The following is a 55529-nucleotide window of genomic DNA, read 5'->3' as shown; positions in this document are numbered from 1 at the left end:
AAAGGTACGGTCCTTGCCGCAATGGACATATCCGCAACAAGGGAGCGACCGTAATGATGGACAGTCCAAATCCTACGTTCGACCGCGAAGCGCTGGCAGAAGCAAACTTCGAGACCTAGGCGAATCCTCTGGTCGCCGAAGCCGTCGAACATGCTGCTGCTGTTCAGCACGGCGCGGTCGGTTTTGAGCTTCCGTGCCGTGCAACTTGCGACGCTTGTGCGAATCAGTAGCGGCGTATTTCAGTTCGAAGTGCGCGCCGTTGCCACTGCCAGTTGGGGGAAAGCGTACTGCCTCGACGCCTGCGACTTCGAAAGTGTCCTTCCAGTCAACATGTGCGACGAGCAGATGCGGGACACTTCCACCATTTCGCCCGGCCTGTATGAATTGTTGCCCGCCATCGTCGCTACTTTGAAATATTGAGAACAGCCATTTAGCAAGGGCGGTTCCGGGCTTCACAACCCGGCGAGCGCGCGGCATCGCCAGACCTCAACTCCTGCTGCATCGCACGAGCCGGCACGCGTCGCTGAACTGACTGCAGACGCCGCGCGCGGATGCCGGTTTCCGCCAGGGCATGGGGGTTGCTCGGTGCACGGCATCCGGTTTCAGGGCAGCGTCAGGTAACAGGCGCTGGGACAAGGCGGTGCGCCGAACCAGAGCGTTTCCAGCCACGCACGGAACGAGGGAGACAGTTGCAATGGACGACCGATATGACAGACGGGAACTGCTCCTTCACCTCGGGGATATGCTCGAAGCCTTGAGCTGTCTGGCGAGGACAGGTTGGCCGGACGCGCTGGTGGTGCAGCTTGCGAAGGAACAGGATTTGTTACAGGACTTTGAGTTCCTCCGGGCACTTGCCCGGAAGATGACCGTGGGCGAGTTCAGCGCACGCGTCGCGAGCGCGTTCTTCCTCTGGCCAAAGGAGTTGCTCGATACTGAGCTCAACCGCAATGCGCTGGCGTCAACCGTTCAGCACGACCTCTTTGACGGCAACCCTGATGGCTGGAAGGCCTATGTCGCTCACATCCAAAAGAAGGTGAAGTGGTTTGGGACCGGGCTTCCCGAGATGCGGAGGGACGCGTGGGCCGAGCCATTGCCGCACGCCGCAGAAGAAGGGAGTCCTGTCGGGGTCGCGCCGCCCCCGAAACGGAATGCGCCCGGCGAGGGGAAGGGTTGGCCCTGGCCCCAACCCAAGACGACGACCTGACCTTCGAGTCGTGGCATTCATCCGGATTCAGGTCCCAAACGCGCCCCGGCCCGGCCTCGGCGACAGCATCGTCAGCGTCGAAGTCTGTCTGGGTTGACAGGCGGTCCCGGTCGAGCAGGCGACATGATGGCAACGCGCCGTTTCAATCTGCTACCTCGCGCTATCGGTACCGGTAACCAGAGGCGCAGTGAGGCACGCATTCATCGCCCGTACCGGCGGCCCACTTCGGGATGTGGGCAGTTTAGACAAGCGTTTGACGCTGGGTCAATGCATCGACCCAGCGCAACGAGGCATGCGCCTAATGGTGACGCGTCGGATGGTCCTTCGACGATTCCTTGGCGTCACCGGCGTCTTTCCTGGCTTGTCCCGCGCCTTGCTGGACATCGCCTTTCAGTTCCCGGGCCCGCATGCCGAGCTTCGCACTGGCAGGGCTGGCCATGGTCGATTCGCCTCAGACGCTTCCGGGCTTGACAATCGCTGTCCGTTCGCTCGGCACCACTTCCGGAGCGTCGACAAATTCATCGGAGTCGTTCGCTCTGTCAGCTTGCGTGGGACTGCCATCCGGGCAGAGTTGCAGCCGCGCCTGTTCCCAAAATTCGTCTGCGCGACCGTCGGGGCATCCACCCTCCTCCCACAATCGGTAGGCTAGCGAACGAAGTTCCTCTTCCGTCATTTGCGTATCCATGTCCATCCTCGCAAGCTTTTTAGGTAGATTTAGCAGACTCGTCACCACTCCGGGACATAAGCCGTCCCCGCAAAGACCGGACCTTCCCTCGGCGACGGTTGAAGATGACCTAGCATGGGTTGCGCGGCACGAAGGCGGCACCATCCGTTCCCGCGGCGACATCAATCCGGGGCCGGAATCGCGATCAACTGAAGTCGCCGAACCACCGGTCAAGGCCGCTTACGCCCGCGGGCGGATCGCTCCGCCCGGCAGAAACGCGGGTCGACGTACTGCTGATCGACAGCGAGCCGAAGACGCTCTCGCGGCTCGCGTCCATGCTGACGTCGCGCGGCATGACAGTGATCGGCACGGTCGATCCGGCAGAAGCGCTCAGAGCGGCGAAGTCTGCGCGCCCGCGGGTCGTGGTGACGGCGAACATGTCGAGGAATCGCGAGGCGGTCCCTGAAATCGAATCGTTAAGCACCTCGCGCGAACGTTCCCGGCCGTCGTTTGTTATTGCGTTGTACCGCGAGAGCGAACAGGTCGACCCAGCGCAAGGCGACGAATGGTTCATGGGCTCCGGGAAATGAGTGAGCTGGTTGAAACCGTGATCCGGCGCGCACGCTCCTGCAACTGACGGCGCTGGCGCACGAGGGTGACATGTCCCGCTTTTTTTTCCGCGCCGGGACCCTGCACGTCGATTTCTCGAAATTTCGAGAAAGTTCTTTGCCATCCGACGGGTGACGACAGAATCGTGGCAGCAAGATGCATCCATGATGCGCTTGCAAATGTGACTGGGGCCTCGACGAAGTGATGTCCGGAATTCCGGGCTTCGCACGTCTGTGTGGACTTTATCCTGTGTAGACCGGAACAGTCGCCCGGTATTTCCTGCGAGCGGACGTTGTCGTTCCGGCGGGCGACAATGACGGCTCTGATGTGACGGACGATTCCCGAGCTTCGGGTTCGGTTTTTTCCAAAGTGAAAGGTCGTGACTTCCATGGCACAGAGTGGCCATCATGAAGATAGCCACCGTCGGCCTGGGCCTTGCAAAGGACCCTATTTCAGGTTCATGGACTGGATTCGCAGGGACATGTCATCGTCCGCAAGCTTCATCGCGCCTCACCTGTCCACATCGCGTCCAGTGCCGTCTAGTTCTGCCTCACTATTGTACGGGCCCGATCGATATCGCTACCTCACAAAGGCCCCCGACGTCGCCGGCGTTGCCTGCCAAAGTTGGATTGCGAAGCGTGGTTCTCACAGCGATAGCGGCATGAAGTTATGCCGGGAATTGCCGTGTGATCCGGTATATCGAGAGCTGGTCGGCGCCAATGCGGCGTGGCACCGCCGGCCGGCGACTTCGGAGCACATGATGACGCAGCGTAGCTTTCGCTCCACGCCAGGCAGATGGTCGAGACCAGCACCGAAAGCGTCCGATGGCGCAGACGTAATGGTGGAAAATTCCTGTTCGTCCGAAACGGAGGCAAGGCGTCACGCCTCCCGTCAAGGGCTCCCGCCGGGAACACGTTTTGCTCGTCGGTCGTACGAGCTGGACACAAAGCATAAACCGAAGGTGGTCCGGGATGTACTGAATCCTGCTCGTGGATGGTGAGCCTGACCTCCTCGCGGGCGGCGTCTCAGACTGAGTGGGGAAGGACATGACGTGCGGTGCGCTGCAAATGGGGCCGAGGCACTTGAACTCACGAGGCAACGCCTGCCGCATCCCGAGCCTCCCCGGAAACGGGCGGCAAAATCCATCGACGAATCAGTTTTGCATCGGAGGCCGGCCATGAACAAGGATCAGGTAAAGGGTGTGGCGGAGAAGGTCAAAGGCAAGGTGAGTGAGACCGTGGGCCGCGCAACGGGCGACCGGAAGCAGGAAGTCAAGGGCGATGCCCAGCAGGCGGCGGGCGAGACACGGAAGAAGGCAGGCGACGTCAAGGAAGCCGTCAAGGACACGACCAGAAAGCCCGTCTGAAGCAGCGTTGCGTCGCGCTTCCTCCTTTAGCAGATGGTCTGCGCGAAGCACCTGAATGGAGAAGCCTGATGCGTATCGCGCAGATCGCACCGTTGCACGAAGCGGTTCCGCCAAAGCTCTATGGCGGTACGGAGCGCGTCGTGTCCTATCTCACCGAGGCGCTCGTCCGCCTCGGACACGATGTGACGCTGTTCGCAAGCGGGGATTCGCAGACCCGCGCGCGCCTCGAGCCGGCATGGCCGCACTCGCTGCGGCTCGACCCGGGAATTGGCGACCCGTTCGCCCCGCACCTGGTGTTGCTCGAGAAGGTCCGGCGCGTGGCCCATACGTTTGACGTCCTGCACTTCCATCTGAGTTATCTGCCGTTTCCCACGTTTTCACTCCTCGGCGTGCCGTTCGTGACCACCCTGCACGGTCGGCTCGATCTGCCGGAACTGCAACCGGTGTTCGACATGTTCCCGCAGGCCCCCGTCGTTTCGATTTCCAATTCGCAGCGGATGCCGTTGCCGGACGCGAACTGGCTTGACACGATCTATCACGGCCTGCCGGAAAATCTGCTGACGCCGCAAGTGCCAACGCAGCCTGCATATCTGGCTTTCCTCGGCCGGATCTGTGCTGAAAAGCGTGTCGACCTCGCCATCGAGATCGCCGCGCGCGCCGGGCTGCCCCTGAAGATTGCCGCGAAGGTGGACAGGGCCGATGAAGCCTACTTTGCAACCGTGATCCAGCCGCTACTGGCGCGCCCGCATGTCGAATTCATCGGCGAGATTAATGACGCGCAGAAAGCCGGGTTTCTCTCGGGCGCCCGGGCGCTCCTGTTCCCGATCGACTGGTCCGAGCCGTTTGGCCTGGTGATGATCGAGGCAATGGCCTGTGGCACCCCCGTCATCGCGTTCAACCGGGGCTCGGTGCCGGAGGTGATTACCCATGGGGTGACGGGCTACATTGTCGATGATGTGCCAGGAGCCGTCGACGCCGTGACACGGCTCGACGCGCTTTCCCGCACGGAAATTCGTGCGGCCTTCCTGCGCCGCTTTACCTCGATGACCATGGCGCAGCACTACATTGACCTCTATGCCTCGCTTGCGCGGACAGCAGCTCCCCCAACACTACGTCAGGTCGTCGCGGGGTGACCGGGCTGCGGAATACCTGGTCGCATCCCCTACCTGATGTGCGGTCTGGCCGTCCCGTGCCTGCCGTCAGTCAGTCAGTCAGTCAGTCAGTCAGTAGACCGGAAACACGAAGTCCGGCGTCGGTGTAAACCGGATTCCGGAATCCGGACAGATGACGCGTCCCCTGACGGCGACATGCTGTCCCAGATAAGTTCGCAGGAGTTTCGGGTCCGTTGCTCCGAAGTTGCCGAGCAGGATGTCGGTCACGACCTTGTCGTCGCAGGGCGAGGCCGCCGGGCGGTCCAGCAGCAGGGTCGTGTAGTCACCCGGCGCGTATTGCCCGTTGCCTTGCTGTATCGTGCCGCCGATCCAGATGTCCTGCTGCAGAGGCAACGTTTTCAGGGACGGCCCGGCGGGTACCGCCATGGCAGGACATGAACCCGCAATCAACACGGCTGCCGCGAGCCGTGCGCCTGACATGTTTTTCATCATGAGGCTCCCTGTTCGTTCTGCCGCCCCCCGGCCGGTGATCCGGGCCGCTCCGAACGCGCACCAGGGGGCCTTCGGGTTGCCCGTCACTGTGCACTCACTCCGGATAGAAGCGGTCACCGACGATCACTGGATCGGTGGCACCACGCCGAGCTTCTCGGCGAGCATGCGTTCATACACCCCGAAATGCAGGTCAACTTCGTCCTGGCTCACGGTTGTGACCGTGATATTTACCTGTTGCGGCAGCAGGCCGAGCACCACCGCGATCGCCGCTTCCAGTTGCGGCGCACAAACGCGGTCCTCGGCGAGCGTCGTGCCCACCGCGATGTCGTAGGTCTGTTCGTGCTGGAAGACGATCTCGACCAGCCGCGCGCGGGCGCTCATGTTGTTGTCGATCGCGAGGCGCACGACCTCCGCCGCGCTACGCATCAATTCCGTCGGAAAGCCTCTGGTCGAGCGCAGCCGGACGCGGTGCCTGCCAAGCGTGAGCCAGTCCGAAGCGAATTCCATGTTGTCCTCCTCTTGTCGTTGCAATGCACCGCGATAATAGGATGTGGCAGGCGATTTTCAAGAGCGGAATTTCACCACCTCCTCTTGAAATATTCACCGTAGGTTCTATCTTTGATTTCGCTCAGGCAGACGCGCCGGTCACATCCGGTGCGCTGCGTGTTTCGATTTGTTTGCCAGCGGCCTGGCAGGCGGACTGGAGCGCGTAGGCCCGTTCGCCTCCTCGCTGCATCGAAGGAGGATACGATGAGTGATCTCTTTTCCGGAACCGACCTGTTCAGTGAGTTTGACCGTCTGCAACGGCAGATGGACAGCCTGTTCGGCGGCTTTCCGTCCAGCATCCGCTCGGGCCGCTTCGGGGCCTTTCCGCAGGTGAACATCGGTACGACCGACGACTCGATCGAAATCGTCGCGTTCGCGCCGGGCCTCACGCTGGCCGACCTCGACGTGTCGATCGACAAGGGCCTGCTGACGATCAGCGGTGAGCGCAAGCCTGCCCGGGCCGGGACCGATGACGACACCCGCGACGACACCCGCACCTATGCGCAGGAGCGCTTCACCGGCATTTTCCGACGCGTGATCGAGTTGCCGCAGAACGCTGACCCCGACAGGGTGCAGGCCCGCTACACCAACGGCTGCCTGTCGATCACCGTCGGCAAGCGCGAAGCGTCCAAGCCGCGGGCCATCACCGTGCAGTAATGCCAGTTATTCGAGGAGCAGGCCATGAACGACAGGACACAGGTTGCTGAACGCGACCAGAAAACAGTAGCACCACGCGAGGGCGACCAGTCAGCACGTCGGAGGACGCTCACACCGGCGGTGGACGTGTTCGAGGACAGCCAGGGCATCACGCTGTGGGCTGACCTGCCAGGCGTCACGAAGGACAAACTCGACGTGAAGGTGCACGACGGCAATCTTTATATCGAGGCCGAAGCGGTCGTGCCCACACCCGCCGGTCTGCGGCTGCAGCACGCCGAGATCCGTGAACCGCATTTCGCGCGCGCGTTCTCGCTGAGCCCGGATTTCGACACATCGAAGATCGATGCGAATCTGCAGGACGGCGTGCTGAAGCTGACAATTCCGCGTCGCGACGAAGCACGCCCGCGCCGGATCGAGGTGCAGACGAACTGAGCCCGCAAAGACCGGCAACGATGACAGGAGAAAAACCGGTGGCGGCTGCGAGGTCGCCACCGCCCGGTTCGTGGAGGTGTGGAAACAGAACGTCATGGAGGAAGGGTGATGCAGATAAACGAGCAGAAGATGCGCCGTGCCGGTGCGTCAGTTCGCAAGCGGCCCGGCCTTCGCTGATGGTGGATATATCGGCTTGGTCACGAGCGGGCGCGATGCCCGTCTGCTCGCCGACTGGCATCTGCCGCGTCACACCCGGGCGGTAGACGCAGCGCGACGTGCCGCCGCAGCCCTGCAAACGGTGTGTCCGCGAGCGCTGAAGCCCGGCAACGGCGGCCGCCCGGGCGAGTCCGGGAACGCAGCAGAAACGTTGAGCAGAAACGTTGCGGTGAGAGCCTAATGACGGACATTAAGCTCTCCTGTCAGATCATCGAGGAGCATACGATGAACCCCGACCTGAAAAAGTGGAACCCTTTCAGATTTCTCCGCGGCTCAGCAGGCAAGCAGGACACGGACAGCGCGCAAAGCGGGCCTGACAGCGAATCGTCACGTGTTCCGTGGCCTGACATTCCGCGTCTTTTCTCCCGTGATCCGTGGCGTGCGATGGAGGATTTCTTTCACGATCCGTTCGCAGCGCGCGGCGCGCGCGAACGATGGTTTGGCGACTTCAGTTCATCGCGTTTCCAGCCGCGCATCGACGTCGTGGACGAGGGGAAGATACTGCGCGTGACCGTCGAACTGCCAGGCATGGAGCGGGAGGATCTGACGGTTAGCGTCGAGGACGGCGCGTTGGTATTGCGCGGCGAGAAAAAGCAGGATGTGCACAGCGAGGAGGATGGCTGCTATCGGCTTGAGCGCGCATATGGGGCCTTCACGCGCACGATCCCGATGCCGGAAAATGCTGATCCCGACCACGCTCTCGCAAAGTTTGACAAGGGCGTGCTTACGTTGACCGTGCCGAAACAGGAACCGCCGCGATCCGCGAGCCGCACGATCGATATTGGCTAGCATCGGGGGTAACGCTCGCGAGGCAAATGAATGGGAGTCGCTCGGGTCGTTAGCTCAGGACGTAGAGCAGCGGACTTTTAATCCGTTGGTCACTGGTTCGAATCCAGTACGACCCACAAGCCGGCATCAAAGACTGCATCCACCATTACACCCACGATATCATTCCGACGCAGCGCGACTCTGAACGGACGACATCATGGTATTCGATACTGACTGGCTCACTCTGGGCCGGCACCGCTTGCGGCTGCGCTCGACAAAGGGCTTTTCGAGGAAAGGATGCGCACCGTGGTGGAAATCGTCCGCATTGCGATCGACAATAACATGAGCGCGCGTGCGCGACTGATCAAGGTCGTCTGCCCGGACGAGAAGATGTACGACGTGCTGGTCGGCACCACGATGAAAGAACGCAAGGTTTGCGCGCCGCAGCTTGACGCGGTGATCGCGGCCGTGCCGGCCCTGCTGCCGGATCAGATCAACGTCACCGCCACGCCGGTCGAGCCACGGCGTTAACCATTGGCCGATAAACCGCGCTGCAATATTACAGCCGAATCCGCTCCACCTCGTCCAGGCTGATGTCCTCCCGACGCCGGTCATAGAGCTGCGTGGTACGCGTCGACGCATGATTTGCCATCGCCGCGGCATTTTGCAGCGTGCCACCGCTCTTCAGGTAAGCGGCGATGCCGGTCGCACGGAACGTGTGATTACCGATCGCCATACCGATGCCAGCGGCGATCGCGCGCCGCCGCACCACGCATACGCGTTCGCCTGCGGCAGCGGCGTGGCGTTCAGCTGCCCGGTGCCGCGCCGGTTCGTGCGGCACAGCGGCCCTTTCGAGTCACTGGCGATGCCGGTGCCGTCGAGGTGCGCATGCAGGTACGCCTCGAGCGTGTGATGACAGGGCATCTCGTGCTGCCTGCCACCTTTCTCACGCAAACGCACCCCCAGGCGCCGCTGCTGCACGTAGACGTCGTCGACGCGCATTGCCAGCGCCGCGCCGACCCGCGCGAACGAAAACACTAGCGCAATCAGCGCGCGGTGGCGCAGGCCGATCGGCGTGCTGACATCGATGCTGTCGAGCAGCTGCCGCGCCTCGGTGGCATCGAGCACCGGCGCCCTGCCTTTTTTCGTGGTGTGGGAAGGTCCGCGCACCGAAGCGGCCGGGTTGTGCGGGATGATCTGGCCGATCACGAGCCAGTCGAACAGGTGGCGGATTGCCGCCAGCCGCTGCTTGACGGTCGGCGCCGATAACGTCTGCGGCTGCAGTTCGATCCAGCTCGCGACATGCAGCGGCTGCACCGCGGTGATCGACGTCACGCCGGCACCGGCACACCAGGCGAGGAAGTCCGCGGCCGCACGCGCATATGCGCGGCGCGGATTGCGGATTGCCGACGCGAAGAACTCCTGAAAGCGGATACCGGCCCGTTCACCCGCTGCATCGACCAGCGCAGGCACAGACGCCGCCCGTGCAGACGGAACGATCGGGTTCATGCGTTGCTACACGCCCAGAATGCTGCCGACCGCTTCATTGAATTCGGCCTTCGCTTCAACGATCGCCTCGTCGGCTTCCTCCTCGAGGTTATCGACGTTCGCATCGATCACCGCCTGCAGGGTCAGATGCCGCCAAAACCGTCGCGCAATCCACTTACGATGTGCGCCTACGGGGAGCCGGACCGTGACGCCGTTTGTGCTGTCCAAGTCTCCCGGGAACGCCTGTTGCGTGGCTATTGCGCGGTCGAAGCTTCGGATTTCTTAGTTGTTGAGACCGCGTTTGAACAGCCTTCAACCTGGGAGACGCCATCATGCAGATTCTTGCCACTCAAACCGGCCTGCCTCGCGTGTCATGGGGTGCCATTTTCGCCGGCGTAATCCTGTCACTCATTGTCTATCTCGTCCTCAGCGTGCTCGGGACAGCCATCGGCGCAACACTCCTGTCTCCGCTATCGCAGCCCGACCCGATGCGCGCATTCGGTTTTGGCTCAGGCGTCTGGATGATTGTCACGACGGTCGTTGCGGTCTTCACCGGTTCGTATCTCGCTGGTCGATGCGCACCTGTCCTCGGATGGCTGCACGGCGTGCTCGCGTGGGCAGTCATGATTCTTTTTGTTGTGTACGGCATGGCGTCCCTCGTCGGGGGTGCTGTCAGCGTTGCCGGCAACGTCGCCACGGCGGGCGCGACTGTGGGGGCCGCGCAGGGCCAGGCGCCCGGCGGCAACCCGGTGGTCGACTCGGTCAGACAACAGGTTCAGAGCGTGGTCGCGTCCGCAGCATCGGTAGCGTCGAGCCCGCAAGCCGAGCAGAACGCACGCCAGGCGGCAGATACCGCTGCCCGTGCCGTCGCTCGCGCGACGTGGTTTTCGTTCGCCGCGCTTGTCGTGGGCGCAATCATCGCTCTGGGGTCCGGCAGTCTCGGCTTTCGCCATCAACCCCTTTACGAGGAAGGAGGCGGCTCGTCCAGCGACGCCGCAGTACGCGCCGCACGCGGAAGTGGGGGCACACGTACCAACAGTCCTGCCCGTTGACGCCTGACGGCTGGCGTTCGGTTGTGCGCAAGGAACATGCTTCCTGTTGGGCGTCGCCCGGTCGACCGTCCGGCGCCCCCGCCGGCCTGAAGGAGATTGTGTCGAAGTTCGCGAGACCAGCGAGCGGCCGGTCGTCTCCAAAACTTGGCGAGTGGTCCAGGAGGCCGGGCGACAATATGCGTAGCTGTTCGTGAATAATCTACTGGAGAGATTGCAATGGACAACGTTTCGCGGGAAGAACAGATTCGCGTGCGGGCCTATGAGCTCTGGGAAAAAGACGGTAGCGTCGAGGGACGCGCCGACGAATATTGGGAGCAGGCCAAGGCCCAGATAGACGAAGAAGAGACTGCGGGCGAAAACGGAACTGAAGCAAAGAGCCGGGTGCCCAAGTGATGGAAAACGGACGCTGAAGAGAAGAGCCGCGCCGTCGACCGCCCGGCGGAGTCATAACTCTTGCCGACGAGCCGTTCGGCGGCGCAGCGGCGGCGCGCCCTTCCGTGGTCACTACGGGCCGACCCCGACGTGCCGGATGCTATCCGGTTGCGTCACGCTACCGGATAACGCTCCGGACCTTGACCTTGCAATTTACGCGGGACGCTTCTGCAGCAGCACCGCCGTCAGTAGGTCTTCTTCATGCCGCCACCCTCGGAAGCAGGTGCGTCCATTCCACCCTTCTTCTGCGTATTGGGCTTCATCTGCTTTTGCGACATGTCGCCGGACTTCCCCATCGTGTTTGCGCCGGATGCGCCAGACGGTGACTCCGTCGTTCCGGTTGCATTCGGCGTTCCCATTCCAGTGCCACCCTGGCCCGCACCAGCGCCCCCACCACCAGTTGTGCCCGCACCCTGCGCATAGGCGATGCCAGACAGACTCAAAACGAATGCCGATAACACTAAACCTTTCGTAGCAACTCGCATGATGGTCTCCCTCGTGTGCAAAGCGACCGGTTGCGACCCGGGTCGGCGCAGCCCTCGCTGCGTTGAATCGCGCAATTCCCGTGCCGCTGCTGGCCCTCGCAAAGGTACCTCGATTTCAGCCTTCGCCGTTCGCCGTCCCCCAGGAACTATTGCGAACATCGCACGGCCCGCGCGCTGACGCGCGGATGCCGCGCCGCCGCACAAAAGGAGGTTCCGCTGCTGTTTCAAGGCGGACGACATCTCGTCTACGGAACGGAAGTGCGCTGCGAGAAGAGATTGTCCACAGGCGACGGGCGGATGGCATATCAGTCTGCTGGCCGGGTTAAGCCCTGCTGAACCGTGGACTTCGACTGTCGGGGCACGAGCCAGCAGGCAGCCATCGCGAGCACCGCACGCGAGCCGCGAACAGCGTCGTGGCATGCGCGTTGCGCGTCCAGAGGCATCCACCTTTTCAGGAGTAGGCCATGACAATCCTTGACCCCCAAACGCAGTCCCAGACAGGTGGCACAGGTGCGGACATAGTTGGCGGCGGAATCGGCGATGGGCCGGGGCCGGATGTAATGGCCGCCTCAACCCTGGATGGCACCAAGGTGATGTCGTCTGATGGAGAACATATTGGAAAAATATCAGACATCATGCTCGACGTGCGCAGCGGCCGCGTCGCATACGCTGTTCTCGCAGAGGGCGGCTTTTTAGGTATGGGCAGCACGCTGCACGCCATTCCGTGGAGCGCGTTGACGCTGGACACCGACGAAAAGTGCTTCTTCGTCGACATAACGGCCGAACAAATCAAGAACGAGCCCGGTTTCGACAAAGACCACTGGCCGTCCATGGCGGATGCGCAATGGGGCGCCACGGTCCATCAGTACTACAACCGGGACCCGTACTGGTCTGCTACCCGCTCTGCTAGCAATGGGGACGTGACTGACATTTAACAGTGCTGTCCTCGACAGGCGGCATACTGAAGCGGCCGCCGCCTGCCGGATAGCCGCGCCGGCAGGACCCAATACAGCGGGCCGCTGACTTCTTCACGGAGGAAACCATGATGAATCGTCGAAGGGCACAGACACATGAGACGCGCCGCGATGATGACAAAGATGACCGACCAGGAGGCACGTCGAAGTCGTCTGGTCCGCCAGTGCCCGACAGCGCTGCTCCGGTCTTGCAGTCAGAGGACGATGACCCATTGGTCGACGAAGACGCGTCGGCATAAGGTGCGCCGGAACGAGGTGGAGCGCCGACACGGAACATTTTCAGGTACGCAACGTGTGAGGATAGGTGCGACGGGCGACCTATTCGACAGGCGGGAGTTGCTGCTTCACCTCGCGGATATGCTCGAAGCGAATGCCTCGTCCAGGCCGACGCTCGGTGCCGCAGAGGATGCGAATCCGGCCGAGGCATCAAGGCAGCGCCGCCCTCTCAGTGAGAAGCGCCCGATGAGAAGCATTCTTCACTGCGGCCATCTTTTTTGTCGCGGGTTTGGTCGCGACGGCTTTCGGTTTGCTCGCGGCGGCGGAATCCGCAACTCCGCTAATACCTTCAATCAAGAACTTCATCCGGTCTTTTGCACCGGCTAGCAGGCCGGCGCCGGACCACGCCCACTCCAGGTCGCGCCGGACTTTGGGTCACGGTAAAGCGCCGGCTGGGGTCCTTTCCTCTGCCCCTTGCCAGCGCTCCTGCTCTCCTGAGGAAATTAGGTATCTCTGCCTTCGGGGTCGAAAATATCGGAGGTCTCGCTATCATGGACTTCCCCGGAACCGTAACATCGTGTGCAGAGCTGCCACCGCCCTCCGTCGCATTTTGGGCACGTGATGGTGTTGGACGTGTAAGACATGTCTGAAACAGTCTCGATTTCAGTTATCTGCACTTTTCCCGTCCCGCCACATTTTTCGCACTTGATTTTTCCTTGGCCACCACATTGCTGACAGGTAGTCATGGTCCCCCTTCCTAGTGGTTAGGTGTACATGACCATCCTACTCCAAGCGCCCGGGGAACACGAAGCCGCCTGCTAGACCTCGCTGCGTTTGAGCAGATAGTCGAGACCTCCCACGCGATACCAGCGATAGCCATAGGGCTCGAGCACCACCGTGTGCCGTCCGGTTACATCGGCCTGACTGTGTTCGTCGGAGAGCAGGTTGACGAGCCGCGCGTCGCCTGGATCGCCGGTCCCGGTTTTGAAACTGACCGTGCATGCGGTCGCGCTGAAGTTATGCAGACACACCACCGAATTATTGCGCCAGTCGTAGCGTAAGCCGAGCACGTCCTTACGCGATATCCGCAGGATCGAGAAGTCTCCCCAGCTGATCTCCGGCACTTCGCGGCGCATGCGGATCAGGCGTTCCATCCAGTTCAGCAGCGAATCCGGATCGCGGCGCTGGCTCGCGACGTTCACGCGTTCAAAGCCGTATGGCCCGCCTGAAATGACCCGCGCGGCCGGCTTTGGATGCTTCGTGAAACCGCCGTGCGGCTCGGTCGACCACTGCATCGGCGTGCGCGCGCATTCACGCTCCGGCAGGCGTAGATCGTCACCCATGCCGATCTCATCGCCGTAACGAAAGACCGGTGTGCCCGGTGACGTGAGCATTACGCTATACGCGAGTTCGAGGCGGCGCCGGTCCCCGTTGAGCATTGGCGCGAGCCTTCGGCGAATGCCGCGGTCATAGAGTTGCATGTCAGGCGCCGACCCGAATGCGGCGAATACGGTCTCGCGCTGCTCCGGCGTGAGACGTCCCAGGTCGAGTTCGTCGTGATTGCGCAGGAACACGCCCCATTGCGCTGTCGCCGGGCGCGGTTTTGTTGCGCGAAGCGCCTTCCTGAGCGGTGCAGTGTCTGCGCTCGCCATCGTATAGAACGTGGCTTGATTGACCTGAAAGTTGAACATCATCTGCAGACGCTCGCCCTCGTCGCCGAAATACTGCATGTCGGTGTCGGGCAGAACGTTTGCTTCGGCGAGGATGATCGCGTCGCCCTTACGCCATTGGAGGAACTCGCGGAAGGTCCGCAACATGTCGTATTGCTCGACGGGCTGCCGCACCTGTGGGCCTTTGGTCGCGATCACGAAGGGCACGGCGTCCATACGGAAACCTGATACCCCGAGTTGGATCCAGAAGCCCATGATCTTCAGCAGTTCCGCCTGAACGTGCGGGTTCGCCGTGTTCAGGTCAGGCTGGAAGTCGTAGAAGCGGTGGAAATACCAAAGGGCTGCTTCCTTGTCGTAAGTCCATGTGGATTTCTGCACGCCGGGGAACACAATGCCGTCTGTTGCGTTCGCGGGCTTCTTCTTCGACCACACGTACCAGGCTCGGTACTGTGATTCCGGGTCGCGGCGCGCGCTCTGAAACCACGCGTGCTGATCGGACGTGTGGTTCACTACCAGATCGATCATTACCCGCAGACCGCGTTGCCGGCACGCGTGCGTGAACTCGGCAAAGTCGCCGAGGGTGCCATAGCGGGGATCGACGTTGTAGTAGTCGGAAATGTCGTAGCCGTTATCGCGGCCCGGCGAAGGCTGGAACGGCATCAGCCAGAGCGTCGTGATGCCGAGGCCCTGCAGGTAATCGAGCCGGCGCATCAAACCCTGAAAATCGCCGACGCCGTCGCCATTCGCATCCATGTAGGTGCCCACCGACAGGCAGTAGACGATCGCGTTTTTGTACCAGAGGTCGTTTAACATGCGCAATAGATGTCGTGGACTGGTTCGATGCTACGCCTGGAGCGACGATGACAGCACTCACCTGGTGGGAGCATGGCGTCATACATCCAGTGTACCCGCGCTCCGCTTCGGGACGCGGCGTTTCAGGTCGCAAAGGGTCTGTTCAGCGGCTAATAGAGGTCGATCCTTTCTGGAAGGCCCAGGTGTTAATACCTTCCTCCGGCTCGCTTCGGGTGCGCTTGTCGGCATGTCGTATCTGGTCTTCGCCCCCGCGGGGAGAGCGCAAGCAGTCGTACGATCCATCGGCGCCCCGAACACGTGCCAAGGTGGTCGCCCAACCTTAACGACAGCTCGCCGCCGGTTGTAATCCGTCGGAGTGGATCTGCTACCCGGAAATGCGCAAGCCGCAAGGCACGCGTGGTGCACCGCGAAGCCAAGCTCGGCCGAGCGCACGCCAATCTGGGCGCCGCGAGGACAGACCACTTCCACAGTATGTCCCCGCTCGCGCAACGCAAGCATTTCCTTCACTGTACGAACTTCCCGACCGCCCGATCCGTCAAAAGTCCAGTTGATCCGCCGTGATACCGAGTGCGGCTCCAATCTTTTCACGCGAAGAGTTGCTTAGGCGCTCTTTCGTTTCCAGTTGCGAGTAGGCCGGTTGACTGATGCCCATGCGCGCAGCGACTTCTGCTTGTTTCAGCCCAAGGTGCTGCCGCCATGCTCGAGACGGTGTTACACCGTCCACGGCTGCGCTCACGACCTTATGCGGAATCGCTCTGCCCTTCTCAGTCATACGAGCTCGATCAAGATCTCCGGCCGCTTTTAAAATTGCAACGGCCGTTAGTCAATACGGTTGAATTGCACTGGAGGTTCAATCTCCCGAAGTGGGCTGCCGCGATAGTTTGCCCGCGGCCTCGCGTCACATCATTTCGGGGCTGCTCAGTTTCGTTCCGTCCGAAAAGCGGGCGAGTCTGTAGGGACTAATGTCGAACTGCGGCTCCTCGTCCATTACCAGCCGGCTCACGAGCACGCCTGCGCCTGGCCCTAGTCCAAAGCCGTGTCCGCTGAAGCCGGATGCGATCACGAGACCGGGTTTCGCATTAACCTTCGAGATGACGGGAACGAGGTCCGGCGTCGTGTCGATCGCGCCCGCCCACGCGTGAGCGATCCGCAAGCCCGACAGTTCGGGAAACACGCTGGCCACGTTTTGCAGCGCACGTTCGAGCCATTCGGTATCAGGCCGGGGATCCAGCACCCGTGTTCCTTCGAACGGCGAGACGTCATCGTCGCGCCAGGTCGCGCTTGCTTCCGGTCCGTGGAAGAAGCTGGCACCGACGCGAATCTTCAGTTTTTTCTTCAGCTTGCTGCGGAACATGGTGCGGAACTTTACCGAATGCCGCAGGTTTTGTGGCGCGAGCTCCACACGTCCGTGGCCGGGAACCGCGATCGTATAGCCGCCGTCCAACCGTCGCCTCAGCGCGAAGTTAGGCCCGGAGAAACAGCCTTCGATAACCCCCGGCGCCTCAGCGGTTCGCAACGCCGTTCCCATCACGTTGATGGATGGCAGGTCGATGCCGTGATGCTGGCAGAACAACGCGCTCCAGGCGCCTCCCGCGAGAACGACGGTGTCGGCTGCGAGCCGGCCGCGCTCCGTCCAGACGCCAGAGACACGCCCCGCGCTCATGTCGAGACTTCGTACCGCGCAGTTCTGATACACCATCGCGCCGAGACCTTGCGCGCCGCGAGCAATCGAAGGCGCGGCTTTCGACGGCTCGGCGCGGCCGTCCGTGGCCGACCACAGCCCTCCAGCCCACTTCGCACGTCCGGACGGAATGCGCACTGCCAGTTCGCGCGCACTGAGGATCTCGCTGTTAAAGCCGACTTCCCGGGCGCGGGCAAGCCACGACTCCCATTGCGCGATGTCAGATTCATGCTCCGTGCCGTACAGGATGCCCGCCTTACGAAACCCAATGTCCTCGCCCAGTTCTTCGCTTAGTTCGCTCCAGCGCTTGAGGCTCTGCATCGCGAGCGGCAACTCATGGAGGTCGCGGTTCTGCTGACGCACCCAGCCCCAATTGCGGCCCGACTGCTCGCAACCAATGACGCCCTTTTCGAGCAGAGCCACCTGGAGGCCGCGTCGCGCCAGTTCATACGCGGTGCTGACGCCAACAATGCCGCCGCCTACTATCGCGACATCGCATCGCTCGGCGAAACCTTCGCTATTCGTGACTTCGTCGATCCTTAGCATTTCGTAGCCGTTGGTTGCCGCTTCTCGGTAGGTTACTGCAGTCAAGACCTTCGGAAATGCGCACCTGAAGCGCGATTTCGCCATCCGCAGATCGTGGCTATGATTTTCGTATCTTCCATTGCTTCGCTGATAGGACGATCCTGTTGTATCCGAAATCAGGGCACGGTCACCGACGGGGCTATCGCAGGAAATGGACTGTGCCAGTCCATCCAGTCATATGAGTCACTGCGATGCGCCCATGACCAGTTCCTTGCCGGAGCAGGATTGATCACACCGATGATATCGTTCGCCGCCGAACCCACGTCGCGCCGATCACTCGTACCACTTCAGTGATCAATACTTTGAGAATTCGTGTGGTCGTAAAACATGATTATCTCCTTTGACAGCTTGACATACACCACTACCTGCGGCGACCGTACGAGACGGAAGAGTTCTTTCGGGGCACCGAGTTCTGACGACCGACAGGCTGAGCGCGGTACAGCACGTTGCCCAGGCAATGGCCTTCAGTTTCATCGTGCTGGACGCTGGCCACGGATGTTGTCGGCGCCCGCGGTGGGCATCCGACGTCTGCGGCCAGCCACGTCCGCGCGATGATCGGCGTCCTGTATTTCTTCCGGCGCCGCCACAATACGCACGAGAAAAATCCCGCAAGCACTGTCTGCATCACCTCGTCGCTCGCCGTCTGTGGATCGCATACTCTGGAGAACTGCACACCATCGCGTAGGCTCACTAAGCCGAGCGCGAGCGCGTCCGCCTGCAGGGGCAACGGCCTGCCGTCGCGCAACCGATATTGAACTGTGCCCCCGTGGCATGAACCTCGACGTCGACGATGACGAAACCGGCGATTTGGGCATCGACGAGAATGAGAAATGGAATCGTCGTTGAACTGGCGAGATAATCGAGCTTCGGACGGATAGCAAAAAAACCGTCGTCCGCGAACGAAAGCGGAATCCACTCACCGAAGTCATAGTTATAAAACTGCATCAGGTTTACGATTAGCTGATGGTCTGTTTTCTCAGCCTGCTTCAATTCGATTTGTGGCATGTGAAGACTCGATCGGGACTGTTCGCGTTAGTGGCCCGAGGGCTAAACAACTGCAGATTGTCGACGATTCGTCCAGCAATGTCGAACGTCCGAAACTGGCCTGGCGTACGCGTTCACCCGCCCGTCGGAAGCTGCCATTGAAAACTCCAACGTCAGCTCCGTGGAGCGTCCACGGAGCTGGCGCTCTCGGTCATAAAGAGACGCCCACCTCTCGGCCATGAATGACCGCTGACACCACGGAACCGGCCCCCGCCCCGACTTCGGTGCGATCCTTGGGCTGAATTTACCGAGTGTTGCTCTCGATGGTCGCTTTCGCCCGCATCATGCAAAATAGCCGCATCTAAAATTCGGAGGATGGCTCGTGGGCGTTAACTTCGACCTGAACGATTTGCAGGCGTTTCGAGCTGTCGTCGAGTTGGGTAGCTTCCGCAAAGCCGCGGAGGCGGTCAACATCTCGCAGCCGGCATTGAGCCGCCGCGTCGAGAAGCTCGAAGCGGCGCTCGGCGTGCGGCTGTTCGAGCGAACAACCCGAAGCGTTACGCTCACGACCGTAGGACGCGTTTTCGCCCCGAGCGCGGAACAATTGCTCGACGATCTCGATGTCGCGTTGCTCGGTATCCGCGACGTCTCCACGAGCCGCCTGGGTCATGTGACCATCGCGTGTGTGCCGTCCGTTGCCTATTATTTCCTGCCGAGCGTCATTGCCGCCTATCACAGTCGCTATCCGCGAATCCGGGTCAAGCTCCTCGACTCGAGCGCCAACGAAGTGCTCGGCTCAGTGATCAGCGGCGAAGCCGATTTCGGCGTCAGCTTCATGGGCAGCCAGGAGACCGAGGTCGAGTTCAAGGTCTTGCTGCAGGAACGGTTTGTCGCCGCGTGCCGCCGCGATCATCCCCTTGCTCAGAAAAAGCGCGTGACCTGGAACGAGCTTTATGAACACGAATATGTATCCGTGGACAAGACTTCTGGCAACCGCCTGCTGCTCGATCAGGCGCTGACCACCGTGGCGCCGAGGATGCCTAGCGTCTGCGAGACCCGCCATGTCACCACCATGCTTGGCCTGATCGAAGCAGGACTCGGTGTGGCCGCCGTGCCTTCAATGGCCATGCCCATGCGCGACCATCCGATTCTGACGAGCGTGCCGCTCGTCGATCCGGTTGTGACGAGACGCGTCGGCATAGTCAGGCGCCGCGGACGTCCGCTCGCGCCCGCCGCGCAACAGTTCTATCAGACGATCCTCGACACGAAGCGCAGCGGCACGGTCGGCGCCGCGGGAAAGAAGGCGCCGAAATGACGTTGGCAAGGCCCTTCAGGCTGCTTTACGTCCAGGTCCTGCTTGGAATGGGGCTTGGCATGACCGTCGGCCACTTCTGGCCGCAGGCCGGCGCGTCGCTCAAACCACTCAGCGATGCGTTCGTCGCGCTGGTGCGCATGATGATCGCGCCGATCGTCTTTTGCACGATCGTCACCGGCATCACGTCGCTTGCGAGCGGCTCGAAGATCGGGCGGACGATTCTGAAGGCGCTGGCGTTGTTCTACTTTCTCACCATTGTTGCGCTCGTTCTGGGGCTGGCGAGCGCGTTTGCGCTGCACCCGGGCGCGGGCCTGCACATCGACGCGCATCATCTGGATGCGACGGTCCTCGCGCAGTATTCGACGCGCTCGCAGTCGCACGGATTCGTCGAATTCGCGCTGCATGTGATCCCTGAGACGCTCGTCGGCGCTTTCGAGAAAGGCGAGGTGCTGCCGGTGCTGCTGCTTGCCCTTCTGTTCGGCTTCGCATTGAATGCCAACCAAAGCGCCGGGCGGCGGGTACAGGAATTCATCGACGGCATCGCTCACGTGCTGTTTCGCATCCTTGCGATGATCATGCGGCTTGCGCCGGTCGGCGCATTCGGCGCGATGGCATTCACGGTGGGCCGCTTCGGCATTCGTTCGATTGGCTCGCTCGGCATGCTGATGGTGGCGTTCTACGCGGCGTGCCTGCTGTTCATCGTTTGCGTGCTCGGTCCACTCGCACGGCTGCATGGCTTCTCGCTCTGGCGACTGCTGCGCTACATTCGCGAAGAACTCGTCATCGTACTCGCGACTTCGTCGACCGAACCCGTGCTGCCGCGCCTCATCGTCAAGCTCGAAGCGCTTGGCTGCGACAAGGGAATCGTGGGACTCGTGCTGCCCGCCGGCTATTCGTTCAACCTCGACGGCACGGCGATCTACCTGACGCTCGCCTCCATGTTCATCGCTCAAGCGTGCGATGTTCACCTCTCGGGCGGCCAGATCGCGACCATGCTCGCGGTCATGCTGCTCACGTCGAAGGGCGCGGCGGGCGTAACGGGCAGCGGACTGGTTGCGCTCGTCGCGACGCTGGCCGTCATCCCCGACTTGCCGCTTGCAGGCGTCGCGCTGCTGGTGGGCATCGATCGCTTCATGTCCGAAGCGCGCGCCCTGACGAGTGTGATCAGCAATGCCTGCGCGGTGATCTTCGTATCGATGTGGGAGCGTTCCTGCGACCGGGTGCGCCTGAAGAACGCATTGAGCCTGGCGCATGAGCCTGAGGATGAGGATGCATTCGATCAGCCCGCCGACCTGACGGGCTGAATCGTTGCCTTCGTCTCAATGGGTGGCGACGGAATCGAGCCCGGTCGATGTCACCTCCGGCTGCACGGCGGGCGACGCGAGATAGTCGAGCAGCGCTTTGGCTTCCCTGGGGTGTTGCGCGCCGACGGGAATGCCGGCCGCAAAGCGCGTGACGGACTGCATCGACTCCGGAATCTTGCCGACATACGCCGCGCCCTTCACCGGAAGCAGCTCACTCACCTGCTGAAATCCCACTTCGTAGTCGCCCGTCGCCACAACGGACGCCACCGGAATTTTGGGGATCATCTTCGCCTTGGTCTTGACCTGCTCCTCGATGCCGAGCCGCTTGAACAACTCGCGCTCGATATAGACGCCGCTCGCACTATCCGAGTAAGCGATCGACCGGGCATGCAGCAAGGTTGCCTTGAGCGCCGCCTCGGACCCGATGTCGGGCCTCGGCGCGCCGTCGCGCACCACCATGCCGATCCGCGAATCCGCAAGCTCGACGCGCGAACCGGGAATCACCTTGCCCTGCTTGATCAGATCATCGAGTGCATAGCCGACCATGATCACCACGTCGGCAGGTTCGCCGCGCTGAAGCCGGTTCGGAATGGCCTCCGGCGACTTGCCCATCGACGGGCCGAGCGCGGTATCGAGCGTATCGCCGCTGAACGCCGCGAACTTCGGGCCGAGCAGCTTGTAGGCGGCGGTAAAGCCACCCGAACTCATTACATGCAGATCGGCGGCCTGCACATTCGCCGCAGCGGCGCAGGTGCCGAGCAGCGCCGCGGTGCAGAGTTTCAGAAGGAAGGATTTCATTGGGCGATAAATGTCAGTCTGGTGTTCGAGGAGGCGTGCGATGCTTCAGGGAGCCGCATGCAGTGGAACGCGACGGCGCCGGTACAGTGCGAGTGTTGCTCCGAGCCCGCACACCGCGGCGAAGCTCATCCAGTAGCCTGGCGCGGCTTTATCACCCGTCATATGAATGAGCGCGGTCGAGATGACGGGAGTAAAACCTCCGAAGACCGCTGTCGCGAGGCTGTAGGCGAGTGAAAATCCGGCGACGCGTACCTCCACTGGCATCACCTCAGTGAGCGCGACGACCATCGCGCCGTTGTACATGCCGTACATGAACGATAGCCAGAGCAGCACAAGCAGCATGTTGACGAAGCTCGGTGCGTGGGCCAGCAGCGACAGCGCCGGGTAGGCGGTCGCAATTGCCAGGATCGTCATCGCAAGAAGGAGCGGACGGCGTCCGATCCTATCCGACAGCGCACCACCAATCGGCAGCCAGATGAAATTGGAGACACCCACGCACAGCGTGACGAGCAGGCTGTCGGCAGTGCTCAGATGCAGGACCGTCTTGCCGAAGGTCGGCGCATACACCGTGATCAGATAGAAGCTCGTGGTGGTCATTGCCACCAGCAGCACGCCAGCGATCACGACATTCCAGTTCTGCACGAGCGTAGCAAAGACCTCTTTCATGCTCGGGCGATGCTGGCGCTGTTTGAATTCCTGCGTTTCCTCGAGATTGCGCCGCAGGAGGAAGATGAAAGGCACGATCATGCAGCCGACGAAGAACGGCACGCGCCATCCCCACGCAGCGATCGCCGCCGTGTCGAGCCACTGATTGAGCGCGAAGCCGAGCGCGGCGGCGATGACGATAGCCACTTGCTGGCTCGCCGACTGCCAACTCGTGAAGAAGCCCTTGCGGCCCGGCGTCGCCATTTCGGCGAGATACACCGATACCCCGCCGAGTTCAGCTCCCGCCGAGAAGCCTTGCAGCAGACGACCGATGAGAACCAGCGCCGGGGCGAAGAGTCCGATCGTCGCATAGCCGGGCACGAACGCGATCAGGATGGTGCCGCTCGCCATAATCGACAGCGTGACGATCAGGCCCTTGCGGCGGCCGACATCGTCGATGTACGCGCCGAGGATGATCGCACCGAGCGGCCGCATTAGGAAGCCCGCGCCGAACACGGCGAACGTCATCATCAGTGAAGCGAACTCGCTCCCCGCCGGGAAAAAGACCGCGGCAATCTGCGTGGCATAGAAGCCGAACAGGAAGAAGTCGAACTGCTCCAGGAAGTTGCCTGCCGTCACGCGTAGCACGGCGGATACCTTCGATTGCCCGGGGGCCAGTGGGGGTGAGGAGGGATGCATCGAGTTGTCTCCAGAAATTTTGAACTTGCGGTGTTCGGGCGATTTGTTGTTTGTCGAATATTCGCCCGAACCACATGAAACGATAAGTGCTATTTTCGAAACGATTGATGTCCGTTGGTTATCAGTGTCGGGAAAGCGCTCAAGCTACAAATCGGCATTGCGACGCGGGCGTTCGGGTGTCCATATTGCGTCCCCGGTTCAGGTGATCGTCGATTTCCGCCGCGCATCCGAGCATGCGGGGATAAAGGAAGATCGTGAACGCGGCGGTTTCCAGATCGGTCTCGCTCAATTCACCACGTCGCAGCGGCTGCCACAGCATCTTCAGCAGCAGCGCTGCGATCACCGCATCGACGTTGACGCAATACACGTTGCGGGACACGCCGGCATCGAACAACGCCTGCACAAGTTCGCGATAGAACGCATGGAACACGTTGTATTCCCCGCGCTTCTCGCACAGGTCCGCGATGAACACTTCGCGCGGATCGTGGTTGACCGGCCTGTCCTTGAAGACCGGATGGTTCACCCCCGGCAGCTTCGCGATATCGAGGCTGCCGGCATGCTTCTGCCGGGCCTTGTATTGCGCATACCGCTCGACCGAGCGCTCGGCCAGCGAGCGCAGGTCAACGCCATGTACAGGGTCGGACGGATCGGCGAGGCCGCTGTCCCGGAACGCTTCGATCAGGAACGCGATGCCCTCATAGCCGTTGCCGCCATGCGTATAGCCGGTATGCGTGAGAAAGCCGACCAGAGCCTTGTTGAGTTGCACTCGCTCTGGACTTTCCGGACCGTCGGCCGATACCGCGCCTTTCGCACCCTGCGCCGAGATGGCTCCTGGACCGTTGGTGAGCAGCAGACCGACGAGCGTCTTGAAAGCGAACAGATCGTCGGGCCCGGGTTCGAGGTTGAGCAGCGCGGCAAAGCAGATTTCCGTGAGACTGTGTTCGTTCAGCAAAGCTTGCGTGGTAAAGCCGCAGAAGCCGTCTGGACGGTGTCGCGAGGCATCCGCCGATGCGCCGATCAGCGTCCCGAACAGCATGGTCCACCAGGGCAGGCTCTCGGCCGTAACGCGCGAGATGCGCTTTCGCATCAGCGGTCCCCATGCGAGCGTCGTGGTGATCGCGGCCAGCACCGCGTCGGCCGTCGGGTGATCAGGTTGAGACGCGAGCCAGCGGACGAGGACCGACTGGGCCCCACGCTCGGCGAGTCCCGCGAGCATCGCCTCAGCGCGCGGATCGCTTGAGTCGGCGAAAAACGGCTCGCTGCCGCTCGCGTCGATCCGGGCGATGTCGAAGTTCTCATCGAGCGGGCTCGTAAGGCCAGCTGCCGAGAAGCGATCGATCATCCATTTCGCGGCATCCCGAGCCGCTCGCTGGCGATTCGGCCCGATGATCGAAGCCGCGGCCGCCAGGATCGCGTTGGGCGCGTTTCCGGCCTCGCGAGCGGCTTGCGCCGCCGCGAGTTCCGGCGTTCCGTGAAGATTGACGAACGCGGTGATCGCGACATCGATGAGCTTCTCGTCGTTCTCGCCGCCGATCTCGTGAAGCAGGGCAAGGCAGACGTTCGCTTCGAGCGAATGCGTCGCTGCGTCGAGCATCGAGGCGCCATGCAGGCTGCTGACCTGCGTTTTCGCATCCATCTGCGAAGCGCCCGATGCGTCCTTGAGCGCCTGACGCGGCGCAATCGCCCCGACTTGCCGATTGACCTGCAAGACCTGCTCGTCATAGGGGGCGACCGCACCGACCACGGGAATCGCAAGGCCGGACGGAAGCTGGATGCCCTGGTCGGAGCCAAACCACGGCTTGAGCGCGAGACTGCCTTCGGGCTCGAAGTCGGGCATCGTCGCGTTGGCGCGCATCACGGCGGTCAGCGCCGCCGGGATATGCGCGATGTTCGTGACGACCGCGCCCTTGGCGGAGCAGCACGGATCGTCGGGCGTGAAAAGCCGGTCCACGCCGAACTTCTCCATGAACCAGCGTTCCTTGGCTTGTGCGTCGTCGGAGCCGCCGGCCATCGCGCCCGCATGGCCGACCGCACGCGTGAGGCGACTCTTCCAACGACCCACCACGCAGGCCACCGCCGGCTTCGTGAAGGCCGCGTCGGCCTCGTAGTAGCCGCCCGGTTCGCAATAGAGCACGGCGGCCTTGCTGCGCGCATCATTGGCGAGCGCAAAGGCAAATTCCGGTGCGGCATAGTGGATGTAGACGTCCTTGCCGCTGGAGATGACCGTCGACGTGCCCCAGCCGCTCATGCGCAGGTACTGCGCGATCGTCGTGCTGAAGCCGCCTGAGTTCGAGAAGATGGCGATCGATCCCTTGCGCAATGAATCGTCTGGACTATCACCACCGAGTGCTCCGCCGATTCTCACACGATTCCACGAGTCGGCGACGCCCAGCCCGTTCGCCCCGAAGATGTCGATGCCCGCCTGCTGGCCCATTGCGCGAATTTCGCGAGCGTCGTGCACGGCGATCTTCTCGGTGATGATGAAAATCTTCTTCAGATCGGGATTGACGCGGATCAGTTCGGCGACGCCGTCGCGAGCCGCCGATGGCGGTAGATAGACCACGCCGCAGTTGAAGCGATGCCCTGCCTCCAGACCCTCGCGAACGTTGTTGTAAACCGGGATATCGCCGATAGATGTGGCGAGCACCTGGCCGCCCTTGCCCGGCGCCGTGCCGAAGACAATATTGCCGCCCGAAAACGCATGACTGACGGGCGTTACCTCTGAGGACTCACCGCCCAGGATGTTAAGTACGCACACGCGATCGTCCCGCGTGGCGATCTGCGCGAGCGAGTTGACGCCAACGAAATACTTGAACTGGTTGCTGGTTTGCTTGTACATGTCGCTCTCCTCAGGCTTGAGCCGTTTCGGTTTCGGTCGTGGGCGCGCCGATCCGTGCTGCGACCTCGGCTCGGCCACCGGCGCGCATCCAAGCATCCGCCTGCCGTGCGTACTGGATGACTTCGCTGATGTCGGAATCAAATCCGAACAGCCGGTACGGCAGGCCGAGCGAATCGCATGTATCTCTCAGCGCGGCCATCCCTCGCACGAGGTTCGGCCCTCCGCGGCCGAGCACCACGTAAAGGGGCGTCGGCCCATGCTCGCTGAAGTGTTCGCGAAGAGCGTCGGCCATCGCTCGCAGCGTCTCGAAGATGTCGGTGTTATTCGACTTGCCGCCGATGATGAAAAGCACATTCGCCTGCTTGAGCCAATGCCTGAAGCAGATGCGGGCCACTTCTTTCATCTTCGCGTAAGGCGGATTGCCGCCGAAATCCGACGAGATGATCGCGGCGTCGCCCAGCATTTCGGTGACGAGCGAGTTGGCGCCGCCGCCGAACGTCGGCGCGAGAATCGTGCCTTTCTCGTTGATCACATACACGTCGCTCTGGCCCTGGTGCGTGCGCAACTGATTGATCTCCTGCTCGAAGTCGGAGTAGTCCGCTGCGAACAGGTGTTGCGGCAGCCCGAGGCGCGTCCATCGCGGATCATCGCGATCGAAGCCGCACTTGAAGTCGCAGGCAACCGGCGTGAGTCGTCCGTGCTTGTCCTCGCGCATGCGGATCGGATTCAACTCCAGTGTCGTCATGCCGAAATCGTGAAAGAGCTCCCAGAGTTTCGGCAACTGCTGCACGAGCGGCGAGATGATCTCCTTCGGCGCACCGATTTCGCTCAGCGCGTTCGCCACGACGAACGCCTTTAAACCCGTCAACGCGTCGAAGGGCACCATCGCCACATGCTTCGGATCGACCTCTTCGATATCCATGCCGCCCTTGTGCGAGAGCGTCATGGTCGGCGCACGAAAACGCGTGGAGTCGGTGATCGAGAAATAGACCTCATGCTGGGCTGGAACGCCGGCTTCGAACGTCACGCCATTCGACTTTGCTTTCACGTGGCCGACGGAATGCTCGGCGAAGTACAACCGCTCTTTTTCGATCAACGCCGTCTTGAGATCGGTCGCGCGGCCCAGTAAACCCGCCTTCCCCTTCTTTCCCACTCCGCCTTTGAAAACGGGTTTGATGAATATCTGGCGATGACGATCGATCAAAGTCTTGATCTCCTCCTCGCTGGCGCTCGGGCCGAGGATCTCACTCGCCGGGAATCCAACGAATTGCAACAGGCGCGCGCCGTGCAACATACCGGTGATTTGCATGAAGTTGTCTCCTGAAGGGCATAGCGATATAAAAAGAAACGGGTGTACGGATTGGTAGTTCGGCGAAAGCGCGAGGCGTGACAAGCGGCCGTGACGCCGTTGGCGTTCGGAATGCGTGGATGATGTGTGTCGAGTTGTCCGGTGCTCGAACCGCTGGGGCTCGAGACTAGCCGCCCAAGGGGCGATCGTTAGGCGCTCAAGGTGCGCCTTGCGTTGTACATAGCCTTGTCTCCGATGCGTTTTATTTTCGTGCCAATCTCGCTGGAATCTTGAGTACAGATACTCACGCAAATTGAGTTAAGCGATAAGTGCATTTTTTCGAAGCATTGATGTCAAGATGTTATCAATGCGGCCGTTGTAGGCACAGGCGCCTTCCCACAGAGCCTGAATTTTCAGCGCCAGTACAGGTCAGGCCGAAAGAACCAGAGTGGTCCGTTAGGGAAAGGCTGGACGCATAACTTCAATACAACAGCGTTGGTGAACTCTGATGGCTATCAGGGAATGGGAGAAGACTCAGCGCTTGACGCGGTGGGCACTCTGGTTGAAATGAAGGCGTCACTCGACCTTTTGCTCGATAGCTCGACGCCCATCGAAAAAATGGTGACGGCAACGCTCGGGCAGCGCTGGTTCGGCGACCAGTTCATCAATAACACTGTCATCGTGACGCAGGGACTGAATGGCGAGGCCTTCGTTAAACTGCCAGATTGGGACCTACAACCCACCTCCAGGCCGATCTGAGAAGCTAGTGCTGAACGCCGACGGCACGTATTCTCTCGACTCTGTTCATCATGCAACGCTCAAGTTCAATGCCGCAGGCCACCCACTCTGAGAATCCGGTATATTGCGATGCGAGACATCGCTCTCAGAGATAGATAAAGGCTTATATGCTCGACGGCGTATCCCTCGACCAGCTCAGAACATTCATCGCTGCGGTGGACGAAGGAAGCTTCTCCGCGGCGGCTCGACGCTTGAACCGCGTGCAGTCCGCAGTCAGTGGCTGGGTGAGTGCTTTGGAGGAGCAGATCGGCATCACACTATTCGACAGGTCAGGGCGTTTCCCAAAACTAACGCCTGAAGGCGTGCTCATTCTTGCGGATGCGCGGGCTATCGTGTCGGGTGTTGACACCCTCAAAGCTCGGGCAAAGCTCATGACCTCGGGAGTCGAGGCCGAGCTCTCCGTGGTGTTCGATGTCTTCTTTCCCACTGCCGCCATCAGCGAGGCAGCCAGAGCGTTCGCCAAGCGCTTCCCGTTGACGCCGTTACGGATCTTCGTGGAGGGTTTGGGTGCTGGGTATCAGCCGGTGCTGGAGGGGCGCTGCACGTTGGGAATCCTCGCCTCACTCCCAATGGACTTCGCGTCGCTGGCTATCGACCGCCTCGGCACCGTCCCGTTGGTGATGGTTGCTGCGCGTGGCCACCCGCTTGCAAACTTCGAGGGCCATATCCCCAAGAAGGAACTCTCCAAGCACGTGCAACTGGTCTTGACCGATCGTTCACAGCTGCTCGCTGGCCGCGACTACGGGGTCCTATCGTCTACGACCTGGCGCTTGGCCGATCTGTCCACGAAATATGCGTTGCTCAAGGACTGTGTCGGCTGGGGAGGGATGCCTCTTCACATGGTGGAGAAAGACATCGCCTCCGGTGACCTGGTCGCCCTTGACGTCGATGGTGTCCCGCGCGCTGGAACCATGCTGACCATTTCTGCCGTCTACCCAGCCGCAGCGCCTCCTGGTCCCGCCGGTCGCTGGCTCGTTGAGCATCTGAAAGACTGGTCGAGCGCAAAAGAGTCGCCTGAACCCGCAAAACTCTAGCGCTAGGCAGCGGCCTTATCGGTCTCCACGGGCAAACACCAGGCCCCGTGGCCATCAGGAAGGGCCGCTTGCCCGCGAGTTCGGCCGCGCCTGCTCCGCCTATGGCCGCGCCTCAGCGGCCCGCGGACAGCACCGCAGTGGGGCACGGCTGTCACCCTTTAGCCGACTCAAGTCGGCGATGGTGGCCCGCCCCCGCGGTGCGGAGGTATCGGGAAATCAGCATTTTTGGGTCACGCTTGGTGTGTGCAAACCGGTGCGAAGGCGCCCTGGAGCAGCCAAACGAGTACACGCGGCTATCGACGCCGCGTGTCCGCTCGCGCGTTCCGCCGCGCACGCTCGTCCGAGACTAGCGGCTCGGATGCTCGCGCCAGTGCTTGCGTGTCAACGTACTCCCGGATGTTCGTCACCTTGCCATTTCGAACGGTCATGGCAAAGACGAAATAATCTTCGAACGGCCTATTCGTGGCCTTCACTTTTCCCCTAGCGAGGCCAGTCATCAACACCCGGTCTCCCTGCGCGACGAATTCTGGAGGCTCGGGGAATGACGTTTCCAGACCGGAGGCCTTCTGAAGCAAATCCTCCAGTCCGGCATGCCCGCGATGCGTCCCGGCCAAGGCCCAACCCTCGCCCGGAACGATCCACTCGATATCTTCAGCGCACAACGACAGCAGACGTCGTCTATCGCCGCTGCCCGTTGCTGCAAAGAAGTCTTTGACGACTTGGACATTCTCTTTGATGCTCATCGAAAGCTCTCCATTTTCTGACCTATTCGAATGCTTATGGACCGGCGGCTGAGGACGCGGTGTTGTCGCTTCGAGAATCGCAAATCGCCCCCTGCTTGGGCCATGATTGGGATCCGGGGTTGGCCATGGCCACGTACCGGAGCGGGTGCTTCGATAATCGGCGTAAGCGTCGCGAATCTTATCGGGCGTATTCATCACGAAGGGCCCGTGCTGCACAACGGGTTCGTCGAGCGGCTGGCCTTGGAGCAGAAGCAGATCTCGCGAATGAATGGAAACGAAGCGTTCGAATGCCCCGATTTCCAATGGTGCGGCCGAAGCGGGCTCGTGAGAAGCCCTGATATTGAGAACCGAACCATCCGTTTCAGCGATGGATAGTGCTCGTGCAACTCGGGAAGCGTGCACACGGCAGAGAGTCTTTTCTCGCTTGGGACCAGCCAGGCGCGTTCCGCGTCCATGTGCTTGGACGGCAGGCCGTAGTTCAACGCGTGCGCAATACTTGTTGGCCATCCAGAGGTCGAGGCTGGTCAAAGGGCCCCGAGTCAGGAATACGGTATATTGAGATGCGAATCATCACGTGGTGCGAAAGAAAGCAACTGCATGCTCGATGACGTCTCTCTTGATCAGCTCCCCGCTGCGCCTCTTTGTCGAAGGACTCAGTGCCGCGTATGAGCCGTTTGGTCCGGTCGGCGGCTGGTGTGTGGAGCGGAAATCGAGGTGGTGCGGCCGGCTGCCAAGCATCGATCGAAGCCAAGCACAATGCCGCGCTGACCGATGTCGCCCCGAAATCAATCGTTGCATCGCCCTATGGCTTTCGAGGTTGGTCGCGGAGATCCGGCCATCTGCGGTGCTCGTCACCGGCGGCATTGTTGCAACGCCATGGCGCAGCCGTCATCCGCGCTTGCCGGGCTCAAAGTTACTCTGATCGCATCAAGTTGTTTGCACCCAGTGGCGAGCTCGACGTTAAGTGGGCGGCGGGACTCGTTAGGGCTTCACAAACCGATAGGCGAAGCGATCGGTCTCACCCTTGATCGAGGGGTCGAACACCTTGCTCGAGTGCGGATCGTCCTTGTTGGCGAGAACGGTGCTTTCCGCGTCCAGTACGAAGCCTGCCGCTTCCACCTCCTCGCGCACGGACGCAGGGTCAATCCGATGCAGCGACTCGGCGTTGCTCATGCCCAACCCGGCGGCGGTGGCGTGATCGACGATGACATAGTACCCACCGGACTTCAGTCGCTCGTAGACGGCTCGGTTGAACTCCGCCGCCGTCGCGCCTTTGGCCTGCATAAGCGCAGTGTGGAGGTCGTGGTAGAACAGGTGCAGCCACAGGACATCAGCCGGTCGAGTGGCCTGCGGCATCGCCACGAGGTCCGCCGAAACGACCTCGACGTTCTCTCGGCCCGGCTCCTTCGCAAGCGTCCGCATGAGGCCGACCGGATCGTTCTTGAAGTGGGCGACTTCGGCCGGCACGAAGCTGTAGACCCGTCCTTCGGGTCCCACGACGTCTGAAAAGAGACGGGTCCAGTCGCCGTCGCCCGGGTAAACGTCGATGACGGTGGCGCCCGCATCGACGCGTGAGAAACGGATCAACTCCGCTAGCTTGGCTTGGTCGTACATGGGATCTCCTTCACGGTAGAGAATTCGACCAGCGTATGACGTGCAAGGCAGCGGTCCACGGCTCATTCGCCATAGACCGCGAAGAATGCCGCCAGGGCCGGCACTGCGCAGGCGCGGACGCGTTCCTCTGAGCGGCCCGCGCCTGCGCCTGCGTGTCAATGTACTCCGGGATGTTCGTGATCTTGCCGTCCAGGACGGCAGTGGCATATGTCGTGTCGCTACCAATGGAAACGGCGTGCCCGTAAGTCCAGCCACAGGACCGCGTCGGGTCAGCCCTGCGCCATGCCCCCATCGACGGGAAGATCGATACCGGTGATGTAAGAACTTTCATCGGAGGCGAGGAACGTGACTGCTGCAGCGATTTCCTCGGGCATGCCCCTGCGGCCCATTGGGATCTGCGTGGTGAACTGTGCGACTGCTTGCTCGGCCTGTTCAGCGGTAAGGCCCGTCGTGGTCGCCAAGGCGGGGGTGTCGATTGCTCCGGGGCTCATACAATTCACACGGATCTTGCGGTCTTTCAATTCCAAGGCCCAGCCGCGCGCGAAGTTGCGCACAGCCGCCTTACTCGCGGCGTAAGCAGTAAATCCTGGAAGCCCGAGCACGTTCGAGACCGAAGAGTTCAGGATAATCGAACCGCCGTCTTTGAAGAGGGGAAGGGCTTTCTGCACCGTAAAGAACATTCCCTTCACATTCACGTCGAAGGTCTGGTCAAAATGGGCCTCACTAGCTACCGCGAGCGGTGCGATTGTCCCTGCGCCCGCGTTCGCGAAGAGAATGTCGATGTGACCATGTTTCTCTTTCACGACAGCAAAGAGGCGGTCCAGATCTTCCAGGCGCGACACATCGCCCACGACCGTCGTAACGTTTTTCTTTATGAACGTGGCGGCCTCTTTCAGCTCTTTCTCTCGGCGCCCAGTGATTACGACATGTGCACCTTCATCCACGAAGCGCTTGGCTGTGGCCAAGCCAATCCCACTGCTTCCGCCCGTGACGACTGCAATCTTGCCTTCTAAGTTTTTCATGATCTTTAATCCTTCGTAATTGAAAAGCGGGGTCCCGCGACTGGCGGAGCCGAAGTCCCGCAACGGGACGACGACCCAAGCTCCCCGCTAGAAGCGCGAGGGCTTGCAGATCGGCCCGCTGGCCGAACACGAATGGTAGGAGCGCACCGGCCTCCTGAGAAGACGGCATATTGAGATGCAATCCATCTCTTCCGTAGATGGACGCCACTTACGGGCCCGATGAACTTCATGCGCTGACTTTGACGGCGGCTCTGCGGACGAGACCGCAACGAACTGCAGGTGATCTCCCTCGCGTTGTCGACGGCAAGGATATCCAGCGCAGTCTCGATCTCTGGCATCGGCGCGGATACGTGCGCTGGCAGATGAAAGATCTGGGTCCGTGTGTCGGCTCGGCCCGCGCGATGACGACCGCCCCGTCCTACAGGCGATTTCCACGAGGCGCTCCCTGCAGGGCAACCACGGGCGCCGGGCCGCCCGGCGAATTTGCTTAGAACTCGTCGACCTAAGGCTGGCTTAGATGCGTTCGCGTGAGGGGCCTCAGGGTCGGCGTCTGACTGGACCGTCCCTCGGCGAAATGCGCCGCTGGCCCGATCGGCGACTATCGAGAACCACGGCAGTGCGGCTCACTCCGTCGGTCGAGCTGGACTGCCAGTCCTGTGTTGAGGGAGTTGATGACGACGCGAAGCAATGGCTCGGATACCATGCGGCACGCGTGAGCTTCGGAGCCTTGTGGCGCGCGCAACGCCACACGGCGTCCAATTCATTGCGCCCGTGACGTCCAGTTGGCTCGGTGCGCCGTATTCCAGCAAATGCCTGCGTCGGGCCAGATACCGAACGCGGCAGCAGACCCGGTTTGATTCGATGTGGGAAGAGGCTCGGGGCGCCTGCCTATCGTGGTCAGAGATCGGAGGCTGGCAGGTCATTGACGCGCTAGTCCCTGCGAACCACGACGTGCGCCGCCGCTGTTAGGACTCAGCGGTGGGCTGCCGTGGTGCTGGCTCAATCAAAGCATCGACGGTCAGTTTGTGGCTCGCTGGGAAAACGCCCATCCGTAGGTCTATGCCGCGACGCCTGCCGCCGCAATCGCGGGACTGCGGCGCTGCGCGACGATATGCCCGCACATCGCGGGTATCGCGCTCCCCTACCCGCCTCCTGCGCCGGTGGGTGGACCCAGCCCGATATCCACGATCGTCGCAGCTGATTATCGGCTGCGTGAAAGCGCGCCGCGGTTTCTGGAACGAGGCGGGGACGATCACATCGACGGACAGGCCGTACCGGGCGGTAGTAACAAATTTAGTTGAGAAGTAATAACAAAATCAGTTGTGCGAGCGACTTCATCGAAAAACGGCAGGGATGTCCAGAACCGAAGGGGTGGATAGCCCCAACTAACGGGGCCCTTCGTTTCAGACAATTTCACAATGACCAAACGAAAGCAATTTAACGCTTCTTTCTAGAACATATCTCACTGAGCAAAGCTGTGTTCCCGATTACAGTGAACTTTTATTTTGTCTAGGCCATTCTGAAATGTCGCAGTGGCAGCCAAATAGAAATGTCGTATCCGGGGTTGGGTTTGACGTCAGGTCTGCCCCTGTCTTTAACGGTTTGAATCTCACACAGCGTTGAAGGACAGCGTGTAAACGGGCAGGGCGTGTCAGTCCGTTCAGGCAGATCCTGCAGACCGACGGCCAGGTTTGCGTGTTTGCTTCGGCTGCCTGCGTTGTGACAATTCCGTGATCACATCGTTGATGTCATCCTGTGTGAATTCACGCTGCTCCTTCGTGCCCTGCACGCGTTCCGTTGCCCGGTCCTGCAGCGTCAGGTGCGCGCGCTCGACGCGGCCCTTGGCTGAGCTGCTGTTCGCACAGAACGAGCCGGTTGTCCCTGATTTGTGCGCGCAGGGGAGCCGGAGATGCGCCGGTTGTCGCGTTGCGCCTGGATCGCCTGCGCGACCTGCAGCACGTGACTCAGGCGCTTGTGTTCAACACAGCTCGAACATCGCCCGGCCGAAATGCGTCACGCTGCTTCCCGTTTCATGGGCTTTGCCACTGCGAAACACGCTCGCCTTGTCGCTGTAGTACGCGCCAGGCTTGCCGTGGCATTCGATGTACGCACGCGTCGCCTCAAAGTAACTGAACGTCGATTCACTCGCCGTGAAGTGCAGATGCGTCAGCCGGCTGGTCGCATCGTCGACGTACACCAGCAGTGTGCAGGCCGGCGCCCGTTCCTCGAACCAGTGGTGATCGCTGCCATCGATCTGCACCCATTCGCCCTGACACGACCGGCGGCTTCTCGGCTGGTAGACCTTTGGCGGACGCTGCGAACTAAACTAGAAGCCACATCCCAGGCATTTCCGTTGAGGAGCAAAGCGTCGAGGCGAGGCTAGCCGACCACCATCGTAATCTAGGAGTGTCCGACCGTCCGCATCACAAAGAGGCGTTCATCCCACACCACGGGTTGCGGCTCGGTCACAACAATCCGCGTCGCGTCGGGGTGTGCGGGATTGACCAGCACGTTGAACTCTGCACGGACGACGACGGAAGGTACCATCAGGAGCGCGGTACGCGACTCGGTCAGCCAGGCGTCGCCGAACTCCCTTGCCGCCTGCAGTGCTGGCGCATCCCATCCCCCTGGCAACGATTCGGCCGACTGGAGTTCGACGCGAATATCGTCGGGAACCGCTGCTTCAACCCATCCGTGTGTCTTCGGTACCTTGCCGATGCGCGCATGAACAAGAACCTCGAGCATCGCACCGGCGAAGGTCGACGCGGCGTAGATGACCGGTCGCCCCGGGCTATTGAAGCGGCCGCCCACCAGCATCGCGCCGGTGCCGCTCCAGACCGTATGTCGAGTGTCGGCGATTCGAAACAACTTCACGCCGGCAACCCATAAAACAGTTTCCAGAGCAGCTCTTCGACCCGGCGCGCGCCGAGCTCGGTCAGTGCAACATCGAGTGGCGCCCGCCCCTCGAGCTCCGGGTGCGGCGTCGACAGGAATTCCCGCGCGTCCTCTTCGTCGTTCCAGACGTAGGCCGTCGTCGCGACGATCCTGGCCAGCCGCTCAGTCTTTTCCGATTCGTCTGGCGTCAGCCGATCACGACGCCGCTTATAGGTCGCTTCGGGGATGATGCGGGCACGTAGCGCACGCCGGGCGTCAGCGCCCTGCGTCGCATGTTCGACGCCCGCGCGCAGCGCGGACTTGGGCAGTCCGTCGCGGACAAGTGCTTCGAGTTCCGCGAGCGTGTGCGGGACCTGCCGCAGTTCCATGACTGCGGCCACTGCCTCAGGCGTAATCAGTGACATGCGACTCCCGACTAAAGTATCAGTTGATACCCAATCATAGCGCAGTTGATACTGTCCGCAAACCCATCTTCAACTAGCAGGCGCCAGCGGGGAGACTGCCGAGACGGCTTCCTCGACATCGTCCGTGCCTGCGAGCATGGCGGCCCCTTATGGCGTACAGAAATCTTTCATACACGAAATGCTCAAGCAATTAAGCATCCGCTCGCGACGGGATGTCGCACCGGATATACGGATAAACCATTTATAGTGCAATGCACAAGCCCGTGTGATCGATAGATGCAACCTGATGGTTGTGTTATACTGCACTGCACAAAATTCGTCCAATCGGCAAGCGCGATCCGACGATCGCGTCCGGCGTTGCCGGGTTGGCGGACCGGGATGCCGCTGAAGTTGAGTCGACACGCCTGTCAGCTACGTCCAGTTTCTGTCTACATCATCAAAATGAGGTCCCTGTGAAATACCTTACCCGCATCGCCGCGTCTGGAGCACTCCTGGTCGTCGCTCTCGGTATCGTCACCTTCGCCCAGATCAAGTTCGCGCCGCAGTCCGCAGACAGCAACCCGGTCGCACGGATCGTTCTGAACGTCGAATCGCAACTGAACGGTTGAGCGACTCCACCGCCGTATGTAGCTCGCGCCCCGCAGGCAAAGAAAAACCCGCCAGGCTCCGAAGAGAACTGGCGGGTTTGAGCTACTGATTTCGGATTCACATACCCAGGCGATGGTAACGGAGTTGACGCCTGCTCAGGCTCCTCCAGCGACCAGCCAGCCTCCATGTCCACGGCATCCAACACCTTGGCAGGTCACCAGTCGTCAATTCGAGACGCTTCATCGTGGCCTCGTGAGACAGGCAATCTTTCCCCTTCGACGTTTCGATTATCAGAAACTTGAAGAGCGTGTCGCCACACTGATCCAGCGCAAGCCAGCCCTCCCCGCCCTGCGCAAATTGTCACCGCGCAACCTGAAGGCATGGGCGAATCCAGAATTTGTGCAGCAACGTCCTGCACAAATCGAAGCCTCTCCGGCCTGGTAAACATAGGATTACGATTAAACGTCGATCAATTATGTAATGTAAAGTCGGACGGACAAAATGCGGCCCTGTTTTTCTCTCCGTCGGTTCAAGTAATTTTGTTCCTGTTTTGCAAGCGAATGTTTCTAACCCGCACGACGAGAATCCATTGCTAGCTTTCTGTTGCGCCGTGCTGGTCGGTAGCCACTCAACAGTGGGGAATTCGTTCGATCCGTGAAAAATCTGGCGGTAGCGGCGCAAGAAAACCGCTTGTAGCAAGGGTCTGCGGCCTCACAGGCTTTTGCAACTTGACGGATTTTTAACTCATTGATGTGAATATGATTTTTCGTACAAACCGCCAGAAAATGCACGGAAAGTACGAATAGCCCTTCTCCGGCGGCATCGTCGATAGAATCAGCGATATGGGCGGCCTTTAAAGCGCGTAGGCAGGTATTGTATGAAGGTCGCGATGGTCGGCATCGGCCTCGAGTTGAAGCGTGACCTGAGACCTGTCGGCCTTGCGCTCGAGATACGACACGACGTCCTGCGTGACATCAACGCTGCTTACCGCTCCAAAATTGAAGTTTTGCGACTCGTTGACTTCGGCGAGATGCAGCAGTTGTCCAACCTGACGGGTCATTAGATCGATCTCGCGAAACAGAAGTTCCTTATCGTCGATCCAGCGCTGGCAAGCGTGAAACGCTTTTTCGCCAAGCAAGCGCACGGCTGAATAAGGGGCGAACAGCACCCTGCTCACGCGTGAACGCGAGCAGCGCATGCTCGGTTTTTGTACCTCCAAGCGGACACAGGCGTTCCCCTCGAGCTTCGAACCGATACGGCAACGCGTTGTACTGAAGCAGCACCTGCTACGTGCCTTGCTCTATCGCGAACAACTCTTATCCAGGCTGTTGCGTGGCGCGAGTTCACCGAATGCACCCAGGTCCCGCCGACCGTTTTCAGAGCAAGGGTCTCACCCGCCGTTATCTTGACTCAAGGTCAGCAACGTCGCAGAGCCGTACGCGCGTATTCGTCTCAAACTAGTCGGCACTCAGCAGGTCGATGATTTCCTAGGGCAGTCTTCGCAATGTGACTAGAGAGGATCTTCTGGGCACCCATCACCTTTCGATTCCGGCACAGGGAAACGCAAAATCGCGCCAAATTAATTAATTGTACAACCATAAAGTTTTCGTGATCGATGCCGAAATAAAGGGTTCCCACCATTCTGTGCATGGAGCCGGCGTGACCATCTCAAAGCGTTTGATTCTCGTATTAGCCACCGCGCTCGCAGCATTGCTGTTCGTTGGAAGCCTCGGCCTTTGGCGGCTCCACGAGGCACAGCAACGCTTCGAGTATGTCCAGGCAAACATTCTTCCGAGCGTCAAAGAACTTGCCCGAATCAAATTCGAAGCCAGTGTTTTCGGCCGCCTCAACTTCCGATACCTCATGAGTCCCTCTAGCGAGAAGGCGACTGTCGCGCAGGCACTCGATGCCGTCAGCAATGGCATCGATCAGCGCATGGCAATCTACGAGCGCAATAACTCCTCGAACGATACCGATCGCCAATTACTCGCGACCGACAAGTCAGATATGGTCATATATCGACAAGCAATTGCCGCTTTCCAGGCGAAAGCGGTCTCAGGTGACATTGATGGCGCGAAAAGCATGCTGATCGACGGCGCAGTCCATGATGCCGCCACTAAGCTCTTCGAAGATCTGGAACGTCATATAGCCTACAACGATAAGCTCAGCCAGGATGTACGTGACGCGAATAACGCCGCCTACACAAAAGCATTCTGGATACTAGGTACCTGCATGATCGCAACGCTGGTCGTAAGTGGCCTTCTCGGCATGCAGCTTTATCGCTTGATCGCCTCAGGCCTCAGTAGCGTTCAGCGCAGCCTGCATCACGTCAGTCAATCCATGGATCTGACCCATCTGGCGAGCGTAGAACACATGGACGAGATCGGCCGTACCGCCACGGCCTTCAACGCTTTGCTGGCACGTGTGGCGGAGGTCATCGGCGAAGTCCGGCGTTCCGCCGGTACGGTTGGCGTGGCGTCCCGCCAGATCGCTGCGGGAAATACCGATCTTTCCCAGCGCACTGAAGAGCAGGCAGCATCATTAGAACAGACCGCATCCAGCATGGAAGAACTCACTGCTACGGTCCGTCAAAACGCGGACAACGCAAAGCAGGCGACCACACTCGCGGCTGTAGCATCGGAAACAGCGCACCGGGGCGGAGACGTTGTTGGACGTCTAGTCGAAACAATGCATGGAATCTCAGATAGTTCTTCCAAGATGGCAGAGATCATTGCGGTCATCGAGGGCATCGCATTCCAGACCAATATCCTTGCGCTTAATGCCGCAGTTGAAGCAGCACGTGCCGGCGAACAAGGACGGGGCTTTGCAGTCGTGGCAGGCGAAGTTCGCACCTTGGCCCAACGTAGCGCTTCCGCTGCAAGAGAAATCAACAACCTGATCGGGGAATCGGTACAGCGGGTAGATGGCGGATCAAAGCTCGTTGAAGAAACCGGCCGCACAATCAGTGAAATTATCCGATCGGTCAAACGTGTGACTGACATCGTGAGTGAAATATCGTCGGCTTCCGAAGAACAACGCATGGAAATCGAGCAAGTCAATCAGGCAGTCAGTCAGATGGACCAAGTCACTCAGCAGAATGCGGCGCTAGTTGAGGAGGCTTCGGCAGCTGCCCAGTCGATGGCGGACCAAGCGCAAGGATTGCGCGAGGCGGTCGCGGTTTTCCAGATCGCCGAATGAACGGATAGCGCGGAACCTGTCCGCAATTTTGTATGCGAGGCGGTTTAAAAAGTTCTTATCGCGAGCGAGAGTGAAGCGCTCGCCAAACAGGATAGCAAACTCATTCATCGCAGATTTCCGTCGAATGCGGCCCGTACGGACTTGGCCAGTACATTGCGCAGCGCCGGCCAGAGCAGCTTGATGGCGGCCTCGTCGTTGGGGAAGTGGCCACGGGTCTTGATGATCTTGCGCAGTTGCAGGTTCAGACTCTCGATGGCATTGGTTGTGTCTACGACCCGACGGATCGCGGGCGCAAACACGAAGAACGGCGTGACGTGTTCCCACGCTCGCTGCCAGGATTGGACGATGGTCGGATACTTCGTTCCCCATGGCCCTTCGGCGAAGGACTGCAGCGCCTGCAGGGCGGCCTGTTCGCTCGCGGAGGCATAGATCGGACGCAGCGCCGCAGCGACGCCCTTGCGGTCCTTGTAGCTGGCGAACTCCAGACTGTTGCGAATCAGATGCACGATGCAGGTCTGTACGGTAGTGCGCGGGTAAGCCGCACCGATCGCCCCGGGCAGCCCCTTCAGGCCGTTGACCACGGCAATCAGGATGTCATGGCATCCGCGCGTCTTCAGTTCGTTGAACACCTTGAGCCAGAACTTCGCCCCCTCGGTCTGTTCGGTCCACAGGCCGAGCACGTCGTGCTGGCCATCGGCCTGGATGCTCAGGGCGAGATAGACGGCCTTGTTGCTCACCACGCCGTCGTCCCGGATCTTCACGCGCAGCGCGTCGAAGAACACCACCGGATACATCGCTTCGAGCGGGCGGCTTTGCCAGGCGAGCGTTTCGGCCATCACCTCATCGGTGACCGAGCTGATGAAATCGGGTGACAACCTCGGTGCCATAGCTTTCCGCCAGAAACGCCTGGATCTCACGCACGCTCATACCCCGGGTGTACATCGCGATGATGCGTTCGTCGAAGCCCGTAAAACGGCGCTCGTGTTTGGGAATCAGGATCGGCTCGAAACTGCCCTCGCGATCGCGCGGCAGATCGACACTGAGCGGGCCGCGCTCGGTGATCACCGTCTTGCCGCTGGCGCCATTGCGTTCGTTGGTCTGCGCAGATGGTTTGGGCTGACCGGGCCGGTACCCGAGATGCATGTTCATCTCGGCACCCATCGCGCGCTCGATCAGTGCCTTGTTGAAAGCCAGCATCAGGTCCTGAACCTCGGCGGGCGTCAGTGGACCCTTCACCAGTTCATCGAGCAGACCTTCCGGCAGGGCAGGCAGCGGCCCTCGGGCCGCTGCCTGCGAGGCGACGGTACGTTTCTTCTTCACGATCGGCATATCTATGACTTTTATCCTTCATGATATGCCTCGCCCACGAAATTACGGATAGGTCCCCGCCATTGCCTCACGCAAATGACCTGAGATTCGGCAACTGCAGAAATTGACGGTAGTTTCACCGTCAGGCCAGTGGCCTCGTCGCTAATAGCCGAGTCAGCTCGTCTTCTCGACTAATCTGATCACCAGATAACGCATAACCAGAAATTGCCCCACCATCCTCCACGAATGCTGCGCATACACCAGCGTTGCTGTTGCTTTTTATCTGCCATCCACCGCTAATGCCAGCGGGCGGCAAGAGTACGCGAACAGGATGCGCTGGGGTTTTGACGTCGATTGGCATCGGAGGATACGACACCCGAGTAGCCGTCCCGGTTAGCGTCGCGGCCAACGCCCTCGCTCCATGTTGAATGGGCGCAAGAAAGGGAAGCACACTGCCGTCGATTTCCGCGCAGTCCCCAATCGCATAAACGTCAGGTGCCGACGTCTGCAGATAACTATCTACAACAATGCCCCGATTAGTTTCAAACGACGGCACGACACGGACGGCCTCCGGTTCAAGTCCGATCGCAGCGATTACTACGTCGCACGCGATGTGCAGGCCGTTATCTCCCGTTATCAGAAATTGGTGAGCGTCCGCATCTGCAGTATCGATGGAACGGATAGCCGCCCCCGGATGCCAGCGCACTCCCTCGGCGATCAATGCCTGTGTCACCGCATCTGCCGCCTCCGGAGGTAAAAATCGGTCGAGCATCCGCGCCGAGACATCGAGCAGGTCGACACTGTAGCCACCGGCCACCAAATCGTTCGCGAGTTCACTGCCGACCAGCCCGGCACCTATCACCGCAACACTCGACTTTCCGTCAAGCGCCGCACGTAATGCCCCATATTCGGCCAGAGTATTGACAGACAGCACCTGGCTGACTGCGCTTCCTCCGAATTTAGGCAGACGTGCCCGCGCTCCGACAGCGAGCACCAGCTTGCCATACCCAACTCGGCTGCCATCAGAAAGATGCACGCAGTGCTCGGCCGAGTCGATCCATTCAACACCGATATTCGACTTGATCTCGAGATTCAGCCGCTTCGCCATCTGCTCTTTCGGTGTGCCCGCCAGTTGCTCGAGGCACATTTTATCGGCGAACGCATTCGACAACATCGGCTTCGAATACTGGTTGCCATCCTCGCGACTCAGCATCAGCACGCCAATGGAGCGATCGCGGCGCCGTACCTCACGGGCAACTGTATAACCCGCGAACCCGGTGCCAACGATAACGATGGGATAGTCGGTATTGCTACTCATCGCATCACCATTTTAGACAGGTACTACGATGAGGGTATCCACGCGGCTAGAATCGAGTACGGTCAACTTCTTGCGAAACCGCAATCCTTCTGCTGTCTCGACAATCTCGTCGCGCCAAATGCCCGACAGGAACAGCATACTGTCGCCGCTTTCGAGAATTCGCACAACCGCGAATCCCATCCGCGCGTGGATCGTTCCGTCGTCCGCAGACTCCACATGAAGCGCACCGAGCAAATGCCGATACCGTTGCGGCTCAAAGATGTTCGCCTTGCGCATCGAGTTGATTCGGTCAATCAGCATACCCTTGCTGTTGCACTGAATAATGCCGATTGGCATCGAGGCGCGATACGCCTCTCGTGTCGTAATCTGGTAGAAACAAACGTCTTCGAAAAACTCAGGCCATTCGTCGTAGCGCTCTTCGTCGATACAGTCTGCGTAAGCATCGTACAGAGGCCTCACGCGATGATAAAGTTCGCTGGATTCCAACACGGTTGCGCTCCTTCATTAAGTAGATCTTTTGTGCGGGACGCGCGGCACCTATCGTGCGCGTCCCGTCGTGTTTTCTATGGCCTGATTACAGCTTCATGTACTTGCGGTATGCCTGCCAGAAACCACGCACCGATGCTTCGCTGACTCGCGACTCCTGACTCTCAACGGTCCGCCCACCCATTTCAAGCACCGTCTCACGGCCCTGGTTACCAACGATCGCACGCTGGACGAAGCTGCCAATCACTCCGTCTTCCATGGATACGAGACCTGCAGGCCCGACCAGGTTACTCAGCGCGACACGGATATCCGTCTCCTCCTGGGTATCTGATTCGTAACCAAACATGATCCACACCAGTTCGCACCCGTTGACTCCACGGGGGATCAACAGACGCAAAGCGAGCGAATTCTGGATTTGCTGGACGATGAGGTTCGGAAAAATACCTTGAATGGCATGCGTGATGCCGTCTTCAAATTCCGGCCAGCTCTTGAGGATCCGGTTATCGTGCAAAGCAAAATCATCTTTTTGCGCACGCAGACTGCCGTCCTCATAGTCCGTACCCGTGCCGGACTCCGTCGCCATTTTCGAGTAGCTGATGTGATGACCGCCGTCGCCATCCAGGATCAGGCCGCCCTGCATCGAAAGCCGGTTCAACTTGAAAGTCGTGAAGAAAGTGTGAAGCAGGCTTGCGTGATAGGAGTCCTTCACATTTTCCATGTACAACTTCCAGTTGTTGTGCATATGCTGCGAGAACGTCCCAAGGATCCGGATTTTCTTCGAAAAGATCCGACGGATATGCGCAGACATCTTAGGCCCGAGAAATGTCTCAAGCTTAGGTGCGTTTTCCTCGAATGACACAAACAGAAGGCCGCAGAACGATTCGACCCGCAGTTTCTGAAGATTGTGATCGCAGTTACGGAAATCCTCTGGCAAACCACCCTTGCCGCGAACACCCTTATGGAATGCAACTGTCTTCAGATTTCCTTCAAGATCGTACGACCAATTGTGGTAGACGCACGTGAACGCATCGCGATGGCCCGTTTTCTCGTAGCAGAGGGTCGAGCCTCGATGCGCGCAACGGTTCACGAATGCGCTGTAGGTATCCTCCGCGCTTCTCACGACGACGACGGGCGTGTCGCCAACGAAATTTGTCTTAAAATCGCCTACCTTAGGAACCTCCACGTCGACCCCGACGAAGTTCCAGATCGGCCCTTTAAACAGGGCTTCCTGTTCATCTTCGTAAAGTGCCGCATCGGTGTAGATATCGAACGGCACCCGGCTCACGCCCTCTTTCTGCCACTCGATCCGTTGGGCCTGCACATTTACATCGCTCATTCTCGCCTCCTTTAAATACGCCTAGCACCGGCTATCTTGTGCGACAGCCGTGCCGACGATATGCCCTTTCTCGTTTTCATCGACCGGCACCCATACCGACACTTATTTCGCCAGCGTCCTGGATGCAAACCCAGACTTCGTCTCCTCGCACATCCACCTCATAGGTCGCCAGGTCGACGGTCAGGGGTGAACAAAGCGCCTTCCCCGTCCGCACATCAAAACGCCCCTGGTGCAAAGGACACTCGATTTCTCCGTTTTCCTGATATCCATCGCTTAACAAAGCAAACTGATGCGTACAGATGTTTGACGTCGCATACACGACACCATCGACAAGGTAGATCGCAATTCGATGGGTTCCTACACTGCACGCGGCCGGATACTCCGACGTTAGATTGGACAGTCTTGCGACATTGAGCCAAGACACGCTGACCTCTCTCAAAGAAAGCCGCAAAGCGGCGAACGTTACGTGACGGCAGCGACTCATTTCCCCGCGCTACCACTTGTCATTATCGTATATCGCATTTTGTTGAGTCGCAAGCTGTTTTCCCACTTAGCGTAAGAAACCCCGTAAACTTGGCGGTCCAGAGGACGTTTCAGACGACGCGACCGATGATCACAGGTTAGCAAGCTGTATTTGTACGTTGTTATAAATATCGGAAAAGGCGTCACGATTGAGCGGGCTGCCGGAAGCCGCCCGATTGCGGGGTCGATGGTAGAGGAGATGGGCGGCGAGCGGGGCGATATCGCGCGAAGGAAGAAGTCCGTATAATTTCCGCGCCGGCCTGTGGCGGTATTCGATGGCCCCAGTGACCCTGGAAAATGGCGAGGATCAATTGCGACAAATGCCTATGAAAGCTCGGATGGGCCGCGCGCTCGCGCGCAGGGAGTCGATGCACGTTGCCATTCTCGAGCAGCTTCGACTCGATATCGTGGAGGGCCGCTGGCAGCCCGGCGAACGGCTGCCCGAACCCCTTCTGTGTGAGGAATTTGGCGTCTCGCGTACGCCGCTGCGCGATGCGTTCCGGATCCTCGAAACAGAGAGACTGGTAGAGCTGATACCCCATGTCGGCGCCGTCGTGACCGCGCCCGACGCCTCGGACATCAACGGTGCTTTTGAGGTGCTGGCACTGCTCGAGGCAGCCGCCGCCGAAACCGTCGCACGCCACCGCTCACCCGAGGTAGTTAGAAAGCTGCGCAAGGTCTGCGAGCTCATGCAGATTGCCCTGGAAAAAGGCAATCATCGCCGATACTTCGAACTCAACGACGATTTCCACGCCGCCATCGTCGAGGGCGCCAGCAATCCCGTCCTGCAGCAGACTCACGAGCACCTCATGTGGCACGTCTATCGTATCCGGCAGACGATCAACCGGCATCGACCGTTTAGCCGCGAGGCGGGAACCGGTGAAGAGCACCAGGACATCGTCCAGGCCATCATGGATGGAGAATCCGCCCGCGCCTTCGCACTCGTGCGCTCACACCTTCTGGGCGTGGGCGCCGCAACACTCAACGACGCCGGACTGGCTCAGCCGCTCGTCGCCGGCGAGCCCGCCTGATACCCACCCGCCCCGCATCAATCACTGCGCAGCGCCCGCCTGCAGGCCACCGACCACAAAACTCGTCAGCTCCTCGATCACCTCTAGGGGATCGGCCGGGTTGCAGATGTGCTTGACGGCATGTCGGTACTTCAAAAGCCTGCATCCCGTGACGGGCGCCACGCGCGCGTGACGGGATCAGATTGATCAGTCGATAGCATCGCCGTCCCTGAGGAAAATCTGCTTTCGGGAAGATCCGTGAAAGCTCGTCGGCGATCGACGGAAAGTCTCGCGACCACAGCAGATCTTCGCCGTCAAACTGCAAAAATGCCGTAACCAACAGGATGCGAGGGTTTACACCGACTACATATAATTTTATGGCCATATAATATTTTTAATACAACGACTCACCTATCCTTGTTGAATCGAGAGGGATCAGTGGATCGGACGTCGCCGACCGTATTGGATCGTATAACCCATCACGCGGCTGTATGTTCAGTAACCCGCGGGATGTGGCGATGGCTTGAACCACGGTCCCGAATCGCATTGGAGCAGTCATGGAACCCAGGAAAGTCAACATCCACGACGTGATCGATCGTGATCGCATCGGGCGAGCACAGTACGTCGCCCTCGGGCTCTGCGCCCTGCTTATGCTGTTCGATGGCTTCAACACGCAGACAATCAGCTACATCGTGCCCGTCCTCGCAAAGGAGTGGCATCTGCCGAAATCTATCCTCGGCACCATTTTTTCAGCCGCGTTTGTCGGGTTGCTGATGGGAAACTTCGGCATCTCGCCTCTTGCGAACCGGTTCGGCCCCAAAAAAATGACGGTTCTGTCGACTGCCATTTTTGGACTTTTCACAGTACTAACCGTTTTCGTTACGAACGCGCCGCAGCTAATAGTACTCAGACTCCTTACCGGCATCGGTTTGGGCGCAGCTGCACCCTGCGCTATCGGTCTCACGTCCGAATTCAGCCCTAAGAGGACGCGCGCAACGTTTGTTCTGCTAATTTACGTCGGGTACTCCCTCGGTTTTACGGTTGCTGGCTTCTGCTGCGGGGCGATGATCCCAAGTGTTGGCTGGACCGGTCCGTTATGGGTGGGTGGCCTCGGGCCCATTGCGCTTTCACTGGTGCTGATCCCTTTCTTGCCAGAGTCGCCTTCATATCTTGCTCGGCGCCGCTCGCACGACGATCTGTTGAAAACGGCACGGCGACTGTTTCCCAAATTCACTTTGCCGAACGACACCGTCCTCACTTCGAATGAGGACGACACCAGCGACACACACATCAAAGGTCTGTTTTCGCCACATCTGCGCATTGGTACATTTTTGCTGTGGGGTGTGTTCATTATCAACCTGGCGGAATTCTATTTTCTTCAAAGCTGGCTGCCGACGGTACTGCATTCACTGTCTTACTCCGCCGAACTCGTCGTCTGGGCAACCGCTGTCAGCACTATCGGCGGCATGGCAGCCGGCCTCGCGATGGGACCTCTGATGGACCGGATCGGCCCATACAGGATTTTGTCCGTGCTGTATTTGTTCGGTGGCATTTCAATGCTGGCAATTTCGGTCGCGCTTGGCGCGGCGCACTGGCTACTGGTGTTCACCGTGTTTTGTTGCGGCTTCTGCGTCAGCGGTGGCCAGAAAGGCGTCGTTGCTCTTAGTTCCATCTTCTATCCGGCGGGACTACGCGCGACAGGCGTTGCATGGGCGTACGGTGTCGGCCGCCTCGGCGGAGCTGGAGGTACCTATCTAGCCGGCGTGCTATATGCCGCGAACTGGGCACCGGACGCAATCTTTCGCGTTGCCGCCGCGCCGGCAGTGATCGCGGCAATTTGTGTCGGATTCATGGGATTGCGTTACGGCAGTACAAAGTCACTACCTTCGTCTGTCGTAGCTCGAGACGCCTGACAATCCGTCGAGAGAGCTAAAAAACGGCCTGCCAATCACAATTTCCCGCGGCACTGGCCCCGTGTATCCATTTACACGCTACGAGCAGTCGTGGTTGGGACCGTAAAATAGATCTTTCAATACGGTCTTATATGATTAAGATTACTGATTATAAAGTCACTGTCTATTATCGGCTTGTGCATCGTGTCAGCAATGCACAGAGTTCGGTTACGCTGTATGGTAAGCGGTGCATCACGGCCGTGGTTGACACGTTGCTGCGTCAGGTTGACGCCGGACGCAGCGAAGCGGCGACACGCCACGGCAACAGCTCATCCACCCGATTGATCGGACGGTCTGCGATGTTGGTGAGGACGTGACGCGGATACGCCTCGGGATCCAAGCCACCGAGCTTGCAGATGCCGATGAGGGAATACATCGACGGGCAGCCGCGATGTACTCGCTGATCGGCACTTGCACATTGAATGACATCGATCCGCGTGCCTACCTGGACTATGTGCTAATTCACGTCGCTGAACACAAAATCAATCGTATCGACGAGCTCCTGCCTTGGCGTGTGGCCGACAAGCTGCACAAGCCAGCCAGTCCACCGAATCCCGGAACCTGACTGGGCAGGTCCTGATCACCATCATGCCTCACGCGGAAGCGAATGGACGAATGGCCCAGGCGAGCCGCTTACATTGAATGGAAGGTTGCCGGATTTGGAAATTTTCCCGGCGAAAAGGCCGAAACAGCCTTCGACCACAGTACGAAAGGTTGCACGTTCCTGGGAAAGTACGCTCTTGAACTAACCCGATCCTAGCCGCGAGGACCACATATGTTCAAATACGACCGATTGCGAATCTGTGCGGCACCCTCGATTTCCGCTCAATTCACAAACAAATTACAGCGCAAGCAGATTGAGCAAGAACCCTTTCCTATCAGCCTCTGCACGGAACAGGTCCAGACTGCTTCCGCCAGCGAACTTCTAAGTGTATACCCCAGACATGCATAATTTTACGTTCATATAATATTGCGGACGCAACATGCTTTTTTCGACACACACGAAGGTAGCCGGTCCAAACCCACTGCCAGCAAGATTGTCCGCGCGCAGTGGAGCTCGCATCACAACGGGACTCGTTGGCAAACGCGGCCTGGGCCGATACGCCTGATATTGCAAGGAAAACGACATGCAAGCACGGCAAGTGAATGTCTACGACCTCATCGATAGTCATCGAATCGGGAGAAGGGAGTACTTGATCGTAGGCTTCTGCGCGCTACTCATGCTGTTCGACGGCTTCGACACTCAGGTTATCAGCTTCATCGTGCCCGTCCTCGGCAAAGACTGGCGTGGATAAACCCACCTGACCCATCCCCCGCACATCACTTCGCAGCGGCTGCCTGCAGGCCGCCCACTACAAAACACGTCAGCTGTTCCAGCACCTCCACAGGATCAGACGGGTTGCAGATGTCCTTTGCAAGCACTTCGAGCCGGTGACTGTCCGAGAATGCATAGAGATATGCACCGATCATCAGCGTTACCCGCCAGTACAGATCTTTTTCTGGTAATCCGGGAAGCACCCTGCGTAATGCCTGGACATAAACACCGGTAGACTCGTTATATGCAAGGTTGCGAAGTTTGTAGGACACTTCCGGTGGCTCAGTGTGCAACCGTGCCTGCAGCCGGATAAACGCCCTTCCCGAGACAGTCGAACGCAGCGCCATGATGGGTTTCAGAAATGCGCGAACGATTTCCGCCAGCTCTACATCCTTTCCACGCGCCTCAATTTCTCTGAGCAACTGGACGCGGTCATCCGATATCTTCGTCGCTCGGCGGAGGAATACTTCTTCGAAGAGCTGCTGCTTGGTTCCGAAGTAGTAAGTGATCAAAGCTTGCGTCACGCCACACGACACGGCCACTTCACGTAACGTCGTACCTGCATATCCGTGATGGGAAAAATCCACCTCGGCTGCATCCAGAATGCTTTCCTTCTGATTTTCTGTGGCGCCGGCTGGTCGTCCAAGCGTCCCGCGGCGCTTTAAAGCGCCTTGACGGCCTTCTGATTGTTTTTTCATAACTATAAATTCTGGATTCCGTTGTCTTGATGCAGTTCGCTTGTGGACTGTCAGTCACTTAGGCGAAAACGCCTAATTATACGTCCGCACATTAAAATTAACGTAGTCAATGTCACGCAGACCATGGCCCCTCCGAGCTGCTTGCCGAATTCATCCGCGTCTTCAACTCGAGCTCAAACATCTCCGTCCACATCGTACAAAGGTGCAAAATCTCATGAAATTGGAAACTGGTATTTCATGAAAGCACGTTGCTGATCGCCGCTCCGCCGGCCGATAGCGACGTAAAGTCTTGAAAATTGGCCAAGTCCGCACGCACAAAAAAGCGACGATCAGACGGCTCCGTGCCTGCTGATTTTCAGCATTTACATACAAATACCTATTGTGCCAAATACGTTTTCTGGCTCTTCTTTACCGTGCCAGTGATGTTTGCATCGCAACTGGATGCGTTAATGGGAAAATTGACCGGAGCTGCTCAGTGGCAATCAAGATTTGCGGGCGATCGAAGCCGCTATCGCGCGAAGGATCATGTCCGTATAATTTCCGGCCCAGCCTGCGGCCATGTCCGATGTCCGAAGGCGCAGTGCCCCCAGAACATGGCGAGGATCAATTGCGAGAAATGCCTGTGAAAGCTCAGATGGGCCGTGCGCTCGCGCGCAGGGAATCGATGCACGTTGCCATTCTGGAACAGCTTCGACTGGATATAGTGGAGGGCCGCTGGCAGGCTGGCGAGCGTCTGCCCGAGCCGCTGCTATGCGAGGAATTCGGAGTTTCGCGTACGCCACTGCGCGATGCGTTCCGGATTCTGGAAACAGAGGGACTGGTGGAACTGATACCTCACGTCGGTGCCGTGGTGACGGAGCCCGACGCGTCAGACATCAACGGTGCATTTGAGGTGCTGTCCCTGCTCGAGGCTGCCGCCGCCGAAACCGTCGCACGAAACCGGCCACACGAGGTGCTGAGAAAGCTGCGCAAGGTCTGCGAGCTCATGCAAATTGCCTTGGAAAAAGGTAATCATCGAAGATACTTCGAACTTAACGACGATTTCCACTCGACTATTGTCGAGGGGGCTAGCAATCCCATCTTGCGACAGACTCACGAGCATCTGATGTGGCACGTCTATCGTATCCGGCACACGATCAATCGCCGCCGCCCTTTTAGTCGCGAGGCCGGAACCGGGGAAGAGCACCAGGAGATCATGCAGGCGATCCTTGAAGGAGACTCCGCGCGCGCCTTCGCACTCGCCCGCTCACACCTTCTAGGCGTTGGTGCCGCAACACTCAATGACGCCGGACTGACACAGTCTGAAGTCGTGGATGAACCCACCTGATCCATCCCCCATCACATCACTTCGCAGCGGCTGCCTGCAGGCCGCCCCCGCCCACTACAAAACACGTCCGCTGTTCCAGCACCTCCACAGGATCAGACGGATTGCAGATGTCCTTTGCAAGCACTTTAAAACTCTGACGGCCTGTCTACGTACAAGCACGCTCGCTCAACGACGCACCTACCTGTTTTGCGATCACGTGCCAGTCGCTCCCACAAGGCCGGCAACATGCACTCTGTCACCATCAATGGCATCTGTTGCTTGACGAAGACAGAGCGTCGCGCAAAGAGCGAGTACGGTAAGGGTCCAGCGATTCGCGCGGCAGCCAGATCGTAAAGCGGATGCCGCGCATTTATCCGCCGACTCGAAAGCTCCGACCGTATCACGCCCACGTTGCCGTAAAGCAGTTCCGCAAGTGGCCGTGTGCACAGCCGTCTCACCGCCTGCCACACGCCCAGGCTCGCATCCAGCGGCGTCACACTGTGAGCGGCGACATAAGGCACACCGTCCACGGCAAGCGCAATCTCGCGTATCCATGCGCGCTCGCGTGACACCAGTCCCAGTGCGTCTCGTTCATCCGGCCATGGCAATCCGACTGCCTCACGGGTGACATGCACGTCTACCCTTCCCAGAGCACGCAGATGGGCGGTCAATGAGCCGCCCATCGTCAACCAGGTCTTCTGAAGAGAGGTAAAGCCGGGTATCGGCGCAGCTCGCCAGGACCCGCTCGCAGGGTTATACGAGATAGACCTAGCGTGCACGACAGGGTCCGGGCTTTTGCGCCAGTTCACTGCTGATGTAAATCTGCATGTCTTGAATGTCAACAGACGCCTGCGTTTTCACGCCTCTTCAATGGCGGCGATCGCATCGGCGAGCGGCATGACGGCCGCATACTTCTGCTGCATGTCGAACAGGTTTGCCTCATGCGGTGCAATCGCGCGGTCTCCGACGCAGTCGGCAAGCACCAGTGGCCGGAATCCGTACGACATGGCGTCTACGACGCTCGCACGTACGCAGCCACTCGTCACTGCGCCTGCTACCAGTAGCGTCTGTACCGCGCGCTCGGTGAGCCACGGCGCGAGCTGGGTGCCAAAGAACGCCGAGGGGACTGTCTTGCGCACGACCAGTTCACCATTTTCGGGCGTAAGCTCCGGCACGATTGCACTGTTCGGGTTGTTCTCGGTCAACGACGCCATGCCCGGAACCTTCACCGAAAAAACATTGCTGTCGCTTCCATCACCGGCGTAGACGATACGGCTGTGGGCTACAGGCCAGCCGTTGCGGCGTGCGAGTGCCAGCGCATCGACTGTACGTGCGATTGCCGGCCCGATGTTACCGCCGCCAAACACCTCGGGATCGGCAAACCCAACCACGAAGTCGATGATTAAAAGTCCTACCTTGCCCTGAACGGGCAGCGGCGTTCCGAAGCCCTGTTTGTGGTACACGCCTGCTTCGGCATGATCTGAAATGTCGGTCATCGTAGTCCTTTTCAGTGTTAAGCCCGGTCTGCCACGCGACCATCGACAACAACCGCTTCATCGTCCAGCCTTACGGTGCAGTTACGCAGCGGAATATCGATGTGGCAGGTGGTGGTGCGACTTCCGCCACCTTCGTTGTTAGGTCCAAGCGAGAACAGGAAATTGCCTTCGAAGGCTCGCGCGTCCATGCCGATGGTTGCCTCCCGGTCATACAGACCGAGCGTGGACCAGCGCGCGCGAGGTTGCAGTCCCCAACCAATGTGGGAAATCGCGTAGCCTTCGGGATCCTCGAAGGTCTCCATGTAATCGCGCAGCAGCGCTGCGTCGACCCCCCCTTCGATCTTTGTCGCGTAGCCCTTCTCCACCGTCAGCACAATCGGCTCATCGACGTAGCGCTTCTGCGGCAGCAGGATGTCACCCCGGTCGATCACAATTTTGCCACTCGCTGTATGGTCGTTCGGGAACGTCAGTGCGAAACCGCTCGGCCAGTGGTCCCAGCGGCCCGGTTCGTCGACGAAACCGTATTCGGCGATAGCCGGGAACTCGCCAAGCGGACACACCAGGGAGGTACCTGCCGGGGAGGTGACGTACATCTCGCGCGCAGCGCCAATCTTCCCTGCAGCAGCGAGCACACGCTCCCGGTCGGCCTGTGTCGGCACCAGCCGCGCCAGCACTTCGGGCGGTTCGACAGCAAGCAGGATCTTCGTGCCGGACTTGAGGATGTCGTGCTGCTCAGGCGAGAAGAGCAGCGTCATCAGGTCGAGCACCAGGTCGCTCTCCTTCAGCGCGGCGATCGCCGCGCGGTTACCGGTCAGCGGCGTAGTGCCCAGATAAGAAAGCGAATCGCGGCTGAACGCCTTCTCACCATTGACTGGCGGCAGGTCGAGCCGGTTGACGACCGCACCCATCGACTGTGTGGCGATGAGCGCGCAAGCGAGCGTCTGCGGATGAGTGGAAGAACTGGTCAGGATCATGACGGTCTGCCCACGTTCAAGACGCGACAGCTTCAGCACTTCCTTCCAGGCTTCGACCATCTGATAGTCGCTGATGGGCATGAGCTACTCCTTTAGAGGTATAGCGGACCGGACTGTCTTATACGAGCGGTGCACCGAGGAAATCGCCAAATGCCGCATAGAAGCCTGCCGCATTGTCCCAAGGAATCATGTGGCCGGCGTCCGGCACGCGTACATGCAGCATCGACGGTGTCGCGTCCTGCAATTCAGCGACATCCTCATCGCGCACCACGTCGCCTCGCTCGGCAGTGATCAGCAGAGACGGCACATGCAGTCGTGCAGCGTCGGCATGGAAATCTTCGGTATGGAACTCTTTGTACGACTCGAGTACCGCGCGCTCGTCACAGGTGTGCAGCCATTCAGCCCGCAGTTGCAGATCGTGTTCGGTCCACGTCGGGCAGAAGGCACGCATTGCTTCAGCGTCCGTGCCCTCGCGCGCAAGCGCCATCGAGTCGACATACCAGGGCGTCTTGCCCGGATACTCACGACGCCCCGGCCCGGACACCGGAGGGTCCACCAGCACCACCGACGCAAGACCGGCTGGCTTGTGCATGGCCGCGCGGGCGGCAATGCGCGCGCCCATCGAGTGACCCACGAGAGCAAAGCGTTTCAGGCCCAGCGCGACCGCGAACGCGACCACGTCGTCGCCCTGCGCGGCCACACTGTAGTCCAGTGTCGGCGACGCCTCGGACAAGCCGCGACCCCGCACATCGATCACGTAGGTGTCGAACTTCCGGCCGAGCACCTCGCCGACAAATCCCCACGTGATGGCAGGACTCGTGATGCCTGGAATCAGGATGATTGCAGTACGTTCGCGGTGCGCGCCGTCCGGCCCGCCGTAGCGGAGATAGTGCTGACGGATGCCGTTCGCGGCGACGTTCGCGCCGTACAGAAAGGTGGTAGACATGGGGGGCTTCCGTACGAATGGTGGACTCAGTACGCGCCGGACAGCAGCGCACCCGCGCCCGGTACGATCGCTTCAAGACCGAGCTCATTCAGCATCGCGTACGTGGTCGCGATCGCCGCCGTGATGACAGGCTTCCCGGTCATCGCCTCGACCTTTGCGACAGCCGGTAGCGAGGGCATCTGCACGCATGCGGACAGCACGATCGCGTCGGCATCCTGATAGCGCAGCGTCTGTACGATCGCCGGCAGGTTGGCCGGATCGTGGCGGCCGACTTCCAGGTTGTCAGGGATTTCGAGCGCGCAGTAATCGAGTACCTCGTAGCCTTCGTTGCGGATATAGTCGACCACCAGATCGGTCAATGGCAACATGTATGGAGCGACGACAACGATACGCTTCGCGCCAATCACCTTCAGCGCGTCAATCAGGGCACCGGCGCTGGTCAGCACCGGTGCATGCGCGTCATTACTGGCGGTGTGCTTCGTGAGCCGCTCCTGCGATGCACGGTGATAGCCGTGCCCCATCGCCATGATCGCGACCAGACACGCATAACCCAACACGTCAACGCGCGCATCAGACAGCTCGAGCGCGCACCGGTCCGATTCCGCATCCATCGCGGCGAGTTCTTCCTTGACAACCTTCTTCATGCGCATCCGGCTCGAATGAAACGTGAAACGTTCCGGCCGGATGCTCTCCCGCAGTCGCAACATCGCGGGAATCTCGGTTTCCATCGTGGTATTCGAGCTCGGCACAATCTGGCCGATGCGATAGGTCTTGCTCATGTGTATTTCCCTCAAGCGTTGAATATGCCGCACGTCAAGCGACCGCCGCTACCCGCGACTGGAAATCCGCTGCGTTGTACGCGTACACCCAGTCCGCCTGAATACCCGACGAGTGAGGATTGATCCAAGACTTGAACTGATAGATGAGATCACGTTTGCGTTGGGCGTAAAGGCTCGGAAGATGGTAGGTGCGGCCGCGCTCGCGCGATTCCAGTTGAACGCGACTGGTGCGTGGAATACGTTCCGCCTCGTAATCGCGCAGGGCAGACGTCACATCAGAACCGTGCGCCGCCAGCGAGCGTGCCAGCACGTAGCCATCTTCGATGGCCATCGCGGCACCCTGCGACAGGAACGGCAGCATCGGGTGGGACGCATCGCCCAACAAAGTCACCCGCCCCTTCGACCACGTCGGCATTGGATCGCGGTCGAACAGCCCCCACTTGAATACCGAAC

Annotated in this window: 51 protein-coding genes, 1 tRNA gene and 12 pseudogenes (1 of these 64 running past the window's edge); 26 read left to right on the top strand and 38 right to left on the bottom strand. The window is 60.0% G+C overall.

The window, feature by feature from the left end; all coding sequences use genetic code 11:
* Window positions 1-150: 150 nt before the first annotated feature.
* Entirely contained in the window at window positions 151-420 is a 270-nt protein-coding gene (locus B0G74_RS45965) for a hypothetical protein (RefSeq protein WP_165923978.1), read from the top strand.
* Between the two features lie 274 nt (window positions 421-694).
* Entirely contained in the window at window positions 695-1204 is a 510-nt protein-coding gene (locus B0G74_RS33945) for a hypothetical protein (protein WP_132380522.1), read from the top strand.
* A gap of 298 nt (window positions 1205-1502) precedes the next feature.
* Here the strand turns inward: B0G74_RS33945 and B0G74_RS33940 are convergent, their stop codons facing one another.
* From B0G74_RS33940 to B0G74_RS45960, 3 genes are all read right to left on the bottom strand, one after another.
* Complete coding sequence (locus B0G74_RS33940; RefSeq protein WP_243658444.1) at window positions 1503-1643, bottom strand: hypothetical protein; 141 nt, start codon at window positions 1641-1643, stop codon at window positions 1503-1505.
* A 12-nt stretch (window positions 1644-1655) separates the two neighbouring features.
* A complete protein-coding gene (locus tag B0G74_RS33935) occupies window positions 1656-1889 on the bottom strand; it encodes a DUF2934 domain-containing protein (protein WP_132380520.1) in 234 nt (77 codons plus the stop codon).
* Between the two features lie 184 nt (window positions 1890-2073).
* The gene (locus tag B0G74_RS45960; protein WP_165923977.1) at window positions 2074-2307 is read right to left on the bottom strand and encodes a hypothetical protein; all 234 of its coding nucleotides are present in this window, start codon (window positions 2305-2307) and stop codon (window positions 2074-2076) included.
* Between the two features lie 1347 nt (window positions 2308-3654).
* Here B0G74_RS45960 and B0G74_RS33925 point away from each other — a divergent pair.
* Complete coding sequence (locus B0G74_RS33925; protein ID WP_132380516.1) at window positions 3655-3843, top strand: CsbD family protein; 189 nt, start codon at window positions 3655-3657, stop codon at window positions 3841-3843.
* A gap of 68 nt (window positions 3844-3911) precedes the next feature.
* Entirely contained in the window at window positions 3912-4976 is a 1065-nt protein-coding gene (locus tag B0G74_RS33920) for a glycosyltransferase family 4 protein (protein WP_132380514.1), read from the top strand.
* Window positions 4977-5066: 90 nt separating this feature from the next.
* Here B0G74_RS33920 and B0G74_RS33915 read toward each other — a convergent pair whose 3' ends face one another.
* Together B0G74_RS33915 and B0G74_RS33910 are read right to left on the bottom strand one after the other, a co-directional pair.
* Complete coding sequence (locus B0G74_RS33915) at window positions 5067-5444, bottom strand: hypothetical protein (protein ID WP_347814526.1); 378 nt, start codon at window positions 5442-5444, stop codon at window positions 5067-5069.
* Between the two features lie 126 nt (window positions 5445-5570).
* Window positions 5571-5954 carry a hypothetical protein gene (locus B0G74_RS33910; RefSeq protein ID WP_132380511.1) on the bottom strand — a complete coding sequence of 128 codons (384 nt, stop codon included), beginning with the start codon at window positions 5952-5954 and terminating at the stop codon, window positions 5571-5573.
* A gap of 243 nt (window positions 5955-6197) precedes the next feature.
* Here B0G74_RS33910 and B0G74_RS33905 point away from each other — a divergent pair, with 243 nt between their 5' ends.
* The 5 genes and pseudogenes from B0G74_RS33905 to B0G74_RS33885 all read left to right on the top strand — a co-directional run.
* Entirely contained in the window at window positions 6198-6650 is a 453-nt protein-coding gene (locus B0G74_RS33905) for an Hsp20/alpha crystallin family protein (RefSeq protein WP_132380509.1), read from the top strand.
* 24 nt (window positions 6651-6674) lie between these two features.
* A complete protein-coding gene (locus tag B0G74_RS33900) occupies window positions 6675-7082 on the top strand; it encodes an Hsp20/alpha crystallin family protein (protein WP_132380507.1) in 408 nt (135 codons plus the stop codon).
* Window positions 7083-7523: 441 nt separating this feature from the next.
* A complete protein-coding gene (locus tag B0G74_RS33895) occupies window positions 7524-8087 on the top strand; it encodes an Hsp20/alpha crystallin family protein (RefSeq protein ID WP_132380505.1) in 564 nt (187 codons plus the stop codon).
* Between the two features lie 43 nt (window positions 8088-8130).
* A tRNA-Lys gene (locus tag B0G74_RS33890) sits at window positions 8131-8203 on the top strand.
* Between the two features lie 80 nt (window positions 8204-8283).
* A pseudogene (locus tag B0G74_RS33885) lies at window positions 8284-8567 on the top strand (hypothetical protein); the annotation flags it as partial.
* Window positions 8568-8625: 58 nt separating this feature from the next.
* Here the strand turns inward: B0G74_RS33885 and B0G74_RS33880 are convergent.
* Together B0G74_RS33880 and B0G74_RS33875 are read right to left on the bottom strand one after the other, a co-directional pair.
* Window positions 8626-9575, bottom strand: a pseudogene (locus B0G74_RS33880) (tyrosine-type recombinase/integrase).
* 6 nt (window positions 9576-9581) lie between these two features.
* On the bottom strand, window positions 9582-9782 hold the full coding sequence (locus B0G74_RS33875; protein WP_132380503.1) for a hypothetical protein: 201 nt from the start codon (window positions 9780-9782) through the stop codon (window positions 9582-9584).
* 104 nt (window positions 9783-9886) lie between these two features.
* Between B0G74_RS33875 and B0G74_RS33870 the strand changes: the two genes are divergently transcribed.
* The gene (locus B0G74_RS33870) at window positions 9887-10606 is read left to right on the top strand and encodes a hypothetical protein (protein WP_132380501.1); all 720 of its coding nucleotides are present in this window, start codon (window positions 9887-9889) and stop codon (window positions 10604-10606) included.
* 216 nt (window positions 10607-10822) lie between these two features.
* Window positions 10823-10999 carry a DUF2934 domain-containing protein gene (locus B0G74_RS33865; RefSeq protein WP_132380500.1) on the top strand — a complete coding sequence of 59 codons (177 nt, stop codon included), beginning with the start codon at window positions 10823-10825 and terminating at the stop codon, window positions 10997-10999.
* A gap of 224 nt (window positions 11000-11223) precedes the next feature.
* On the opposite strand, the gene B0G74_RS33860 is transcribed toward B0G74_RS33865, so the two are convergent.
* Complete coding sequence (locus B0G74_RS33860; RefSeq protein WP_132380498.1) at window positions 11224-11523, bottom strand: hypothetical protein; 300 nt, start codon at window positions 11521-11523, stop codon at window positions 11224-11226.
* 464 nt (window positions 11524-11987) lie between these two features.
* On the opposite strand from B0G74_RS33860, the gene B0G74_RS33855 reads away from it, so the two are divergent.
* Complete coding sequence (locus B0G74_RS33855; RefSeq protein WP_132380496.1) at window positions 11988-12458, top strand: PRC-barrel domain-containing protein; 471 nt, start codon at window positions 11988-11990, stop codon at window positions 12456-12458.
* Between the two features lie 465 nt (window positions 12459-12923).
* Here the strand turns inward: B0G74_RS33855 and B0G74_RS33850 are convergent.
* From B0G74_RS33850 to B0G74_RS33820, 5 genes and pseudogenes are all read right to left on the bottom strand, one after another.
* A pseudogene (locus tag B0G74_RS33850) lies at window positions 12924-13177 on the bottom strand (H-NS family nucleoid-associated regulatory protein); the annotation flags it as partial.
* 354 nt (window positions 13178-13531) lie between these two features.
* Complete coding sequence (locus B0G74_RS33845) at window positions 13532-15196, bottom strand: alpha-amylase family protein (protein WP_132380494.1); 1665 nt, start codon at window positions 15194-15196, stop codon at window positions 13532-13534.
* Window positions 15197-15731: 535 nt separating this feature from the next.
* Window positions 15732-15947: pseudogene (locus tag B0G74_RS33835) on the bottom strand (helix-turn-helix transcriptional regulator); the annotation flags it as partial.
* Between the two features lie 147 nt (window positions 15948-16094).
* Window positions 16095-17423 (bottom strand): FAD-binding oxidoreductase, encoded by a 1329-nt coding sequence (locus B0G74_RS33830; RefSeq protein WP_132380490.1) that lies wholly within the window; start codon window positions 17421-17423, stop codon window positions 16095-16097.
* A 729-nt stretch (window positions 17424-18152) separates the two neighbouring features.
* The gene (locus tag B0G74_RS33820; protein ID WP_132380488.1) at window positions 18153-18467 is read right to left on the bottom strand and encodes a hypothetical protein; all 315 of its coding nucleotides are present in this window, start codon (window positions 18465-18467) and stop codon (window positions 18153-18155) included.
* Window positions 18468-18828: 361 nt separating this feature from the next.
* On the opposite strand from B0G74_RS33820, the gene B0G74_RS33815 reads away from it, so the two are divergent.
* Both B0G74_RS33815 and dctA read left to right on the top strand, forming a co-directional pair.
* Window positions 18829-19761: a LysR family transcriptional regulator gene (locus tag B0G74_RS33815; protein ID WP_132380486.1), complete on the top strand. Its 933-nt coding sequence runs from the start codon at window positions 18829-18831 to the stop codon at window positions 19759-19761.
* Window positions 19758-21065 carry a C4-dicarboxylate transporter DctA gene (gene dctA, locus B0G74_RS33810; RefSeq protein WP_132380484.1) on the top strand — a complete coding sequence of 436 codons (1308 nt, stop codon included), beginning with the start codon at window positions 19758-19760 and terminating at the stop codon, window positions 21063-21065. The genes B0G74_RS33815 and dctA overlap by 4 nt, the downstream gene beginning before the upstream one ends.
* A gap of 15 nt (window positions 21066-21080) precedes the next feature.
* Here dctA and B0G74_RS33805 read toward each other — a convergent pair whose 3' ends face one another.
* From B0G74_RS33805 to B0G74_RS33790, 4 genes are all read right to left on the bottom strand, one after another.
* Window positions 21081-21863 (bottom strand): substrate-binding domain-containing protein, encoded by a 783-nt coding sequence (locus tag B0G74_RS33805; RefSeq protein WP_132380482.1) that lies wholly within the window; start codon window positions 21861-21863, stop codon window positions 21081-21083.
* Between the two features lie 45 nt (window positions 21864-21908).
* A complete protein-coding gene (locus B0G74_RS33800; RefSeq protein ID WP_132380480.1) occupies window positions 21909-23207 on the bottom strand; it encodes an MFS transporter in 1299 nt (432 codons plus the stop codon).
* 139 nt (window positions 23208-23346) lie between these two features.
* Complete coding sequence (locus tag B0G74_RS33795; RefSeq protein WP_132380478.1) at window positions 23347-26046, bottom strand: CoA-binding protein; 2700 nt, start codon at window positions 26044-26046, stop codon at window positions 23347-23349.
* A gap of 10 nt (window positions 26047-26056) precedes the next feature.
* A complete protein-coding gene (locus B0G74_RS33790; RefSeq protein ID WP_132380476.1) occupies window positions 26057-27355 on the bottom strand; it encodes an ATP citrate lyase citrate-binding domain-containing protein in 1299 nt (432 codons plus the stop codon).
* A 342-nt stretch (window positions 27356-27697) separates the two neighbouring features.
* Between B0G74_RS33790 and B0G74_RS47710 the strand changes: the two are divergent.
* The 3 genes and pseudogenes from B0G74_RS47710 to B0G74_RS33780 form a co-directional block, all read left to right on the top strand.
* Window positions 27698-27793 (top strand): annotated as a pseudogene (locus B0G74_RS47710) (hypothetical protein); the annotation flags it as partial.
* 63 nt (window positions 27794-27856) lie between these two features.
* Window positions 27857-28093: a hypothetical protein gene (locus B0G74_RS33785; RefSeq protein ID WP_132380474.1), complete on the top strand. Its 237-nt coding sequence runs from the start codon at window positions 27857-27859 to the stop codon at window positions 28091-28093.
* A gap of 146 nt (window positions 28094-28239) precedes the next feature.
* Entirely contained in the window at window positions 28240-29166 is a 927-nt protein-coding gene (locus B0G74_RS33780; RefSeq protein WP_132380472.1) for a LysR family transcriptional regulator, read from the top strand.
* A gap of 293 nt (window positions 29167-29459) precedes the next feature.
* On the opposite strand, the gene B0G74_RS33775 is transcribed toward B0G74_RS33780, so the two are convergent.
* The 7 genes and pseudogenes from B0G74_RS33775 to B0G74_RS33745 form a co-directional block, all read right to left on the bottom strand.
* Window positions 29460-29909, bottom strand: a complete 450-nt coding sequence (locus B0G74_RS33775; protein WP_132381296.1) for a nuclear transport factor 2 family protein — start codon at window positions 29907-29909, stop codon at window positions 29460-29462.
* 132 nt (window positions 29910-30041) lie between these two features.
* A pseudogene (locus B0G74_RS47025) lies at window positions 30042-30167 on the bottom strand (pirin-like C-terminal cupin domain-containing protein); the annotation flags it as partial.
* A 723-nt stretch (window positions 30168-30890) separates the two neighbouring features.
* The gene (locus B0G74_RS33765) at window positions 30891-31523 is read right to left on the bottom strand and encodes a class I SAM-dependent methyltransferase (RefSeq protein WP_132380470.1); all 633 of its coding nucleotides are present in this window, start codon (window positions 31521-31523) and stop codon (window positions 30891-30893) included.
* Window positions 31524-31792: 269 nt separating this feature from the next.
* Window positions 31793-32545, bottom strand: a complete 753-nt coding sequence (locus B0G74_RS33760) for a glucose 1-dehydrogenase (protein WP_132380468.1) — start codon at window positions 32543-32545, stop codon at window positions 31793-31795.
* Window positions 32546-34325: 1780 nt separating this feature from the next.
* Window positions 34326-34862: pseudogene (locus B0G74_RS33755) on the bottom strand (hypothetical protein); the annotation flags it as partial.
* Window positions 34863-34945: 83 nt separating this feature from the next.
* Entirely contained in the window at window positions 34946-35419 is a 474-nt protein-coding gene (locus tag B0G74_RS33750; RefSeq protein ID WP_132380466.1) for an RES domain-containing protein, read from the bottom strand.
* Complete coding sequence (locus B0G74_RS33745; RefSeq protein WP_132380464.1) at window positions 35416-35844, bottom strand: antitoxin Xre/MbcA/ParS toxin-binding domain-containing protein; 429 nt, start codon at window positions 35842-35844, stop codon at window positions 35416-35418. The genes B0G74_RS33750 and B0G74_RS33745 overlap by 4 nt, the downstream gene beginning before the upstream one ends.
* A gap of 452 nt (window positions 35845-36296) precedes the next feature.
* Here B0G74_RS33745 and B0G74_RS45955 point away from each other — a divergent pair, with 452 nt between their 5' ends.
* Both B0G74_RS45955 and B0G74_RS33740 read left to right on the top strand, forming a co-directional pair.
* Window positions 36297-36452, top strand: coding sequence for a hypothetical protein (locus B0G74_RS45955; protein ID WP_020071396.1), 156 nt, complete (start codon window positions 36297-36299; stop codon window positions 36450-36452).
* A gap of 232 nt (window positions 36453-36684) precedes the next feature.
* A complete protein-coding gene (locus B0G74_RS33740; protein WP_132380462.1) occupies window positions 36685-36876 on the top strand; it encodes a hypothetical protein in 192 nt (63 codons plus the stop codon).
* 409 nt (window positions 36877-37285) lie between these two features.
* On the opposite strand, the gene B0G74_RS47705 is transcribed toward B0G74_RS33740, so the two are convergent.
* Entirely contained in the window at window positions 37286-37609 is a 324-nt protein-coding gene (locus B0G74_RS47705) for a hypothetical protein (RefSeq protein WP_342960613.1), read from the bottom strand.
* On the opposite strand from B0G74_RS47705, the pseudogene B0G74_RS47700 reads away from it, so the two are divergent.
* Window positions 37608-37798: pseudogene (locus B0G74_RS47700) on the top strand (IS6 family transposase); the annotation flags it as partial. The gene B0G74_RS47705 and the pseudogene B0G74_RS47700 overlap by 2 nt on opposite strands.
* Window positions 37799-38091: 293 nt before the next feature.
* A complete protein-coding gene (locus B0G74_RS33730; protein ID WP_132380460.1) occupies window positions 38092-39630 on the top strand; it encodes a methyl-accepting chemotaxis protein in 1539 nt (512 codons plus the stop codon).
* 72 nt (window positions 39631-39702) lie between these two features.
* Here the strand turns inward: B0G74_RS33730 and B0G74_RS33725 are convergent.
* The 5 genes and pseudogenes from B0G74_RS33725 to B0G74_RS33705 all read right to left on the bottom strand — a co-directional run.
* Window positions 39703-40959 (bottom strand): annotated as a pseudogene (locus B0G74_RS33725) (IS256 family transposase); the annotation flags it as partial.
* Between the two features lie 121 nt (window positions 40960-41080).
* A complete protein-coding gene (locus tag B0G74_RS33720; protein ID WP_132380458.1) occupies window positions 41081-42256 on the bottom strand; it encodes an FAD-dependent oxidoreductase in 1176 nt (391 codons plus the stop codon).
* 12 nt (window positions 42257-42268) lie between these two features.
* The gene (locus tag B0G74_RS33715; protein WP_132380456.1) at window positions 42269-42745 is read right to left on the bottom strand and encodes a nuclear transport factor 2 family protein; all 477 of its coding nucleotides are present in this window, start codon (window positions 42743-42745) and stop codon (window positions 42269-42271) included.
* Between the two features lie 85 nt (window positions 42746-42830).
* On the bottom strand, window positions 42831-44078 hold the full coding sequence (locus B0G74_RS33710; protein WP_132380454.1) for an SRPBCC family protein: 1248 nt from the start codon (window positions 44076-44078) through the stop codon (window positions 42831-42833).
* A gap of 76 nt (window positions 44079-44154) precedes the next feature.
* Entirely contained in the window at window positions 44155-44562 is a 408-nt protein-coding gene (locus B0G74_RS33705; RefSeq protein ID WP_132380452.1) for a non-heme iron oxygenase ferredoxin subunit, read from the bottom strand.
* A gap of 313 nt (window positions 44563-44875) precedes the next feature.
* Between B0G74_RS33705 and B0G74_RS33700 the strand changes: the two genes are divergently transcribed.
* Complete coding sequence (locus tag B0G74_RS33700) at window positions 44876-45631, top strand: GntR family transcriptional regulator (protein WP_132380450.1); 756 nt, start codon at window positions 44876-44878, stop codon at window positions 45629-45631.
* Window positions 45632-46167: 536 nt separating this feature from the next.
* Window positions 46168-47523 (top strand): MFS transporter, encoded by a 1356-nt coding sequence (locus B0G74_RS33695; RefSeq protein WP_132380448.1) that lies wholly within the window; start codon window positions 46168-46170, stop codon window positions 47521-47523.
* A gap of 259 nt (window positions 47524-47782) precedes the next feature.
* Here the strand turns inward: B0G74_RS33695 and B0G74_RS33690 are convergent.
* A pseudogene (locus B0G74_RS33690) lies at window positions 47783-47938 on the bottom strand (transposase domain-containing protein); the annotation flags it as partial.
* A 3-nt stretch (window positions 47939-47941) separates the two neighbouring features.
* Between B0G74_RS33690 and B0G74_RS33685 the strand changes: the two are divergent.
* Both B0G74_RS33685 and B0G74_RS33680 read left to right on the top strand, forming a co-directional pair.
* A pseudogene (locus tag B0G74_RS33685) lies at window positions 47942-48127 on the top strand (transposase domain-containing protein); the annotation flags it as partial.
* A gap of 562 nt (window positions 48128-48689) precedes the next feature.
* A complete protein-coding gene (locus tag B0G74_RS33680; RefSeq protein WP_243658441.1) occupies window positions 48690-48857 on the top strand; it encodes a hypothetical protein in 168 nt (55 codons plus the stop codon).
* Between the two features lie 25 nt (window positions 48858-48882).
* On the opposite strand, the gene B0G74_RS33675 is transcribed toward B0G74_RS33680, so the two are convergent.
* On the bottom strand, window positions 48883-49575 hold the full coding sequence (locus tag B0G74_RS33675) for a TetR/AcrR family transcriptional regulator (RefSeq protein WP_132380446.1): 693 nt from the start codon (window positions 49573-49575) through the stop codon (window positions 48883-48885).
* A 565-nt stretch (window positions 49576-50140) separates the two neighbouring features.
* On the opposite strand from B0G74_RS33675, the gene B0G74_RS33670 reads away from it, so the two are divergent.
* Window positions 50141-50902, top strand: coding sequence for a GntR family transcriptional regulator (locus B0G74_RS33670; protein WP_132380444.1), 762 nt, complete (start codon window positions 50141-50143; stop codon window positions 50900-50902).
* A gap of 197 nt (window positions 50903-51099) precedes the next feature.
* Here the strand turns inward: B0G74_RS33670 and B0G74_RS33665 are convergent.
* The 6 genes and pseudogenes from B0G74_RS33665 to B0G74_RS33640 form a co-directional block, all read right to left on the bottom strand.
* Window positions 51100-51645, bottom strand: a pseudogene (locus B0G74_RS33665) (chorismate lyase); the annotation flags it as partial.
* Between the two features lie 93 nt (window positions 51646-51738).
* Entirely contained in the window at window positions 51739-52377 is a 639-nt protein-coding gene (locus B0G74_RS33660) for an isochorismatase family protein (protein ID WP_132380442.1), read from the bottom strand.
* Window positions 52378-52394: 17 nt separating this feature from the next.
* The gene (locus B0G74_RS33655; protein ID WP_132380440.1) at window positions 52395-53432 is read right to left on the bottom strand and encodes a 2,5-dihydroxypyridine 5,6-dioxygenase; all 1038 of its coding nucleotides are present in this window, start codon (window positions 53430-53432) and stop codon (window positions 52395-52397) included.
* Window positions 53433-53469: 37 nt separating this feature from the next.
* The gene (locus B0G74_RS33650; RefSeq protein ID WP_132380438.1) at window positions 53470-54297 is read right to left on the bottom strand and encodes an alpha/beta hydrolase; all 828 of its coding nucleotides are present in this window, start codon (window positions 54295-54297) and stop codon (window positions 53470-53472) included.
* Between the two features lie 26 nt (window positions 54298-54323).
* Window positions 54324-55076 carry an Asp/Glu racemase gene (locus B0G74_RS33645; protein WP_132380436.1) on the bottom strand — a complete coding sequence of 251 codons (753 nt, stop codon included), beginning with the start codon at window positions 55074-55076 and terminating at the stop codon, window positions 54324-54326.
* Between the two features lie 34 nt (window positions 55077-55110).
* Window positions 55111-55529, bottom strand: partial view of an FAD-dependent monooxygenase gene (locus B0G74_RS33640; protein ID WP_132380434.1) — the final stretch only. 793 nt of this gene lie beyond the right edge of the window; only the last 419 of its 1212 coding nucleotides appear in the window; the start codon falls outside the window, past its right edge — the gene reads right to left on this strand; it ends in the stop codon at window positions 55111-55113.

Origin of the sequence: Paraburkholderia sp. BL9I2N2, from assembly GCF_004339745.1 — a bacterium.
In the GTDB taxonomy this organism is placed as follows: domain Bacteria; phylum Pseudomonadota; class Gammaproteobacteria; order Burkholderiales; family Burkholderiaceae; genus Paraburkholderia.
This window is presented reverse-complemented; position numbering and strand designations above follow the sequence as displayed.

Bases quoted from the DNA above. Each gene is read 5' to 3' on its own strand.
- B0G74_RS45965 (WP_165923978.1), top strand. From the start codon at position 151: ATGCTGCTGCTGTTCAGCACGGCGCGGTCGGTTTTGAGCTTCCGTGCC.
- B0G74_RS33945 (WP_132380522.1), top strand. From the start codon at position 695: ATGGACGACCGATATGACAGACGGGAACTGCTCCTTCACCTCGGGGAT.
- B0G74_RS33940 (WP_243658444.1), bottom strand. From the start codon at position 1,643: ATGGCCAGCCCTGCCAGTGCGAAGCTCGGCATGCGGGCCCGGGAACTG.
- B0G74_RS33935 (WP_132380520.1), bottom strand. From the start codon at position 1,889: ATGGATACGCAAATGACGGAAGAGGAACTTCGTTCGCTAGCCTACCGA.
- B0G74_RS45960 (WP_165923977.1), bottom strand. From the start codon at position 2,307: ATGTTCGCCGTCACCACGACCCGCGGGCGCGCAGACTTCGCCGCTCTG.
- B0G74_RS33925 (WP_132380516.1), top strand. From the start codon at position 3,655: ATGAACAAGGATCAGGTAAAGGGTGTGGCGGAGAAGGTCAAAGGCAAG.
- B0G74_RS33920 (WP_132380514.1), top strand. From the start codon at position 3,912: ATGCGTATCGCGCAGATCGCACCGTTGCACGAAGCGGTTCCGCCAAAG.
- B0G74_RS33915 (WP_347814526.1), bottom strand. From the start codon at position 5,444: ATGAAAAACATGTCAGGCGCACGGCTCGCGGCAGCCGTGTTGATTGCG.
- B0G74_RS33910 (WP_132380511.1), bottom strand. From the start codon at position 5,954: ATGGAATTCGCTTCGGACTGGCTCACGCTTGGCAGGCACCGCGTCCGG.
- B0G74_RS33905 (WP_132380509.1), top strand. From the start codon at position 6,198: ATGAGTGATCTCTTTTCCGGAACCGACCTGTTCAGTGAGTTTGACCGT.
- B0G74_RS33900 (WP_132380507.1), top strand. From the start codon at position 6,675: ATGAACGACAGGACACAGGTTGCTGAACGCGACCAGAAAACAGTAGCA.
- B0G74_RS33895 (WP_132380505.1), top strand. From the start codon at position 7,524: ATGAACCCCGACCTGAAAAAGTGGAACCCTTTCAGATTTCTCCGCGGC.
- B0G74_RS33870 (WP_132380501.1), top strand. From the start codon at position 9,887: ATGCAGATTCTTGCCACTCAAACCGGCCTGCCTCGCGTGTCATGGGGT.
- B0G74_RS33865 (WP_132380500.1), top strand. From the start codon at position 10,823: ATGGACAACGTTTCGCGGGAAGAACAGATTCGCGTGCGGGCCTATGAG.
- B0G74_RS33860 (WP_132380498.1), bottom strand. From the start codon at position 11,523: ATGCGAGTTGCTACGAAAGGTTTAGTGTTATCGGCATTCGTTTTGAGT.
- B0G74_RS33855 (WP_132380496.1), top strand. From the start codon at position 11,988: ATGACAATCCTTGACCCCCAAACGCAGTCCCAGACAGGTGGCACAGGT.
- B0G74_RS33845 (WP_132380494.1), bottom strand. From the start codon at position 15,196: ATGTTAAACGACCTCTGGTACAAAAACGCGATCGTCTACTGCCTGTCG.
- B0G74_RS33830 (WP_132380490.1), bottom strand. From the start codon at position 17,423: ATGCTAAGGATCGACGAAGTCACGAATAGCGAAGGTTTCGCCGAGCGA.
- B0G74_RS33820 (WP_132380488.1), bottom strand. From the start codon at position 18,467: ATGCCACAAATCGAATTGAAGCAGGCTGAGAAAACAGACCATCAGCTA.
- dctA (WP_132380484.1), top strand. From the start codon at position 19,758: ATGACGTTGGCAAGGCCCTTCAGGCTGCTTTACGTCCAGGTCCTGCTT.
- B0G74_RS33805 (WP_132380482.1), bottom strand. From the start codon at position 21,863: ATGAAATCCTTCCTTCTGAAACTCTGCACCGCGGCGCTGCTCGGCACC.
- B0G74_RS33800 (WP_132380480.1), bottom strand. From the start codon at position 23,207: ATGCATCCCTCCTCACCCCCACTGGCCCCCGGGCAATCGAAGGTATCC.
- B0G74_RS33795 (WP_132380478.1), bottom strand. From the start codon at position 26,046: ATGTACAAGCAAACCAGCAACCAGTTCAAGTATTTCGTTGGCGTCAAC.
- B0G74_RS33790 (WP_132380476.1), bottom strand. From the start codon at position 27,355: ATGCAAATCACCGGTATGTTGCACGGCGCGCGCCTGTTGCAATTCGTT.
- B0G74_RS33785 (WP_132380474.1), top strand. From the start codon at position 27,857: ATGGGAGAAGACTCAGCGCTTGACGCGGTGGGCACTCTGGTTGAAATG.
- B0G74_RS33780 (WP_132380472.1), top strand. From the start codon at position 28,240: ATGCTCGACGGCGTATCCCTCGACCAGCTCAGAACATTCATCGCTGCG.
- B0G74_RS33775 (WP_132381296.1), bottom strand. From the start codon at position 29,909: ATGAGCATCAAAGAGAATGTCCAAGTCGTCAAAGACTTCTTTGCAGCA.
- B0G74_RS33765 (WP_132380470.1), bottom strand. From the start codon at position 31,523: ATGTACGACCAAGCCAAGCTAGCGGAGTTGATCCGTTTCTCACGCGTC.
- B0G74_RS33760 (WP_132380468.1), bottom strand. From the start codon at position 32,545: ATGAAAAACTTAGAAGGCAAGATTGCAGTCGTCACGGGCGGAAGCAGT.
- B0G74_RS33745 (WP_132380464.1), bottom strand. From the start codon at position 35,844: ATGTCACTGATTACGCCTGAGGCAGTGGCCGCAGTCATGGAACTGCGG.
- B0G74_RS33720 (WP_132380458.1), bottom strand. From the start codon at position 42,256: ATGAGTAGCAATACCGACTATCCCATCGTTATCGTTGGCACCGGGTTC.
- B0G74_RS33710 (WP_132380454.1), bottom strand. From the start codon at position 44,078: ATGAGCGATGTAAATGTGCAGGCCCAACGGATCGAGTGGCAGAAAGAG.
- B0G74_RS33705 (WP_132380452.1), bottom strand. From the start codon at position 44,562: ATGAGTCGCTGCCGTCACGTAACGTTCGCCGCTTTGCGGCTTTCTTTG.
- B0G74_RS33700 (WP_132380450.1), top strand. From the start codon at position 44,876: ATGGCCCCAGTGACCCTGGAAAATGGCGAGGATCAATTGCGACAAATG.
- B0G74_RS33695 (WP_132380448.1), top strand. From the start codon at position 46,168: ATGGAACCCAGGAAAGTCAACATCCACGACGTGATCGATCGTGATCGC.
- B0G74_RS33680 (WP_243658441.1), top strand. From the start codon at position 48,690: ATGCAAGCACGGCAAGTGAATGTCTACGACCTCATCGATAGTCATCGA.
- B0G74_RS33675 (WP_132380446.1), bottom strand. From the start codon at position 49,575: ATGAAAAAACAATCAGAAGGCCGTCAAGGCGCTTTAAAGCGCCGCGGG.
- B0G74_RS33670 (WP_132380444.1), top strand. From the start codon at position 50,141: ATGTCCGAAGGCGCAGTGCCCCCAGAACATGGCGAGGATCAATTGCGA.
- B0G74_RS33660 (WP_132380442.1), bottom strand. From the start codon at position 52,377: ATGACCGACATTTCAGATCATGCCGAAGCAGGCGTGTACCACAAACAG.
- B0G74_RS33655 (WP_132380440.1), bottom strand. From the start codon at position 53,432: ATGCCCATCAGCGACTATCAGATGGTCGAAGCCTGGAAGGAAGTGCTG.
- B0G74_RS33650 (WP_132380438.1), bottom strand. From the start codon at position 54,297: ATGTCTACCACCTTTCTGTACGGCGCGAACGTCGCCGCGAACGGCATC.
- B0G74_RS33645 (WP_132380436.1), bottom strand. From the start codon at position 55,076: ATGAGCAAGACCTATCGCATCGGCCAGATTGTGCCGAGCTCGAATACC.